The sequence below is a fragment of the Leifsonia sp. Soil_N53 genome (assembly GCF_057655165.1).
This window is the reverse complement of record NZ_JBDGMM010000063.1, coordinates 1-52,103: the sequence shown is the minus strand read 5'-3', so window position 1 is coordinate 52,103 and position 52,103 is coordinate 1. Positions and strand designations below refer to the sequence as shown.

62 protein-coding genes and 1 pseudogene (1 of these 63 running past the window's edge) are annotated in these 52,103 nt (G+C 70.8%); 23 read left to right on the top strand and 40 right to left on the bottom strand.

Annotation, left to right across the window (positions count from 1 at the left end; translation table 11 throughout):
- On the top strand, nt 1-126 hold the 3' portion of the coding sequence (locus tag AC3A3H_RS12340; protein WP_487614844.1) for a hypothetical protein. The gene continues 57 nt to the left of window position 1, outside the view; 126 of the gene's 183 nt are visible here — the last part of the coding sequence; its start codon lies beyond the left edge, outside the window; its stop codon occupies nt 124-126.
- 15 nt (nt 127-141) lie between these two features.
- Here AC3A3H_RS12340 and AC3A3H_RS12335 read toward each other — a convergent pair whose 3' ends face one another.
- Nucleotides 142-462, bottom strand: a complete 321-nt coding sequence (locus tag AC3A3H_RS12335; RefSeq protein WP_487614843.1) for a hypothetical protein — start codon at nt 460-462, stop codon at nt 142-144.
- A gap of 81 nt (nt 463-543) precedes the next feature.
- On the opposite strand from AC3A3H_RS12335, the gene AC3A3H_RS12330 reads away from it, so the two are divergent.
- Entirely contained in the window at nt 544-1,080 is a 537-nt protein-coding gene (locus AC3A3H_RS12330; protein WP_487614842.1) for a dihydrofolate reductase family protein, read from the top strand.
- Between the two features lie 17 nt (nt 1,081-1,097).
- Here AC3A3H_RS12330 and AC3A3H_RS12325 read toward each other — a convergent pair whose 3' ends face one another.
- The 3 genes from AC3A3H_RS12325 to AC3A3H_RS12315 all read right to left on the bottom strand — a co-directional run bounded on the left by AC3A3H_RS12325 (nt 1,098) and on the right by AC3A3H_RS12315 (nt 3,662).
- The gene (locus AC3A3H_RS12325; RefSeq protein ID WP_487614841.1) at nt 1,098-1,739 is read right to left on the bottom strand and encodes a winged helix-turn-helix transcriptional regulator; all 642 of its coding nucleotides are present in this window, start codon (nt 1,737-1,739) and stop codon (nt 1,098-1,100) included.
- A 5-nt stretch (nt 1,740-1,744) separates the two neighbouring features.
- Entirely contained in the window at nt 1,745-2,179 is a 435-nt protein-coding gene (locus AC3A3H_RS12320; RefSeq protein WP_487614840.1) for a VOC family protein, read from the bottom strand.
- A 679-nt stretch (nt 2,180-2,858) separates the two neighbouring features.
- Nucleotides 2,859-3,662, bottom strand: coding sequence for a thioesterase family protein (locus tag AC3A3H_RS12315; RefSeq protein WP_487614839.1), 804 nt, complete (start codon nt 3,660-3,662; stop codon nt 2,859-2,861).
- A 48-nt stretch (nt 3,663-3,710) separates the two neighbouring features.
- On the opposite strand from AC3A3H_RS12315, the gene AC3A3H_RS12310 reads away from it, so the two are divergent.
- Entirely contained in the window at nt 3,711-3,854 is a 144-nt protein-coding gene (locus AC3A3H_RS12310; protein WP_487614838.1) for a hypothetical protein, read from the top strand.
- 10 nt (nt 3,855-3,864) lie between these two features.
- On the opposite strand, the gene AC3A3H_RS12305 is transcribed toward AC3A3H_RS12310, so the two are convergent.
- The 7 genes from AC3A3H_RS12305 to AC3A3H_RS12275 all read right to left on the bottom strand — a co-directional run bounded on the left by AC3A3H_RS12305 (nt 3,865) and on the right by AC3A3H_RS12275 (nt 12,681).
- Nucleotides 3,865-6,222, bottom strand: a complete 2,358-nt coding sequence (locus AC3A3H_RS12305; RefSeq protein ID WP_487614837.1) for a beta-glucosidase — start codon at nt 6,220-6,222, stop codon at nt 3,865-3,867.
- 36 nt (nt 6,223-6,258) lie between these two features.
- Nucleotides 6,259-7,278, bottom strand: coding sequence for an N-acetylglucosamine kinase (locus AC3A3H_RS12300; protein WP_487614836.1), 1,020 nt, complete (start codon nt 7,276-7,278; stop codon nt 6,259-6,261).
- A gap of 2 nt (nt 7,279-7,280) precedes the next feature.
- On the bottom strand, nt 7,281-8,582 hold the full coding sequence (locus AC3A3H_RS12295) for a family 4 glycosyl hydrolase (protein ID WP_487614835.1): 1,302 nt from the start codon (nt 8,580-8,582) through the stop codon (nt 7,281-7,283).
- A 99-nt stretch (nt 8,583-8,681) separates the two neighbouring features.
- Complete coding sequence (locus AC3A3H_RS12290; protein ID WP_487614834.1) at nt 8,682-9,488, bottom strand: 6-phosphogluconolactonase; 807 nt, start codon at nt 9,486-9,488, stop codon at nt 8,682-8,684.
- Nucleotides 9,489-9,540: 52 nt separating this feature from the next.
- Nucleotides 9,541-10,353 carry a carbohydrate ABC transporter permease gene (locus tag AC3A3H_RS12285; RefSeq protein WP_487614833.1) on the bottom strand — a complete coding sequence of 271 codons (813 nt, stop codon included), beginning with the start codon at nt 10,351-10,353 and terminating at the stop codon, nt 9,541-9,543.
- Nucleotides 10,350-11,324, bottom strand: coding sequence for a carbohydrate ABC transporter permease (locus AC3A3H_RS12280; RefSeq protein WP_487614832.1), 975 nt, complete (start codon nt 11,322-11,324; stop codon nt 10,350-10,352). Before AC3A3H_RS12280 ends, AC3A3H_RS12285 begins: the two co-directional genes overlap by 4 nt.
- 4 nt (nt 11,325-11,328) lie before the next feature.
- Nucleotides 11,329-12,681: an ABC transporter substrate-binding protein gene (locus tag AC3A3H_RS12275; protein ID WP_487614831.1), complete on the bottom strand. Its 1,353-nt coding sequence runs from the start codon at nt 12,679-12,681 to the stop codon at nt 11,329-11,331.
- Nucleotides 12,682-12,816: 135 nt separating this feature from the next.
- Between AC3A3H_RS12275 and AC3A3H_RS12270 the strand changes: the two genes are divergently transcribed.
- The gene (locus tag AC3A3H_RS12270; protein WP_487614830.1) at nt 12,817-13,536 is read left to right on the top strand and encodes a GntR family transcriptional regulator; all 720 of its coding nucleotides are present in this window, start codon (nt 12,817-12,819) and stop codon (nt 13,534-13,536) included.
- A 55-nt stretch (nt 13,537-13,591) separates the two neighbouring features.
- On the opposite strand, the gene AC3A3H_RS12265 is transcribed toward AC3A3H_RS12270, so the two are convergent.
- Entirely contained in the window at nt 13,592-14,530 is a 939-nt protein-coding gene (locus AC3A3H_RS12265) for a helix-turn-helix transcriptional regulator (protein WP_487614829.1), read from the bottom strand.
- A gap of 294 nt (nt 14,531-14,824) precedes the next feature.
- On the opposite strand from AC3A3H_RS12265, the gene AC3A3H_RS12260 reads away from it, so the two are divergent.
- The 4 genes from AC3A3H_RS12260 to AC3A3H_RS12245 all read left to right on the top strand — a co-directional run bounded on the left by AC3A3H_RS12260 (nt 14,825) and on the right by AC3A3H_RS12245 (nt 17,717).
- Entirely contained in the window at nt 14,825-15,502 is a 678-nt protein-coding gene (locus AC3A3H_RS12260; RefSeq protein ID WP_487614828.1) for a GntR family transcriptional regulator, read from the top strand.
- Nucleotides 15,502-16,164 carry a GntR family transcriptional regulator gene (locus AC3A3H_RS12255; protein ID WP_487614827.1) on the top strand — a complete coding sequence of 221 codons (663 nt, stop codon included), beginning with the start codon at nt 15,502-15,504 and terminating at the stop codon, nt 16,162-16,164. The genes AC3A3H_RS12260 and AC3A3H_RS12255 overlap by 1 nt, the downstream gene beginning before the upstream one ends.
- Nucleotides 16,165-16,188: 24 nt before the next feature.
- Nucleotides 16,189-16,881, top strand: a complete 693-nt coding sequence (locus AC3A3H_RS12250) for an SDR family oxidoreductase (RefSeq protein ID WP_487614826.1) — start codon at nt 16,189-16,191, stop codon at nt 16,879-16,881.
- Nucleotides 16,882-16,985: 104 nt separating this feature from the next.
- On the top strand, nt 16,986-17,717 hold the full coding sequence (locus tag AC3A3H_RS12245) for a hypothetical protein (RefSeq protein ID WP_487614825.1): 732 nt from the start codon (nt 16,986-16,988) through the stop codon (nt 17,715-17,717).
- A gap of 82 nt (nt 17,718-17,799) precedes the next feature.
- Here AC3A3H_RS12245 and AC3A3H_RS12240 read toward each other — a convergent pair whose 3' ends face one another.
- Nucleotides 17,800-18,360: a GNAT family N-acetyltransferase gene (locus tag AC3A3H_RS12240; protein WP_487614824.1), complete on the bottom strand. Its 561-nt coding sequence runs from the start codon at nt 18,358-18,360 to the stop codon at nt 17,800-17,802.
- 132 nt (nt 18,361-18,492) lie between these two features.
- Here AC3A3H_RS12240 and AC3A3H_RS12235 point away from each other — a divergent pair, with 132 nt between their 5' ends.
- From AC3A3H_RS12235 to AC3A3H_RS12225, 3 genes are all read left to right on the top strand, one after another.
- Complete coding sequence (locus AC3A3H_RS12235) at nt 18,493-18,918, top strand: hypothetical protein (protein ID WP_487614823.1); 426 nt, start codon at nt 18,493-18,495, stop codon at nt 18,916-18,918.
- A 290-nt stretch (nt 18,919-19,208) separates the two neighbouring features.
- Nucleotides 19,209-19,694 carry an FBP domain-containing protein gene (locus tag AC3A3H_RS12230; protein ID WP_487614822.1) on the top strand — a complete coding sequence of 162 codons (486 nt, stop codon included), beginning with the start codon at nt 19,209-19,211 and terminating at the stop codon, nt 19,692-19,694.
- Nucleotides 19,695-19,951: 257 nt separating this feature from the next.
- Nucleotides 19,952-20,245 carry a DUF2277 domain-containing protein gene (locus AC3A3H_RS12225; RefSeq protein ID WP_487614821.1) on the top strand — a complete coding sequence of 98 codons (294 nt, stop codon included), beginning with the start codon at nt 19,952-19,954 and terminating at the stop codon, nt 20,243-20,245.
- Nucleotides 20,246-20,285: 40 nt separating this feature from the next.
- On the opposite strand, the gene AC3A3H_RS12220 is transcribed toward AC3A3H_RS12225, so the two are convergent.
- A complete protein-coding gene (locus AC3A3H_RS12220) occupies nt 20,286-20,927 on the bottom strand; it encodes an NADPH-dependent F420 reductase (protein ID WP_487614820.1) in 642 nt (213 codons plus the stop codon).
- Between the two features lie 142 nt (nt 20,928-21,069).
- Between AC3A3H_RS12220 and AC3A3H_RS12215 the strand changes: the two genes are divergently transcribed.
- Nucleotides 21,070-21,867 carry a DUF4097 family beta strand repeat-containing protein gene (locus AC3A3H_RS12215; RefSeq protein ID WP_487614819.1) on the top strand — a complete coding sequence of 266 codons (798 nt, stop codon included), beginning with the start codon at nt 21,070-21,072 and terminating at the stop codon, nt 21,865-21,867.
- Between the two features lie 272 nt (nt 21,868-22,139).
- Here the strand turns inward: AC3A3H_RS12215 and AC3A3H_RS12210 are convergent, their stop codons facing one another.
- From AC3A3H_RS12210 to AC3A3H_RS12200, 3 genes are all read right to left on the bottom strand, one after another.
- Nucleotides 22,140-23,063 (bottom strand): alcohol dehydrogenase catalytic domain-containing protein, encoded by a 924-nt coding sequence (locus AC3A3H_RS12210; protein WP_487614818.1) that lies wholly within the window; start codon nt 23,061-23,063, stop codon nt 22,140-22,142.
- Nucleotides 23,064-23,159: 96 nt separating this feature from the next.
- Nucleotides 23,160-24,080 (bottom strand): NADP-dependent oxidoreductase, encoded by a 921-nt coding sequence (locus tag AC3A3H_RS12205; protein ID WP_487614817.1) that lies wholly within the window; start codon nt 24,078-24,080, stop codon nt 23,160-23,162.
- A gap of 158 nt (nt 24,081-24,238) precedes the next feature.
- On the bottom strand, nt 24,239-24,898 hold the full coding sequence (locus AC3A3H_RS12200; RefSeq protein WP_487614816.1) for a TetR/AcrR family transcriptional regulator: 660 nt from the start codon (nt 24,896-24,898) through the stop codon (nt 24,239-24,241).
- Between the two features lie 169 nt (nt 24,899-25,067).
- Here AC3A3H_RS12200 and AC3A3H_RS12195 point away from each other — a divergent pair, with 169 nt between their 5' ends.
- A complete protein-coding gene (locus AC3A3H_RS12195; protein ID WP_487614815.1) occupies nt 25,068-25,520 on the top strand; it encodes a GNAT family N-acetyltransferase in 453 nt (150 codons plus the stop codon).
- 20 nt (nt 25,521-25,540) lie between these two features.
- Nucleotides 25,541-26,119, top strand: a complete 579-nt coding sequence (locus tag AC3A3H_RS12190; RefSeq protein WP_487614814.1) for a uracil-DNA glycosylase family protein — start codon at nt 25,541-25,543, stop codon at nt 26,117-26,119.
- Nucleotides 26,120-26,128: 9 nt separating this feature from the next.
- Here the strand turns inward: AC3A3H_RS12190 and AC3A3H_RS12185 are convergent, their stop codons facing one another.
- The 4 genes from AC3A3H_RS12185 to AC3A3H_RS12170 are packed head-to-tail and all read right to left on the bottom strand — an operon-like array spanning nt 26,129 to nt 28,306.
- Complete coding sequence (locus AC3A3H_RS12185; protein ID WP_487614813.1) at nt 26,129-26,545, bottom strand: Rid family hydrolase; 417 nt, start codon at nt 26,543-26,545, stop codon at nt 26,129-26,131.
- Nucleotides 26,542-26,997 carry a carboxymuconolactone decarboxylase family protein gene (locus AC3A3H_RS12180; RefSeq protein ID WP_487614812.1) on the bottom strand — a complete coding sequence of 152 codons (456 nt, stop codon included), beginning with the start codon at nt 26,995-26,997 and terminating at the stop codon, nt 26,542-26,544. Before AC3A3H_RS12180 ends, AC3A3H_RS12185 begins: the two co-directional genes overlap by 4 nt.
- Nucleotides 26,994-27,356, bottom strand: a complete 363-nt coding sequence (locus AC3A3H_RS12175; RefSeq protein WP_487614811.1) for a hypothetical protein — start codon at nt 27,354-27,356, stop codon at nt 26,994-26,996. The genes AC3A3H_RS12180 and AC3A3H_RS12175 overlap by 4 nt, the downstream gene beginning before the upstream one ends.
- Nucleotides 27,357-27,400: 44 nt before the next feature.
- Nucleotides 27,401-28,306, bottom strand: coding sequence for a ferritin-like domain-containing protein (locus AC3A3H_RS12170; protein WP_487614810.1), 906 nt, complete (start codon nt 28,304-28,306; stop codon nt 27,401-27,403).
- Between the two features lie 163 nt (nt 28,307-28,469).
- On the opposite strand from AC3A3H_RS12170, the gene AC3A3H_RS12165 reads away from it, so the two are divergent.
- Nucleotides 28,470-29,084, top strand: coding sequence for a TetR/AcrR family transcriptional regulator (locus tag AC3A3H_RS12165; protein WP_487614809.1), 615 nt, complete (start codon nt 28,470-28,472; stop codon nt 29,082-29,084).
- Between the two features lie 42 nt (nt 29,085-29,126).
- Here the strand turns inward: AC3A3H_RS12165 and AC3A3H_RS12160 are convergent, their stop codons facing one another.
- Nucleotides 29,127-29,483, bottom strand: coding sequence for a GNAT family N-acetyltransferase (locus tag AC3A3H_RS12160; protein WP_487614808.1), 357 nt, complete (start codon nt 29,481-29,483; stop codon nt 29,127-29,129).
- A 130-nt stretch (nt 29,484-29,613) separates the two neighbouring features.
- Between AC3A3H_RS12160 and AC3A3H_RS12155 the strand changes: the two genes are divergently transcribed.
- Entirely contained in the window at nt 29,614-29,943 is a 330-nt protein-coding gene (locus AC3A3H_RS12155) for a hypothetical protein (protein WP_487614807.1), read from the top strand.
- Here the strand turns inward: AC3A3H_RS12155 and AC3A3H_RS12150 are convergent.
- Nucleotides 29,888-30,166 carry a hypothetical protein gene (locus tag AC3A3H_RS12150; protein ID WP_487614806.1) on the bottom strand — a complete coding sequence of 93 codons (279 nt, stop codon included), beginning with the start codon at nt 30,164-30,166 and terminating at the stop codon, nt 29,888-29,890. The two genes, AC3A3H_RS12155 and AC3A3H_RS12150, sit on opposite strands and share 56 nt — an antisense overlap.
- Nucleotides 30,163-30,792 carry an RNA polymerase sigma factor gene (locus tag AC3A3H_RS12145; protein WP_487614805.1) on the bottom strand — a complete coding sequence of 210 codons (630 nt, stop codon included), beginning with the start codon at nt 30,790-30,792 and terminating at the stop codon, nt 30,163-30,165. Before AC3A3H_RS12145 ends, AC3A3H_RS12150 begins: the two co-directional genes overlap by 4 nt.
- Nucleotides 30,793-31,077: 285 nt before the next feature.
- Between AC3A3H_RS12145 and AC3A3H_RS12140 the strand changes: the two genes are divergently transcribed.
- Nucleotides 31,078-31,377, top strand: coding sequence for a hypothetical protein (locus AC3A3H_RS12140; RefSeq protein WP_487614804.1), 300 nt, complete (start codon nt 31,078-31,080; stop codon nt 31,375-31,377).
- Between the two features lie 182 nt (nt 31,378-31,559).
- Here the strand turns inward: AC3A3H_RS12140 and AC3A3H_RS12135 are convergent, their stop codons facing one another.
- Genes AC3A3H_RS12135 through AC3A3H_RS12105 form a run of 7 tightly spaced genes read right to left on the bottom strand, consistent with a single transcriptional unit; the run spans nt 31,560 to nt 37,259 of the window.
- A complete protein-coding gene (locus tag AC3A3H_RS12135) occupies nt 31,560-31,754 on the bottom strand; it encodes an SDR family oxidoreductase (RefSeq protein WP_487615070.1) in 195 nt (64 codons plus the stop codon).
- Nucleotides 31,755-31,756: 2 nt separating this feature from the next.
- Nucleotides 31,757-32,566: an inositol monophosphatase family protein gene (locus tag AC3A3H_RS12130; protein WP_487614803.1), complete on the bottom strand. Its 810-nt coding sequence runs from the start codon at nt 32,564-32,566 to the stop codon at nt 31,757-31,759.
- Nucleotides 32,563-33,279: a glycerophosphodiester phosphodiesterase gene (locus AC3A3H_RS12125; protein WP_487614802.1), complete on the bottom strand. Its 717-nt coding sequence runs from the start codon at nt 33,277-33,279 to the stop codon at nt 32,563-32,565. The genes AC3A3H_RS12130 and AC3A3H_RS12125 overlap by 4 nt, the downstream gene beginning before the upstream one ends.
- Nucleotides 33,276-34,325 carry an ABC transporter ATP-binding protein gene (locus AC3A3H_RS12120; RefSeq protein ID WP_487614801.1) on the bottom strand — a complete coding sequence of 350 codons (1,050 nt, stop codon included), beginning with the start codon at nt 34,323-34,325 and terminating at the stop codon, nt 33,276-33,278. The genes AC3A3H_RS12125 and AC3A3H_RS12120 overlap by 4 nt, the downstream gene beginning before the upstream one ends.
- Before the next feature lie 11 nt (nt 34,326-34,336).
- Complete coding sequence (locus AC3A3H_RS12115; protein WP_487614800.1) at nt 34,337-35,158, bottom strand: ABC transporter permease; 822 nt, start codon at nt 35,156-35,158, stop codon at nt 34,337-34,339.
- Nucleotides 35,158-36,105 (bottom strand): ABC transporter permease, encoded by a 948-nt coding sequence (locus AC3A3H_RS12110; protein WP_487614799.1) that lies wholly within the window; start codon nt 36,103-36,105, stop codon nt 35,158-35,160. Before AC3A3H_RS12110 ends, AC3A3H_RS12115 begins: the two co-directional genes overlap by 1 nt.
- A complete protein-coding gene (locus AC3A3H_RS12105) occupies nt 36,105-37,259 on the bottom strand; it encodes an extracellular solute-binding protein (RefSeq protein WP_487614798.1) in 1,155 nt (384 codons plus the stop codon). The genes AC3A3H_RS12110 and AC3A3H_RS12105 overlap by 1 nt, the downstream gene beginning before the upstream one ends.
- 195 nt (nt 37,260-37,454) lie before the next feature.
- Here AC3A3H_RS12105 and AC3A3H_RS12100 point away from each other — a divergent pair, with 195 nt between their 5' ends.
- Both AC3A3H_RS12100 and AC3A3H_RS12095 read left to right on the top strand, forming a co-directional pair.
- Nucleotides 37,455-38,204, top strand: a complete 750-nt coding sequence (locus AC3A3H_RS12100; protein WP_487614797.1) for a DeoR/GlpR family DNA-binding transcription regulator — start codon at nt 37,455-37,457, stop codon at nt 38,202-38,204.
- A 219-nt stretch (nt 38,205-38,423) separates the two neighbouring features.
- The gene (locus AC3A3H_RS12095) at nt 38,424-39,371 is read left to right on the top strand and encodes a hypothetical protein (RefSeq protein ID WP_487614796.1); all 948 of its coding nucleotides are present in this window, start codon (nt 38,424-38,426) and stop codon (nt 39,369-39,371) included.
- Here AC3A3H_RS12095 and AC3A3H_RS12090 read toward each other — a convergent pair.
- Nucleotides 39,356-40,618, bottom strand: a complete 1,263-nt coding sequence (locus tag AC3A3H_RS12090) for a YbfB/YjiJ family MFS transporter (protein ID WP_487614795.1) — start codon at nt 40,616-40,618, stop codon at nt 39,356-39,358. The genes AC3A3H_RS12095 and AC3A3H_RS12090 overlap by 16 nt on opposite strands.
- Before the next feature lie 65 nt (nt 40,619-40,683).
- Between AC3A3H_RS12090 and AC3A3H_RS12085 the strand changes: the two genes are divergently transcribed.
- The gene (locus AC3A3H_RS12085) at nt 40,684-41,178 is read left to right on the top strand and encodes an RrF2 family transcriptional regulator (protein ID WP_487614794.1); all 495 of its coding nucleotides are present in this window, start codon (nt 40,684-40,686) and stop codon (nt 41,176-41,178) included.
- A 16-nt stretch (nt 41,179-41,194) separates the two neighbouring features.
- Here the strand turns inward: AC3A3H_RS12085 and AC3A3H_RS12080 are convergent, their stop codons facing one another.
- The 6 genes from AC3A3H_RS12080 to AC3A3H_RS12055 form a co-directional block, all read right to left on the bottom strand.
- Complete coding sequence (locus tag AC3A3H_RS12080) at nt 41,195-42,340, bottom strand: alpha/beta hydrolase family protein (RefSeq protein WP_487615069.1); 1,146 nt, start codon at nt 42,338-42,340, stop codon at nt 41,195-41,197.
- 21 nt (nt 42,341-42,361) lie between these two features.
- Nucleotides 42,362-43,144 carry an SDR family NAD(P)-dependent oxidoreductase gene (locus AC3A3H_RS12075; RefSeq protein ID WP_487614793.1) on the bottom strand — a complete coding sequence of 261 codons (783 nt, stop codon included), beginning with the start codon at nt 43,142-43,144 and terminating at the stop codon, nt 42,362-42,364.
- Nucleotides 43,141-44,127: a fumarylacetoacetate hydrolase family protein gene (locus tag AC3A3H_RS12070; protein WP_487614792.1), complete on the bottom strand. Its 987-nt coding sequence runs from the start codon at nt 44,125-44,127 to the stop codon at nt 43,141-43,143. The genes AC3A3H_RS12075 and AC3A3H_RS12070 overlap by 4 nt, the downstream gene beginning before the upstream one ends.
- Nucleotides 44,124-45,257 carry an FAD-dependent monooxygenase gene (locus AC3A3H_RS12065; RefSeq protein ID WP_487614791.1) on the bottom strand — a complete coding sequence of 378 codons (1,134 nt, stop codon included), beginning with the start codon at nt 45,255-45,257 and terminating at the stop codon, nt 44,124-44,126. Before AC3A3H_RS12065 ends, AC3A3H_RS12070 begins: the two co-directional genes overlap by 4 nt.
- Before the next feature lie 65 nt (nt 45,258-45,322).
- Nucleotides 45,323-46,321, bottom strand: a complete 999-nt coding sequence (locus AC3A3H_RS12060) for a cyclase family protein (protein ID WP_487614790.1) — start codon at nt 46,319-46,321, stop codon at nt 45,323-45,325.
- A gap of 2 nt (nt 46,322-46,323) precedes the next feature.
- The gene (locus AC3A3H_RS12055; RefSeq protein WP_487614789.1) at nt 46,324-47,343 is read right to left on the bottom strand and encodes a VOC family protein; all 1,020 of its coding nucleotides are present in this window, start codon (nt 47,341-47,343) and stop codon (nt 46,324-46,326) included.
- 226 nt (nt 47,344-47,569) lie between these two features.
- Between AC3A3H_RS12055 and AC3A3H_RS12050 the strand changes: the two genes are divergently transcribed.
- The 3 genes from AC3A3H_RS12050 to AC3A3H_RS12040 all read left to right on the top strand — a co-directional run bounded on the left by AC3A3H_RS12050 (nt 47,570) and on the right by AC3A3H_RS12040 (nt 51,046).
- Entirely contained in the window at nt 47,570-48,835 is a 1,266-nt protein-coding gene (locus AC3A3H_RS12050; protein ID WP_487614788.1) for an ROK family protein, read from the top strand.
- Between the two features lie 57 nt (nt 48,836-48,892).
- Entirely contained in the window at nt 48,893-49,636 is a 744-nt protein-coding gene (locus AC3A3H_RS12045; RefSeq protein WP_487614787.1) for a hypothetical protein, read from the top strand.
- A gap of 108 nt (nt 49,637-49,744) precedes the next feature.
- Nucleotides 49,745-51,046 (top strand): restriction endonuclease subunit R, encoded by a 1,302-nt coding sequence (locus tag AC3A3H_RS12040; protein WP_487614786.1) that lies wholly within the window; start codon nt 49,745-49,747, stop codon nt 51,044-51,046.
- 34 nt (nt 51,047-51,080) lie between these two features.
- Here AC3A3H_RS12040 and AC3A3H_RS12035 read toward each other — a convergent pair whose 3' ends face one another.
- Nucleotides 51,081-51,950, bottom strand: a complete 870-nt coding sequence (locus AC3A3H_RS12035) for a ThuA domain-containing protein (protein WP_487614785.1) — start codon at nt 51,948-51,950, stop codon at nt 51,081-51,083.
- A pseudogene (locus tag AC3A3H_RS12030) lies at nt 51,950-52,103 on the bottom strand (sugar phosphate isomerase/epimerase); the annotation flags it as partial. The gene AC3A3H_RS12035 and the pseudogene AC3A3H_RS12030, both read right to left, overlap by 1 nt.

Sequence of the window (52,103 nt, the reverse complement as noted above, 5' to 3'; positions counted from 1 at the left end):
CCGCTGGTACTGGTGGAGGCGGTCCTGCCGGAGGCGGCTGCGCGACGCGCGACCGCTCAGGTCACCGCGATGACCTCCGTGCGGTCGCAGCAGGGCCGACGGACGCGCAGGCGTCGCGCCGCTTGAACTGCGGTAGCGGTCTCAGGAGTCCATGCCCACGGCGGGCTCGCCGACGAACTGATGCGCCTCCGCGGCGAGTTCGGGCCAGTCCTCCGGGTCGGCGACCCTGACCCAGGCGCCTTTCGCCTCCGCCCGCCCGGCCGCGACCGGCACAGCGACCTCCCGGGCGACGAGGTCGCGGGCGCGCGCCTCCGGCAGGTCGGCCACCAGGTCGCCGCCGTCGAGGTAGGCGAACAGGACGCCGCGCACGTGCAGCCCCGTCGCAGTCACCGAGACGTCGAGGTCGGGGTCCTGGAGCAGCTGCGTGGTGAGCAGGTCGTAGGAGACGACGGGGTCGGTCATTGCGGATCCTCTCGGTCGAGAGTTCTATACAAGCGGATGCGCGGGGTGTTGCACAGTGCCCCGGTCGACAGGAGGGTGCTCATGCGGAAGATCGTGGTCTACGAACTCGTCTCGCTCGACGGGGTCGCGGAGGACCCGGATGCCTTCATCCCGGACTGGGACGCGGACATGGACGCCAACCTGGGCGCGGTGATCGCGACCCAGGACGCCGTCATCCTCGGCCGGCGCAGCTACGACGAATGGGCGCGGTTCTGGCCGGGCAGCGACATCCAGCCGTTCTCCGCGTTCATCAACGGGGTGACCAAGTACGTCGCGACGTCGGCCCCGCTCGAACCCGCGTGGTCGGGCGCCGAGGCCGTGGACGGGGACATCGTGGAGTTCGCGCGACGGCTGAAGGAGGGCGACGGCGGCGACATCGGCGTGCACGCCAGCATCTCGGTCGCCCAGGCGCTGCTGGCCGGCGGTGTCGTGGACGAGCTGCGGCTCGTGATCGCGCCGGGCATCGCGGAGGGCGGAAGGAGCCTGCTGGCTGGCCTGCCACCGCTCCGCTTCGAGACCCTCGCGAGCGCGGTCTCCCGCACCGGCTACCTCCTCCTCGGCTACCGCGTCCTCCCCTGACCACCGAGGGGCAGGCGTCAGGCGGCGAGGTGGAAGGTGGTCGCGAAGCGGGTGAGCAGCGTGCGCGGCCCGCGGAGGACCTCCACGACGCCGGCGTCGATCGCGGCGTCCGGTGTGAGCTCGCCGGAGAAGAGCCGGCGGATGCCCGGGCCGCTCGCGAACGCCAGATCGGCGGGCCCGTCGCCGCGGTCCACGACCAGGCGCGGCCCGTCCACCCGGATGAGCAGGCCGTCGTCGCCGAAGCGCGCACCGTACGCCGTGGCCGGCAGCGCGGCGGCGACCTGGGGCTGGAACGCCGTGCGCAGCGAGATCGTCATCGAGTCCGGCGTGATGATCTGCTCGTCGCGCGGATCCCCCAGCGCCTTGAACCCCCAGGCGCCGAGGGCGAGCACCACCGGTTCGAGTTCCCGCCCGTACGGGGTGAGCTCGTACAGGATGATGCGCGAGCGCGGCGCCCGGCGGATGATGCCGGCCGCCTGCAGCTCCTTGAGCCGCGCCGCCAGGATGTTGCTCGGGATGCGGGGCAGTCCCGCCGCGAGCTCCCCGAAGCGGCGCGGCCCGACGAGCAGGTCGCGGACGATCAGCAGCGCCCAGCGCTCCCCCACCAGCTCCAGGGCCTGGGTGATCCCGTCGTACTGCCCGTAGTCGCGCGCGACCATGGACCTCAGGCCTGCTGGCTCGTGTACGCCTCGGGTCCTTGCTGCGCGGCGACGGGGTCCATCCAGCCGAACTCCAGGATGTTGCCGTCGGGGTCGGCGAGCTGCCGCTGGTACATGAAGCCGTAGTCGGCGGCGGGACGCTCCTCCACACCGCCCGCGGCGATCCCGTCGGCCACGGTCGCGTCGACGGCCTCGCGGCTGTCGAGGAAGAGCGCGGTCGACGCGGACACGGTCTTCGCCGGCTCGCCGACCGGGCGGTCGGAGAAGGTCTGGAAGAAGTCGCGCGTGACGATCATGAAGTAGTTGTGGTCCTCCTCGACGACGACGCACGCGGCGTTGTGGTCGCTGAAGAGGGGGTTGATGGTGAACCCGACGGCCTCGTAGAACGCCTTGGCGCGCTCCAGGTCGGTCACCGGCAGGTTGACGAACATCGCGGTCATCGTGGTCTCCCTTGTCATGGTCCGCTGTTGCTGACACCCACACTTGCAAAAAACAAGTGGCGCGTCAAGAGGGTGATCCGAAAGGTGAGAATTCTCGCCGGAGGGGCCTGGTCTGCGGCTGGCGTGCTAGCGTTTCTGTTGTTGCGCCCCGGGACTATTCGATCTGATCGGACTCCCGGGGCTTCTTGCTTCCCCTAGGGTCGAGCGATGGATCCGCACTCGACTCCGGCGTTCGCCGCGTCGTTGAGCCTTCAGGCGACGATCAAGCGACTCTCCGGCCGAACCGGGCAGGAGCCGACTCCGGACGAGTTGGTGGGTGCTTCAACGTTCGGATTCTGGGTAGGTCTCACTGGATCGGGAGTGGCACGCCACCAGCTCTTGAGCTACGAGACGGCGCTGTGGCAACCGCGACTCCGACACGCATTCAGCGGCCTGGGCGGAGTGAGCAGAAAGGAACTGCACGCCCAGCTCGACGGCGTCCGGAAGTTCCGAAACCGCATCGCGCATCACGAGCCGGTGTACGCGATGAACCTGCCCAGTATGCGCGACAAGATCGTTCGCTGCGCCCGGCTACCTCGACAGAGACGTAGCCGACTTCATCGCCGCGAGCCACCGCATCGACGCAGCCCTCGCCAGGCAGCAGGACGTCGTCTCCTCGGGGTCGTGCGTCCTCTAGCCCCTACTCCGTCAGCCGCCGCACCGTCAGCGACTGCTCCGCGAAGCCCACCGCCCCCTCCCGGTCGTGCAGCACCGAGCGCGTGATCCCGAGCCCGGTCGTCCCGAACACCACCTCGGTGTCGAGACCGAGCCAGCCGCCCGCCGGCGCGCGGTGCAGGTGGATGGTGAGGTCGACGTTGGGGAACATCCAGCGGGTCGGATGCTCGCGCACCGCGACGCCGTTGGCCGTGTCCACCAGGGTGATCCACGCCGCCGTCGGGTCGACCGCCACGCCCTCGATGAGCGCGCAGCCGGTCGACAGCCAGACGGTGGCGCGACCCGCCTCCGGCGAGCGCACCGCGCGGGTGTCGAGGGAGGCGACGTAGCCGCCCTGCCAGGCGTCCATCATCGACCACGGCGTCGCCGACTCGGGCGACGGCAGCGCACCCGCGGCACCGCCGGCGACCTCGGCCGTATCGAAGGCGGACAGCAGCCAGGCGCGCGCCTTGACGGCGACGCGGCCGTGGATGACGACCGTGGCCTCCACCAGTTCGATCGTGCGGCCCGGGCGGATCGTCTCGACCGAGAGCTGCACCTCGTCCAGGGCGAGGAAGCCGAGGATGTCGAAGCTGATCCGGGCCAGCTGCAGCGACGGACCGTCCGGGTTCGCGGCGTGCCGGAGGATCGCGTGAGTGATCAGGCCGCCGAGCGGGCTGAAGTGCATCTCGTCGTCCGCCCAGGCTCCGCCGGCGTGCGGGGTGGGGGTGAAGACGTTCTCGCTGCGCTGCACGAAGTAGGCGTCGGGGATGGGGGTGTCGGCGTTCATCCCCTCCAACGTAGGCGCAGGAGGGCCCGGCGAGCGAGACTAGAGCGTATGAGCAGACACGAACGCGAGCGGGAGGCCGCCGCCGAGGCCCAGCAGCGGGCGCAGGCGGAGGCCGCGATCGAGGCGACCGAGACCGACGACACGTCCATCGACGCGGACGAGACCCTGGAGTCGGACGAGGAGCCGGGCTAGGCGACCCGCCTCACCCGGCGTGCCCCTGCACGAACCGGGACGCGGGCGCGCCGCCCTCCTCCACGCCCCTCAGGTCGCTGTCGCGCACGAGCGGCGGGACCGCCGGGTCGTCCGGGAGGTCGATCGTCGCCGCCAGCCGGATGTCGCGGGAGGACGCGCCCACCTCGATCGTGAACGCGCCGCCCTCGCGCCGCCACAGGCCTGAGCGCCCGTCCGGCCGGGTCGCCGCGGTGTCCCAGTAGGCGAAGTCCCGGCTCTCCAGCTCGAACGAGACCGTGACCGTCGCGCCCGGCTCCACCGCGACCTTCTCGAAGCCGCGCAGCTCGCGCAGCGGCCGGCGCACCTCCGCGTCGGGGTCGCCCACGTAGAGCTGCACCACCTCGGCGCCGGCGACACCGCCGACGTTGGCGACCTTGCAGGCGACCCGCACCCGCCCCGCGGCCGCATCGACCACCTCCACCTGGAGGTCGCCGTAGGAGAACCCGGTGTACGAGAGCCCGTGCCCGAACGGGTAGCGCACGCTCCTGCGCAGCGCGTCGTACCAGCGGTAGCCGATGAACACGCCCTCGCCGTAGACGACCGTGCCGCGCTCGCCGTTCCAGGTCGGGAAGCCCGGGGTGTCCTCGATCGCCAGCGGGAACGTCTCCGCGATCCGCCCTGACGGGTTGACGCGGCCGAACAGCGCGTCGGCGACGGCCGCGCCGACGGCCTGGCCGCCGAGCCACGCCTCCACGATCGCGTCCACCCGGTCGTGCCACGGGTCCATCGTCACGGGCGAGCCGTTCGACAGCACGACCGTGAGGGAGGCGCCGGTGCGCTCGCGGAGGTCGGCCAAGGCCTCGATCAGCGCCACCTGGTCGGCGGGGAGGTCGAGGGTGAACCGGTCGTTGGCCTCCTGCTCATGGGAGAGCGGGAGGCCGGCGAACACGACGATCGACTCGGCAGCGGCGGCGACCTCGACGGCCTCCTCGATCAGCCGCAGCGCCTCGTCCGAGAGCGGACCCTGGCGGAGGCGCTGCACGGACTCCGCGATCCGCAGCTCCTCGACCAGGTACTCCGAGCGGCGGGCCACCGCAGGACGGTCCGCCTCGGTCGCGACGCCGTGCGCCTGGAAGACCGCGGCGTTGTCGTCCTGGTACGCGTTCTTCGGGATGTCGACGTATCCGGGCGCGTAGACCACGCGACCCCCGGCGATCGCGCGGACGGCGTCGAGCGGCACCTCCACCCGGGTCGGGTCGACTCCGGAGGACCCGCCGCCCTGGATGCGCGCGTGCTCGGCGAAGGCGCCGACGACCGCGACGGCGCCGCCCGTCTCCGCCAGCGGGAGCACCGCTCCCTCGTTGCGCAGCAGCGTGATGCAGGCGGCAGAGGCCTCGCGGGCGAGGATGTGGTGCGCGTCGGCGTCGAGCAGGTCGAGCTGCGCCGGGCTGAGCCGGTCCCCCGGCGCGTGGCCGAGGTCCATGACCGGCCCGTTCACCAGGTCGGCGCCCGGGTAGCTGCGGGCGACCAGCTCCAGGACGCGTCGCGCCGAGGCGTCGACCACCGCCTCCTCCAGCTCGCCGGCGCGGACCGCCGCGACGACCTCCGCGACGGTCCGGCCGCCGGTGCCGGGCATCTCCAAATCGAGGCCGGCGCGGAGGGCCGCGACCCGGTCGTGCACGGCGTCCCAGTCGGAGACGACGGCGCCGCGGTAGCCCCAGTCCTCGCGCAGCACCTCGGTCAGCAGCCAGCGGTTCTGCGACGCGTGCACGCCGAGGAGCCGGTTGTACGAGCACATCACGGTCCACGGCTCAGCCGTGCGCACGACCCGCTCGAAGGCCGGCAGGTAGGTCTCGCGCAGCGTCCGTTCGTCGGCGACGACGGAGATCCGGGTGCGTTCGATCTCCTGGTTGTTGGCCGCGAAGTGCTTCAGCGACGCCCCGACCCCGGCCGACTGGAGGCCGTCCACGTAGGCAGCGCCGAGCTCGCCCGCGTGCAGCGGGTCCTCGGAGAAGTACTCGAAGTTGCGCCCGCACAGCGGCGAGCGCTTCATGTTGACGCCGGGGCCGAGCACGACCTGCACGCCCTCCGCCCGCGCCTCCGCCCCGATCGCGGCGGCGACCCGGCGCATCAGGTCACGGTCCCAGGAGGCGCCCATCGCGGACGCGGTCGGGAACCCGGTCGCCGGCACCCACACCATGTCCACGCCGGTCTCCTTGCGGAGCCCGTGCGGGCCGTCGCCGACCTCGATCGCGGGCACCGGCGCGGGCAGCCCCGGCCGGTCGATCGCCTGGGTGAACCAGTCGTCGACGCCGGAGAGCAGCGACGCCTTCTCCTCCAGGGTGAGGGCGGCGAGCACGTCGTCCACGTCGAACGGAGGGGTCTGCATGAAGAGCCTTTCGAAAGCAGGTGGGAGGACACGACCTCAAGTCGCGAGGAAGTCCTCGGGATGTTCGTGCCGGATGCGCGCGATCAGCTCGGGCGTGACCGCGACCCCGCCCTCGGCGAGCGCGTCCAGCACCACGCCGTGCAGCGGCGACTCCGTCGCGACCGTGACGCGGGCGGCCGGTGCGACCCGGCCGAGCTCGGCGACGATCGCGTCACGCATCGCCGGGTGCTCGGAGGTCGCGACCGACCCGTTGAGCAGGACGGGGAGGTCGCCGGCGGCGAGGTCGGACCCGACGCGGCGGGCGCACCACTCCGCATAGCCGACGAGGGCCGCCGCCTGGTCGTCGACGATCCGCCGGGCGACCGCGTCGCCCTCCCCGGCCAGGGCGAGCACGAGCCGCGAGGATTTCCACAGCTCGGTCCCGGGCAGCGCGCCGAACCGCCGGGTGAACACGTGCCGCAGCTCGCCGGCGTCGGCCACGCCGTACTGGGCGCAGAGCGCTTCCGTCAGGCGGGTGGCCGGGCCCATCCCCATCCACTCGCGGCACGCCGCCTTGAGCGCGCTGTTGCCGAGGCCCTGCCCGCCGAGGTCGTCGAAGACGTACCAGCCGGAGCACTGCTCCCGCCCGTCGGCCGACCGCGCGGCGACCGCCGGCCCGGTGCCGACCGTGATCGACACCCCGACGCCGGTTCCGTCGATCAGGCGCAGCGACGCGAAGCCGTCGTTCTTGACGCTCCAGCCGCCCATCCCGGGCAGCCGGGCGGCGATCCGGTCGTCCCAGAACGCGGCGTCCTCCGGGTAGTCGACCCCGGCGAGCCGGAAGGCGGCGGACCGGATGTCCGCGACCCCTGCTCCCGCCTCCTCCAGCGCCGCCGAGACCGCCCCGAACACCGCCGTCTCGGCGACCTCGATGCTCTCCGCGCCGTAGATGTCGCCGCGACCGCCGCGGCCCCGGCCGAGCACCGCCCCGGAGCCGTCGACGACGAGCGCGACCGTCTTGGAGTTGCCCGCGTCGACGGCGAGGGAGAGCGGCCCGGACTCCGCACGAATCGCCATGCTCAGCGCAGCAGCCGCTCGGGCAGGTACGCGCGGTGCGCGTACGCCATCTCGTCGTAGAGCTCCTCCGCCACCCGCAGCGTCGGCACCATCGGGTTCGCGGCGAGCGCGCGGATGCCGTCGGCCCGGGTGCCCTGCCAGGCCGCCTCGGCGGCGAGGTACTGATACTCGGCGAGCTGCTGGACGAGCCCGCGAACCGCGTGCGGCAGCGGCTTCTGCGGCAGCGGCGTCACGCCGGAGCCGTCGACGTCGGACCACACCTCCACGACGACGTCCTCGTCGAAGCCGGGCAGCACGCCGCCGGTGTTCGGGAGGTTGACCGGGAGGCGCGCGGGCGCGTCGTTGTAGTAGGCGCTCATCACGTCGATGGCGAGCTCCAGCTCGTGGATGCCGCCGCGCGAGCGGCGCGGGTCCAGCTCGGGGACCGCAGCCTGGGACTGCTCGTCGTAGTGCTCCCAGTACCCCGGCAGCGCCGCGAGCAGGTCCTCCGCGCGGGTCGTCCGCGCCCCCTGCAGCTCCCGGAGGATCTCCTCGCGGAAGTAGTAGTACTGGAAGTAGTCGGCCGGCACCGAGCGCATGGTGACCGCGAGCTGCAGCATCCGCTTCTCCAGCGTGCTGAGCGTCGGGTCGTCCTTGCGGGCCTCCCATGCCGCGTCGAGCAGCGGCATGAGGTCCTGGCCGTCGTAGGTGTGCTCGGTCGACCAGCAGTTGTGGTTCACGCCCGCCATGACGACGTTCGCGCGCTCGGGGTCGAGCCCAGCGGCCCGCAGCACGGTCTTCGGGAAGACGATCGGGCCCTCGCACATCGACCAGATCGTCCGGTCGGTGAACCGGGTGACCGCCTGCGAGACGATGTTGACCGGGTTCGTGTAGTTGAACAGGATCGCGTTCGGCGCGACGGCGTCGAGGTCGCGGATGATGTCCTCGTAGATGTGGATGGACCGCAGCGACATGAAGAACCCGCCGGGTCCCTGGGTCTCCTGGCCGATCACCCCGTGCTTGAGCGGGATGCGCTCGTCGAGTGCGCGGGCGGCGAAGTTGCCCGGGCGGAAGCTCGACAGCACGGCGTCCGCGTCGGTGAGCGCCGCGCGGCGGTCGGTGGTCGACGTGATCGTGATGTCCAGGCCCTTGGCCTGCGCGATCTTCGAGCCGATGGTCTCGACGGCCTTCAGGCGCGCGGGGTCGACATCCTCGATGACGATCTCCGAGCCGTCGAACTCCTCGCCGTGCTCGAGGATGGACGCGATGGTCCCGGCGCCTCGGGACGATCCTCCGCCGATGTAGACGAGCTTGATGGAAGCCATGGGTGTGAGTATTGCCTTTCTGGTCGGGCGTCGGCTGGTGGGGTGCAGCCGGGGTCGTCAGCGGTTGGTCGTCAGCGGTTGGTCGTCAGCGGTTGGTCGTCAGCGGGTGGTCTGGAGCAGCTCGGCCGCGCTGCGGTCCACGAGGAAGCGCGCGTCGGAGCATTCGGACAGGACGGTCGCGGGCCAGTCGGGCTCGTAGGAGTCCGCCGCCGCGAGCCGCCGCACGGTGTCCTGCTTGTGCTCGCCGGTGACGACCATCACGACGGAGCGGGAGAGCTCGCGGATGGTCGCGATGCCGACCGTCACGCCGAACCGCGGCGCCTCGTCCAGGCTGCGCAGCGTCGGGAAGGTGCCGAGGTTGTCGCGCCGGGTGTCCTCACCGAGCGGGACGACGCGGGTCACGGTGTCGGCGGCGGCGCCGACCGGGTTGAGGGCGACGTGGCCGTCCGACGCTCCCGAGGCGAGCAGGAACACGTCGATCCCGCCGGCCGCAGCGAGCGCGCGGTCGTACTCGCCCGCCGGGGCCGCGGGGTCCGGGTGCCAGAGGCCGGCGTCCGAAATGCGGTGGCCCGGCGTCGCGGCGGCGTTGAGGAGGCCGAGGATCTCGCGCCTCCCGAAGCCGACGCAGCTGTGCGGGAGGTCCGGGTCGATCGCGCGGTAGCCGTCGCCGGCCTCCTCCACGTACTCGTCCATCAGGGCGACGACGACCGTCGACAGGTCGAGGTCGCGTTCGGCGACGAGTGCGGCGAGGTTCGCGTACGTGGCGATCGGGCTGCGTCCGCTGGGGCAGCCGAGGACGAACGTCCGTCCCTCGGCCGCCGCCTCGGCGATCGCGTCGGCGATCTGGAGGGCGGCCTCCCGCCCGACGTCGTCGGCCGTGTCGAGGATTTCGGGCGCGATGCGCATGGGTACTCCTTCGTGCTTCTGGTGCGGTGCGAGAACTAGGGGTGGGCGCCGGTCACTCTTTGAGAGCGCCGTTGAGCACGCCCCGGATGAAGTGGCGCTGGAAGAACGCGTAGAGGATCAACACCGGCAGCGCGACGATGAGAGAACCGGCCGCGAGCATGTTCACGTCGAGCGTGTGCTGGCCCTGGAAGACGCCGAGCGCCAGGGTCGCCGGCTGGATGGCCGGGTCGGCGATGAAGACCAGCGAGAGGAAGAAGTCGTTCCAGGTCCACATGAACGACAGCAGCGCGAGCGTGAGCACCGCGGGCCGCGAGATCGGCAGGAGGATCTGCCAGAGCATCCGCCAGCTCCGGGCGCCATCCATCTCCGCCGCCTCGATGAGCGACTTCGGGACCGCGCGGAAGGTCGCCCGCATCCAGAAGACGCCGAACGGCACGCCCATCCCGATCTGGATGATGATCAGGCCCAGCCACGAGTTCGTGAGCCCGAGCGACTGGAACGTGTAGTACAGCGGGATGATGAAGACCTCGGCCGAGATCATCAGCCCGAACAGGATCAGCGGGAAGAGCACCTTCTGGCCGGCGACGCCGAGCACGCCGAACGCGAAGCCGGAGAGGATGGCGAGGGCGGTCTGGCCGAGCACGGCGCCGATCGTGATGACGGCCGACGCGATCATCGCCGACCCGAAGTTGCCCTCGTTCCAGGCGGTGACGAAGTTCTCGAAGTGCGGGTTCAGCAGGTCGAGTTGCCCGCTCCGGCTCGGGCTGAGCGCGGTGAACACGAACCAGACGACCGGGAAGAGCACCAGGACCGTGACGAACGCGAGGATGGCGTGGTTGAGCGTGCGCTCGGTGCGCGAGATCATGCGTCCTTCTCCTCGGAGAGCCGGGTGATGACGAGCGCGACGCCCAGGCAGACGATCGCGAGGACGATGCCGATGGCCGCGGCCATGCCGACATCCGGGTTGAGGAACGCCTTGCGGTACAGGATCAGCGCCGGCGTGGTCGTGGAGGTCCCCGGTCCGCCTTGCGTGGTGATCCACACCAGGTCGAAGGCCCGCAGCGCGCCTGTCACCGTCAGCGTGAGCGCGACGGCCACCTGGCCGCGGAGGCTGGGGAGGGTGATCGAGAAGAACTCCCGGATCGGGCCGGCGCCATCGATGCGGGCCGCCTCGTAGAGCTCGGTCGGGATGGCCGCTACGCCGGCGACGAACAGCACCATGCAGAGCCCGAGCGCCGTCCAGGTGCCGATGACGCCGAGCGCGGGCAGGGCCCAGTTGAAGTCGCCGAGCCAGTTCTTGGCCAGGTCGCCGAGGCCCACGGCGCGCAGCGCCTCGTTGAGCGGGCCGTCCGGGCCGTAGATGCGCTTCCAGATCACGGCGACGACCACGCTGGTCAGCACCTGCGGGAGGAAGAGCAGCCAGCGGTAGACGCCGCCGCCGCGGAGCTTGCCCCGGCCGAGCAGCGCGGCCGAGAGCAGGCCGAGCACGATCGGCAGGAGGGCGAAGAAGACCACCAGCACGAGCACGTGGCCGAGCGACTCGAGGAGGGCCGGGTCGGTGAAGAACGAGATGTAGTTGTTCAGGCCGACCCAGGTGGCGTTGGTCACGCCGTCCCAGCGGTAGAACGAGTAGTTCAGGCTCTGCAGGATCGGGACGATCACCACGAAGCCGTAGAACAGGAGCCCGGGCGCCGCGAAGGCGAGCCCGAGCCAGCGGCGGCGGCGCACCCGCGGCGACAGCGTGCGCCGCGGGGCCCGCTTCGGCGTGCTGCGGCCGGGGGCCGCCGGTGCAGCGGCCGGGGCCTCCGGCCGCTGCACCACCTGGGACGAGGTCATCCCGTCAGCCCTGCTTCCGCTGGGCCTGGAAGGCGTCGTAGTCCTTCTGTCCGGCCGCCGCGAGCTGGTCGGGCGTGACCTGGCCGGCGTAGAGCTGCTGGAGCTGTCCGCCGATCGTGTCGATCATCGACGGGGTCGACCAGTCGAAGTAGGGCACGTAGCCGTTGCCCTTGTCGAGCGCCTGCTGGGCCGCGATCTCGGTGGCGAGCTCCGGGTTGCCGCTCGGAGTGCTGAGGCCCGAGTGCAGCAAGGGGAGGAAGCCGTGGTCGACCGCCTGCTGGGCCGCCGTCTTGGACGCCATGAAGTCGAGGAAGGCCGCCGCGGCGTCCGGGTGCTTCGACTTGGCCGAGATGGAGAGGTTGGCCGCGGTCGAGCCGGTGCCGACCACCTTGCCGCCCTGTACCTGCGGGAGCTGGACGTAGCCCATCGTCTGCTTCTGCGCGTCCGAGAAGCCCAGCGAGCCGGTGTACTCGAAGCGGAAGGCCGCCTTGCCGCCCAGGAACTCGCTCTGCGCGTCCGCGTACTGCACGCCGGGGTAGTTCGGTGTGAACCAGCCGTCGTCCGCCCACTTCTTGACGTCCTTCGCGGCGTCCACGATGCCGGTGTCGGTGATCGGGACCTTGCCGCTGGAGTAGACGAAGTCCCCGATGTTCGTGGAGGTCGCGTAGAGGTCCTGCGTGGCGAAGAGGATGGAGGTGGCGGAGCCCTTGTCCTGCGAGCCGTACGCGATCGGGGTGATCCCGGCGGCCTTGACCGCAGCCGCGTCCTTCTCGAAGTCGGCCAGCGTCTTCGGCACCGGGAGCCCGAGCTTGTCGAGGATCTCCTTGTTGTAGTACAGGCCGATCAGCGACGAGCGCGCGGCCGGGGTGGCGTAGAGCGAGCCGGTGCCCATCTGCTTGCCGTCGGGGGTGAACTCGAGCTGGCGGGCGATGGTGTCCGGGATCTCCTTCTTCCACCCGTAGAGGTCGGAGTAGGCGTCCAGGTTCAGGATGCGGCCGCCCTTGGCGAGCGTGCCCATCGACTGCCAGCCGTTGTTGACCAGCGCGATGTCGGGACCGTTCGGGTCGGCGAGGCGGAGGTTCAGGGTGTTCATCACCTGGCCCCAGTCCTGCGTGGTGCGCTTGATGGTGATGTTCGGGTGCTGCTTCTCGAAGTCCTTGACGACCGAGTCCATCCACTTGCCCTCTTCGCCCTGCCAGAAGTCGAGGATCTTGAGGGTGACGGGCTTTCCGGACACATCCTTCGAGACGGCGTGCGAGGAGCCCGCAGCGCTGGAGCCGCCTGGTGCGCACGCCGTCAGGCCGAGGGCCAGTCCAGCAGTGAGCGCGAGCGCTCCGGCGAGGTGCCTCTTTTTCATGCGAGTCTCCTTTAACTCGTGAGCATGGGGGTGGCGCCGATGACCGGCGCGGAACCAACCGTAACCATAACCAAACCAGATAGTCCATTCGAGAACGAATTAACAGCCAACGGTCGAACTGGTATGGTCACTGCTGTGAAGACTCCGACGATCGCAGAGCGCGTCATCCGCGACCTGAACACGTCCCTCAACCACGGCGTGTACCCGCCGGGCACCCGACTGCCCGGCGAGAGGCAGCTCGCCGAGGGCCTCCATGTCAGCCGCAGCACCATCCGCACCGCGCTGGAGGACCTCGAGCGCCAGGGCCGCATCGCCCGCTCCGCGCAGCGCGGCTGGTTCGTCCCCAGTCCGACGGTCGGCGAGCCGCCGAGCACACTGCAGAGCTTCAGCGAGATGGCCCGGCTACGAGGCCACACGCCGACCGCGCAGGTGCTCGAGAAGAGCGTGCGCTCCGCGACCATCGACGAGGCGGAGCGGCTCGGCATCGTCGCCGGCGCCGACGTGCTCGTGCTGGTGCGCCTGCGCGGGATGAACTCGACGCCGATCTGCGTCGACACGAACGTCATCCCGCTGTCGGTCGCCGCACCGCTCGTGGAGGCCGACCTCGACGACGCGTCGCTCTACGAGTCGCTTCAGTCGCTGTGCTCCGTGGACATCTACCGCAGCGCCTACTCGGTCCAGGCCGACGCCGCGACCGCCGAGATCGCCGGGCTGCTGCACATCGCCGCAGGGAGCCCGGTGCTGATCGGGCGTGAGATCGCGTACGACCGCGCCGGCGGGCCGGTGCTGCTCGGGCTCAACACCTACCGCGGGGACGCGTACCGCTTCGAGGCGGACCTGTACCGGGCGGGCTAGAACGCGCTGGGCCGGCGGGAAGCGGCCTCCCGTGCTGCCCGCTGCTCCGACCGGGTCATGCTCCGACCGGGTCCGCGCCGTACTCCTCGCGGTAGTGGCGTCGGAACGCAGCCTCCGACGAGAAGCCCCACTGCGCGGCGGCCGCGGGCACCGTCACCGCCCTGCTGCTGAGCTGGTCGTGCGCAGCGTTCAGGCGCGACCTCCGCAGATAGGCGGTGGGGCCGAGCCCGTCAGCGTGGGAGCGGAACGCGAGCAGGAGCTCGCCCGTGGAGGCGCCGGCGGCTTCGGCCGCGTCGTCGATGGTGATCGGCCGCGCCGCATGGTCGCGGAGGAACTGCGCACCGACGCGGAACACGCGCGCCCTGCGCTCGGCGGAGAGGCGCAGCTCGCGCCGGTCGCCGGTCAGCCGGAAGGCCTCGAGGGCGGCGATGGCGAGCTGACGGTAGGTGGTGGCGCGCACCGAGTCGTTGGAGAGCGCGCCCGTCCTCCGCTCCCGCCGCGCGACCTCCAACGCGGCCAGCCAGTAGGCGGCACGGCGCGCGTTGACCGGCCGGGGCCCGTCGAACCGGAGCTCCAGGTCGTCCCGCGCATAGAGGAGCTGGGCGGTGCGGGTCAGCTCTGGGACGCGGAACGCGACGGCGCGACCTTCGGTGTCCGCCATCCGGTGCACGCTCGGCGTGCCGGGCTGGAAGAGCGCCGGCTCCGCGGCGAACCGGCCGGTGTCCTCGCCGACCTCCCAGACGCTCCCCGGCGTGCCGGCCGAGACCAGGATCACCTCGACGTCGAGCACGCAGCGCAACGTGCCGAGCATGGCGGCGTCGGCGAGGATGAAGCGGTCGTCGCCGACGACGTGCTCCGCGTAGCCGGCGAAACGGCGGCCGAGCTGCACGCGACCGTAGTGCCCGGCCAGCCAGTGCTGCGTCTCGTCGCGGTCGCGCGAGCGGAATCGGAGCTCGCGGTAGGTGGACGGCGGATGGTGGCCTGGGGATCCCATCGGCGGAACCTCCTCCGTGTGGCGCGGCCGGCGTGTTCGCGAGGATTAGAGGGGTCCTGCGTACCCGAAACGCAGGACCCCTCGACGGGAGCCCGACACCAATGCGGGAGCCCGTCAGGGCGGAGGGACCACCGTGAGGCGGGCCCTCCTTTTTGGGGGGGAACTATCGGAAGCACCTTCCTGGCGCCGAGTATACGCCGCGACTGGAACTTTAATCCACGCTCCAGTTCCACGGATCCCTGAGGGCCGATAGCATCGGAGCAGACGCGCGGTCTGCGCGCGAGAGGAGTAGTCGTGCCCGTCCCGGGGGTGTCGGAGGTCCGGCAGACGCGTGTGCTCGCGCGCGATCGCGCGTACGCGTCGATCAGGACGGCGATCCTCGACGGCACGATCCGGCCGGGCGAGCGCCTGGACGACGGCGAGCTGCAGGCGTGGCTCGGCATGTCCACGACGCCGATCCGGCAGGCCCTCAACGCGCTGACGGTCGAAGGGTTCGTGGAGACCGCGGCGCAGTCGTACACCCGCGTGGTCGAGCCGCGCGTCGAGGACGCGGTGCTGCACATGCAGACGATCGGGGTGTTCATCCTCGGCGTCCTCGACCTCACCCTCGGCGGTCTGACGGAGTCGGAGCGGGACGCGCTCGTGTCCGATGTCGACCGGTTGATCGCGAAGCTGGAGGCCGCGGAGCTGGCGGAGGCGATGCAGGCCTCGCGCGCCTTCTACACCCGGCTGATGGCGCTGTGCCCGAACCGGGTGCTGCTCCGGCTCTCCGAGCGGACCCTCGCGGCCAGGGCGTTCTACGTCGGGGTCGCGTACCGCGCGCTCGGGATCGACTGGGCGGAGGCCGCGCAGTCCTACGCCGCATTGCGGACCGCACTGGCGGCGGCGGACTCGCGGGGCGTCGCTCTGGCCGCGCGGGAGGTGTTCCGCATCGACACGGTGCGGCCGCTCCACGAGGGAGGCGTTGCCTGATGCCGATCCCCCGCTCCCCCGGGCAGGCCGCGAACCCACGCGAACTCGTGCGCGAACGCGTCTACGCGCAGCTCAGGGAAGCCATCCTCTCCGGTGTGCTGCTGCCCGGCGAACGCCTCGACGAAGCCGCGCTGCGGGCCTGGCTCGGAGTCTCCGGCACGCCGATCCGCCAAGCCCTGCACACGCTCAGCCTGGAGGGCCTGGTCGAGACGGCGCCGCAGTCCTTCTCGGCCGTGATCGCGCCCCGCCCCGAGGAGGCCCTGGACACCCTGCAGACGATCGGCGTGCTCATCGTCGGCGTCACCATCCTGACCCTCCCCGGCCTGGAGCGCGCGGACCGGACGCGGCTCGCCGGGCTGGCGGCCGCCGTGACCGCCGAGCACGAACGCGGCGACATCCCCGCCATCACGAAGGCGGCGGAGGCCTACTTCGGGTCCATCGTCGCCGCCTGCCCCAACCCCGTGCTCGTCGAGGTGATCGCGCAGGCCGGCCCGTCGCTCACCTACCACGTCAACGTGACCTACCGCGCGCTCGACGCCGACCTCGCCGCGCTGGGACGCGACTACACCGAGCTGTCGTCCGCCCTGCTCGCCGACGACGAACTGCGCGTCATCGACCTCACGAAGCGGATCTTCCGGATCGGGACGGAGAGCGCCGCCTAGCGGTTCCGGCCTAGGCTCGACTCCATGACCCGCATGGACACCGGCCGCCCGATCGCCCTCGTCACCGGCGCGTCGCGCGGCATCGGCCGGGCGATCGCGGCCGAGCTGGGGAGCACCCACCACGTGCTGGTCGGCGGTCGGGACGCGGCGGCCGTCGACGCGGTGGTGGCGGCGCTGCCGTCGGCCGAGCCGTTCGTGGCGGACCTGACCTCCGAGGAGCTCCCGGCCATCCCCGACCGGCTCGACGTGCTCGTTCTGTCCGCGGGCGTCGAGGACGGTGGCAGTATCGCGGAGACCCCCGACGAGACGTGGCGCCGCGTCTTCGAGGTGAACGTGTTCTCGGTCGCTGCGCTGCTGCGGGCTACCCTCCCGGCCCTGCGCGCCGCGGGCGGCCTGGTCGTCGCCATCAACAGCGGGTCGGGACTCAGCAGCGGCGCGGGCGGAGGGGTCTACTCCGGGTCGAAGTTCGCCCTGCGCGCGCTCACCGACGCGCTGCGGGAGGAGGAGCGCGCGAACGGGGTGCGGGTCACCAGCATCCACCCCGGCCGGGTGGACACCGACATGCAGCGCGCGCTCGTGGCCCGCGAAGGGCACGAGTACGACGCGGGGTACACGATCACGCCGGAGATGGTCGCCGCGACGGTCCGGGTCGCGGTGGACCTGCCGAGCACCGGGATGGTCGAGGCGCTGACGGTGCGGCCCGTGCGACGACGCTGACCGCGTACCCCTCCCGAACCTCCCCTTTACACCTCCCGAACATTCCCCGACGAGGCTGGACCCACCGGAACCCCCTCCGGCGACTCACCTCTGACGGGAGAACAATGTCCAGACGATCCATCGGCATCCTCACTGCGGCGGCGGCGGGAATCACGTGCGCGGCCCTCATCGGCGGCCCGGCATTCGCCGACACCGCGACGCCGACCCCCTCGCCCTCCGCGTCTCACGCCCCCAAGACGCTCGCCCAACTCCAGGCGGCAGGCGCGAAGGCGACCAGCGACCGCGAGACCAAACTCTCCGCGGCGATCACGAAGATCACGGCCGACACCTCCCTCACCGCCAGCGACAAGACGAAGATCCTCGCCACCCTCAACGCCGACCTCGCCGCCATGAAGTCCTCGGCCTCCGCCATCGCCGCCGACACCACGACGACCCAGGCCGCAGCCGACCTCACGAAGGTCCACGACGCCTACCGCGTCTACGCGGTCGCCCTCCCCCAGTCCCGCCTCGTCGCCGCCGCCGACCGCCTGACCGGCACGACCATCCCGAAGCTGACCAAGGATCAGAAGACTCTCGCAGGCCTCCTCTCGGGCAAGGACGCATCCAAGTCCACCCCAGCCCTGCAATCCGACCTCTCCGACCTGACCACCCAACTCGCGACCGCCTCCCACGACGCAAGCGGCATCGCGGCCGCGGCCCTGGCCGTGACCCCCAGCACCTACAACTCCAACCACTCCGCGCTGTCGTCGCCGAAGTCCTCCCTCACCGCGGCCCGCGCGGCGATGAAGAAGGCGCAGGCGGATGTGAAGGCGGTGCGGGAGGCGGTGAGGAAGTAGGGGGGCGCGGCCGCTCGGGGGACCAAGCGGAGCCGGGCGGATGTAGCAATCGCGCGATGGCGGGCCCACTCAACCGCCGCCTTCAGCCAGAAGCCCGGCCAGCGCCCGCCCACTCCGTGGCCAGCAGCGACCACACCTGCTTGTCGTGGAACACCCCGTCCACCGGCCACGCCTCTCGAAGCACGCCTTCGAGCGTCATCCCCAGGCGGCGGGCGACCGCCGAGCTGCGCTCGTTGTCGCTGCGGCAGCGCCACTCCGCCCGGTGCATGCCGCGCTCCTCGAACGCGTAGCCGAGCAGTTCACGCACGGCGCTGGTGATGTGGCCGCGGCCCTCGGCGTCCGGCTCCAGCCAGCAGCCCACCTCGAACCCGCCGGTCGCCGGCGAGAACTCGACGAACATGACGCCACCGACGAGCGTGCCGTCGGACCAGATGCCGTAGATGCCCGCACCGTCACGGGCCGCGCGCTCGGCGTACCGGCCGAGGGTGGCGCGGGCGCCGGCGACGTCCTCGGTGACGAACGACGGCCCCACCCACGGCCGGATGTGCTCTCGGGCCCGGTCGAGGTGCGCGGCGAACTCCTCCGCCATCCACGGTTCGAGGGGACGCAGCTGCGCGCCGGAGGCGAGGGTCTTCGCGAACATGGTGGAAACGCTACCCGGGAACCACTGCTCGGCGGATCTATCCCGACGGCCGGTCCCGGGGCCACAATGTCCGAAGCACGACCCGCACGAGCAGACCCGAAGGCCCCGGGCCGCACGAGCCGAAGGAGTCCCATGTCCGCACCCGCCGCCGGTCCGACCCCGGCCGAGGCATTGCGCCGCCGCTCCCGCGAGGCTCTGTCCGCGCTCGCCCTCCAGTTCCTGCTAGGGATGGCGGCCAACCTCATCGGCGAGCCGAAAGGCACGTTCGCGATCGTCGTGGACACGATCATCGTCATCCTGCACATCGTGGTCGCGATCGGCCTGGTCGTGGTCAGCATCCGGGTCCTCCTCGCCGCCCGCGCCGCGGGCGTCGGCCAGCGTCTGGCGGTGTGGGGGATCGTCGTCATCGTGATCACGTTCCTCGCGGGCGTCGGCACGATGGTCACCGGCAACGAGTGGGCGTCGTACCTGATGGCGGTCGGCTTCCTGGTCGCGGCCGCCCTGTACGGCGGGACGTTCTTCGCCTCGTACGGCCTCAGCCGCACGTCGCGGGCGTAGCGAGGCCCACCCGCGGTGTCATCCCGGGCGTGTCATAGACTGGGTGCGTGGATCCGCTCATCTCGTCTCAGCCCGTCGGGCGTCTGGAGGTCGTCGGCGTTCTCATCGTCGGCGTGAGATAGCCCTGCGTCTCTTCCCATGATCCCGCGCGCCGTCGTGCGCGCCCCCGCTCGCATCCGTGCGCCCTTCCGCGACCTGGCCAACGCCTCCGCTGTCGCCGCGCGAGCACCCATCACATCGGGGTCGGCGCCGTTCGGCGACCGGTCCGCAGACAGTCAGGACTTCCAGCCATGCTTCCCGTGAACGAACAACAACTCCGCTCCTCCTTCGTCAACGCCTCGCAGCGCGAGCGCAAGGAGCTCACCCTCCCCGACCTGGCCAACGCACGCTGGGACGACCTCTCCTACCTCGGCTGGCGCGACCGCAAGAACCCGAACCAGGGCTATGTGGTCGCGGAGGTCGACGGCGAGCTCGTCGGCGTCCTGTTGCGGAAGGCCGACGGCGGCGTCCGCAGCCGCCCGCAGTGCTCCTGGTGCGAGGACGTGCACCTGCCCAACGAGGTCCTCTTCTTCATCGCGAAGCGCGCGGGCACGGCGGGCCGCAATGGCAACACGCTGGGCACGCTCGTGTGCGCGGGCTTCGAATGCTCGGCCAACGTCCGCAAGCGTCCACCCCTCGCCTACGTCGGCTTCGACGTGGAGGCGGCCCGCCTGCAACGCATCGAGGCACTCCGCGAGCACGTGACCACCTTCATCCGCAGGGTCACCGCGGGGTGACGGGGAGCGCCGCCGAGTGACAGAGGAAGACCGGGGCGAACCCCGTGAGCCCTATGGAAGCGGGATGGCACCCGTGTTCGTAAGTCCCTCAACTTCGGCGGCGACACTGCTGTCCGTCTCGGGGAGGGTGCGCTCGATGTGATCGCGGAGCGAGCTCATGGGTGGTTCCTATCATGCGGGGGTAATGGTGAAATCCTGCGCCTGCCAACCTGGGAGGAGGCAGAGCGTACCGGCGGGTTTGGCGGTATCGTCGCGGCATGTGCCGGAACATCCGCTGCCTCCACAACTTCGAACCGCCCACGACCGAGGACGAGGTGCGGGAGGCCGCCCTCCAGTTCGTCCGCAAGGTCAGCGGCTCCACGAATCCTTCCCGCGCGAACGCCGCCGCCTTCGATCAGGCGATCGACGAGATCGCCGAGGCGACGCGACGCATGCTCGACCAGCTCGTCACGAATGCGCCGCCGAAGAACCGCGAGGCCGAAGCGCTGAAGGGGCGCGCCCGCCACGAGAAGCGGATGGAACGAGAGGTGCGCATCCGGACGGCGGTGTGATCCCCCGACCGGATGCGGCCTCCCGCCCCAAACCCCTACCTCAGATCGTGCGCGGCGCCAGTCCCAGATTGGCCTCGAGCTCCTCGCGGTTCTGCCGCACGACGTAGGCCGGCCGGTCCCGCTCCACGCGCCAGCTCTCCGACAGCGGGCCCACGTTGACCGTGTCGAAGCCGAACTCGTCGTAGATCGCGGTGACGAGCGCCGCGGCGTCGTCGTAGTCGCTCGCCGTGGCGAGGGCGCGGCGGTTCACCGTTCCCGCCGGCGAGCCGGTGGTGGCGATGTCGCGCGCGGCGATGTGGTTGAAGCCCTTGGCCACGCGGGACTCGGGGAGGTGGGCCTGGAGGAGACCCGTGGTGGTCGCCGTGCCCTCGTCGAGCTCGGCGATGCGGCCGTCGCGCTCGTGGTAGTAGTTGTTGGTGTCGATCACGATCTTGCCGGCCAGTTCCTCCACGGGGACGTCCCGGTAGTTCTTCAGCGGGACGGTCACCACTACGAAGTCTCCGGCCGCGCCGGCCTCCGCCGCCGTCGCCGCGGTCGCCGACGGGCCCAGGTCCGCGACCAGTCCGGCCAGCGTCTCCGGACCGCGCGAGTTCGCGATGGTCACGGTGTACCCGTGCTGGATGAAGGTGCGGGCCAGAGCCTCGCCGATGTTGCCTGCGCCGATGATTCCTACGTTCGTCATGTCGGGTAGAACCGGGAGGGCGCGGAAGAATTTCCAGGCTTCCGGGATTCTCAGACACGGCCGCTGGAAGGGACCTTCGGCCCTGAGGCGGCGATCCGGCACCCTCCTACCGTTGCGGCTGACAGCGCGAGAAGCAGCGACCATGACCAGCACACCGACTCCCCCACTCACCTCCCAGCGCACGGGCCTGCGGCCGTGGGCCATCGTGCTGATCGTCGTCGGCTCGCTGGTGCTCGCGGGAGTCGTCGGCGTCGCCTCGGTCACCCTGCTCTGGCCCCGGCCCGTCGCGCTGAGCTACTCGGTCGACGCCGGATCGAGCGTGGAGGCCAGGGTGCCCGACGCGCCGCTGCGGTTGCACGCGAGCCAGGATGGGCGGGTGCATGTCGTCGTGTCCGGATGGCACACAGGTCCGGCGCCGAAGGTCGACGTGCGGACGTCCGGCGACACCACCACCATCGCGGGCGGGTGCTCGCGGCCCTGGTCCGTGCGCTGCAGCATCCGGGTCGACGTGAGCCTACCGGCGTCGTCGGACGCGAGCGTGTTCGGAGCCAACGGGGAGGTCACCGCAACCGGACTCGACGGCGCCCTGCGCCTGGCGACGACCAACGGCACGATCTCGGTCGCGGACGCGAGCGGACCGCTCGACCTGCGCACCGTGAACGGCGCGGTCGTCCTCCGACGGGCGACGTCCGAGCAGGTGGCCGCCCGCACGACCAACGGGGCCGTCGACCTCGACTTCCTCGCCCCACCGCAGACCGTCACGGGACACACGATCAACGGAGCGGTCAGCGTGCGGGTGCCGCCGGGTGAAGATTACCGGATCGTCGCGACGACGGTGAACGGGCCGGTCGACACCATGGCGAGCACACCTGGGGCGGCGCGGTCGATCAGGGTGGACACGGTGAATGGCGCTGTCACCGTCGCGCACACGGCTGAGTGATACCAAAACTAGCCAGGCTAGCTAATCGAGCGCAGCGGTGGGCCTTAAGCCTCTGAAAGCGGTCCCGCTACGGCGTCATAGTGAATGGGTGAGCCGATCAGTCGAGTTCCGGGATGGAGCCCTGATCGGCGGTCACCGACGCGCCCCGGACCCGCGGTCGAGGCGGGACGGATGGTCGTGCGTCGGTGACGGGCTCGCGCCACCCGACGGGGGTCGCGTGGCGCGAGCCATCCCGGCCGGCAGCCGACACCCCCCTCAGTTCCGCTTCCAGCTCACGCCGCCGGGCCGAACTCGATCACGTACTTGACTCCCCGCGAGCGGCCCGCGGCGACGAGCTCCTCGGTCGCCGGCCCCTGCTCCGCCGTGATGGTGGTGACGTCGACGTTGAGCTCGCCCGCTGCGGCGAGCTTCGCCAGGCGCTCCAGCTCGGCGCCGTCCGGCACGATGTAGAGGTTGTTCGTGACGATCCCGCGCGCCGGCTCCGGCGCGTCGGAGGTCAGGGAGGTCAGCCGGCCGCCGTCCTCGATGAGCTTCATGGCCTCCTGGGACACGCCGTCGGCGGCGATCAGCACCGCGTCGAACCTCCGGTCCGTGGTCTGCGCCCAGTTCGCGGCGTGCGAGTCGATGAGGTCGACGGCGCCGAGCTCCCGCAGCCGGTCGCCGTGACGGGGGCTCGCCGCTGCGACGACCTCCGCGCCCGCGAGGACGCCGAGCCGGATCGCCAACGTGGCGGTGGGGCCGGAGCCCACGACGAGCAGGCGCGTGCCGGCGCCGACCTGAAGCTCCGTCAGCGATTGGCTCGCGGTGAGCGCGGCGACCGGCAGGGCCGCCGCGAGCTCCGGGCTCAGTCCGGCCGGCAGCAGGGCGGCGCTGGAGGCGTGGACGAGCACCTGCTCGGCCCAGAAACCGCTGCCGCCGGGCAGCGGGGTGTCGTGCACGACGACCACGTCGCCGACCGAGAACCCGTCGACGTCCGGCCCGACAGCGATCACGCGGCCGACGCCTTCGACGCCGAGCGCCGCGGGTGGCTTCAGCTGGACGTCCCAGCCGTCGGTGAGGTGCAGGAGCGCATCCCACGGGCCGATTCCCGCGGTGATGGTCTCGAGCAGCAGCTCGCCGGCTTCCGGCTGACGTGGGGCGGGCAGGTCGAGGACCTCGACGGTCCCGTCGACGGTCCGAGCTCCGACTCCGATCATGATGTCTCTCCATTCCTTCGACGCTTCGGTGGCAAGCGTTCGATCACTCGCGTCGCGGGCGGGCAGCACTCTTACCCGCAGGGGCCGCCGAGTCGCTCAGTCCGCGGCGACCCGGACCACGATCTTCCCCGGCGTCGGCGTCCCGGTGGCGAAGGCGGTGACGGCCTGCTCGAGAGTGATCACGTCGCCGACGAACGTGCGGAGGCGGCCGGACAGGACCCGGTCGGCGAGCTCGATGAGCTGGGCGCGGTCGGTCTCCACGACGAAGAACGTCGCGTGGATGTCCGACCGGGTCGTGCTGGGCGGCCCCGGGATGGCGACCACCGTGCCTCCCGGGCGGACGAACTCGGCGAGGCGCGCACCGACCGCGTCGCCGAGCGCGTCGAACAGGAGGTCGGCCTGGCGCGACGTGGCGGCGCCCTCCTCCTCCAGGTCGACGAACTCGTGCGCGCCCGCCTCGAGCGCACGGTCGCGCTGCGCCGCCCGACCGGCGCCGATCACGAACGCGCCCGCAGCGCGGGCGAGCTGGCTGACGGTCGTGCCGACGGCACCGCCCGCCCCTGCGACCAGCACGGTCTGACCGCTGCGCAGCCTCCCGTGCTCGAACAGCCCCTGCCACGCCGTCAGCCCCGAGATCGGAAGGCTCGCAGCGGTGACGAAGTCGATGTCGGCCGGCAGCGGTGCCAGGTTCCGCGCCTCCACGGCGACGAGCTCGGCCAGGCTGCCGTCCCTCGTCCAGTCCGCCACGCCGAAGACACGCTGCCCGACGGTCAGGCCGGTCGTTCCGTAGCCGAGCGACTCGACGACGCCGGCGACCTCGTGTCCTGGGATGGTCGGGGTGCGATCGCGGCCGGCCCGGTCCGTCCAGGTTGCCGGCCAGTCCAGCTCGCCGGGGGTGAAGCCCGCGGCGTGGACGCGGACGATCACGTCGTTCTCGGCGGCGTGCGGGGTCGGCCGCTCCTGCAGGGTCATGCCCGCGGTCCCCGCGGCACGGTCGGTGACGGTGATTGCCTTCATCCTGGGCTCCTTGGTCGACTGATTCGATCATTGCGCGTCCGGTCGCCGTCGTGGAGGCCGAGTCAGAGATCTGCGGCGCGCAGGAGCGGATTCTTACGGCGGCGGACGGCGCACCGTCGGTGACGGCAACGGAAGACCGAGAAGCGTCGCGAGCGGCGTCAGGCCGGCAGCCGGCTGAGGGTGTCCTCGTCGACGAGCGCGAGCAGTTCGAGGTGTGCGATCGCCATGTCGATGGCCGCCGCCATCGGAGCCACGTCGTGCGACGTCTGCGCCAGCAGGTAGCCGCCCTGCACTGCGGCGAGGAATCCGGTGGCGAGCTGGTCCACGTCGGCCGACTCCGGGAGGACGCGCTCCTGCTGCAGGCGGCGGATCACGACCCGGAAGAGCTCCTCCCAGGCGTCGAACAGCTCGTTCAGCTTGAGTCGCGCGACACTGTCGTTGTCGGCCACCTCGTTCGCCAGGGAGCCGAGGGAGCACCCGTAACGGCCGTTCTGCAGCGCGTTGTTCTCGATGATCGCGTCCCGCCAGCGCCGGAGTCCGGCGAAGGACCGGACGTTCTCGAGACGCTCCCGCTCGTCGCCGATCTTGATGTCCCCGACGTATTCGATGACCGCGCGCACCAGGGCGGGCTTGTCCTCGAAGTGACGGTACAGCTGCGACTTGCTGACCTTGCTCGCGGAGACGACGTCGTCGAGGGTGGTCCCCCCGACACCGCGCACGCGCATGAGTTGAGCCGCGGTCGCCACGATCTTCGATCTCGTCTTGGCGCCGCGAGCCGTCAAGCGTATGACTGCGCCTGGCTGCGAGCTCTCCTCCACGACGTCATCCTACGGCCGGCCGCCCGGGCAAAGCTGACAAAGATTCTCCGCCCGCCGTAAGATCCGTGGCCACTTGACCGCTCATGGGTATACCGAGGACCATGCCGCACAGGACGGGATCGCGACTGACCCGGCACGGTCCGAGCGTCTTCTTCTGAAAGGAACACCCATGTCTGGAGCGTTTGAGCCAGCCCGCTACGACTTCGAGTACCCGGACACCGCCGGATACCCGGACGGGGTGGGCACGCTGAGCCAGGACCAGAAGGTCCTCATCGACGAAGTCCTCGCAGACGAGGCCGGACCGGATTTCGAGTTCGGGCTGGTGGACGACGAGAAGAACAACCTCTACATAGCGTTCGTCGGCGACACCGAGATCGGCGCCGTGACCTATTCGCTGCTCGGGAGCCGCATCGTCCTCCTGGCCGCGTCCGTCTTTCCCGAGTTCCGCCGCCAGGGAGTGGCGACCGAGATGATCCGGCGGATCCTGGAGGAGGTCAAGGCGAAGGACCGGACCGTGACGGTCATCTGCCCGATCGTCCGCACCTACATCGACAGCCACCCGGAGTACGAGTCGCTGGTCGACCCCCAGAACCCCGGCGTGAAGAGCACCGGCAAGCGGTGATCTTCTCCGCGCCGTCCCGAGTGAGTTTCGACAGCATCCACCGCGCGCTCCTCACCGCGCCCGAGAACGCCTGGGCCACCGACCACGGCTACCAGCCGCTGTATGCCGCCGGGTCCGGGGCGCGGATCGCGATCATCGGCCAGGCGCCCGGGCGCAGAGCGCAGCAGTCCGGCATCGCCTGGAACGACGCCAGCGGCAAGACGCTGCTGAACTGGCTCGGCGTCGGCGAGGACCAGTTCCGCGACCCCGACCTCTTCGCGCTCCTGCCGATGGACTTCTACTACCCGGGAAAGGGAACGAGCGGGGACCTTCCCCCGCGCCCGGGCTTCGCCGATCGCTGGCACGTACCCATGCTCGACCTCATGCCGGAGATCCGGCTCACCATCCTCATCGGCGCGTACGCGCAGCAGCACTATCTGCCCGGCCGGACCAAGAGGACCCTGACCGAGACGGTCGCGGCGTACCGCGAGTACCTGCCCCGGTTCCTGCCGCTGGTGCACCCCTCACCGCTGAACTTCCGATGGCAGGCGCGCAACAAGTGGTTCGAGTCGGACGTGGTCCCCGTCCTGCAGGACACCGTCGCCGCCGCTCTGCGCTGAGCCGCGCGGTCACTCGTCCGCGCGGTCACTCGCCTCTTCTGGCGGGATCGCGGCGACGACCTCCAGCGCGACGAGGAACTGCGGGCGTTCGAGCGCGTCGACGACAGCGACCGTCGACGCCGGCCGCCGGGTGAGATACCGCTTACGCACTGCGAGGCCGGCGCCGATGTCGGACTCCCGCGTCAGCCAGAGCCGGGTGAAGACGATGTCGCCCACCGTGGCGCCGGCGGCCTCGAGCACCCGGGTGACGTTCTCCCACGCCTGCTCGCTCTGTCCGGTCGCATCGTCCGCGACCTCGCCGTCCTGGTCGATCCCCGGCGTCGCCGAGACCAGCACCTGCTGATGGCCGGCCGGGATCACGATCGCGTCCGCGTAGTAGCCGATCTTCGTCGCGATGCCCTGGTCGATGGTCTGCAGCCGGTTCATCGCGGGGTGGCTCCCTCGGCCAGTTTCAGCCTCGTCCAGACGTTCATGTTGATGACCACCGCCGCGAGCTCGGCGATCTCGACCGGCGCGAAGTGCGTGGTCATCGCGTCGTGGAGTCGCGGGAAACCGACGAGATCGTAGTCCGTCAGCCCCTCGCAGTAGGCCAGGGCCGCCCGCTCGCGGTCGCCGAACATGCGGCTCTCGCGCCAGCTCGCGAGATGCGCGATCTTCTCGGCCGGCACGCCGAACTCGGCCGCCACCCGGGTGTGCAGGATCAGGCAGTACGAGCACGGGTTCAGCTGCGCCACACGGAGGCGGACGAGCTCCGCCAGCTGCCGGTCGATCGTCAGCTCCGCCGTGTAGCCGAAGGACTTCGCCAGCTGCTCCGCCAAGCCGTGGAAGGACGTCAGTCCCGGGTCCAACCGGTCGTTGGTGAAGACGACCTCGGTCATCCGCGCGATCCGTCCAGCCCCGCGGGCCCGGTCCTCTCCAGCTGTTGCACGTCCCAGTACAGGCACTCGACGATGTCGTGCGCCGGGCAGTGCGGCGCCTCGTCCTGGTCCGACGTGGTGGCGATCCGGGCGAACTCGCCTCGCGCCTTGGTGAGCAGCGCGGCGAACTCGTCCTCGCGCACGACGCATCCTTCGACACCGAGCCATTCCCTCAGGAGGGTCTCGACGTCCTGGTGGTAGACCGTCGAGTCGACCCACACCCGCTGGACGATGCCCGCGATCTGGTCCTCGCGCGGCGCCGGCCCGGCGCCATCCATCACCGGGTACGTACGCGGCGATTTGGGCTTCTTCTCTCTCATTTCTCCTCCATCACGACGGTGGAAAGCCGCCCACAGCCGGGATGCTACGCCGTCTGTGCGCTCTCGCGGAGGTCGCCGTTGAGACCGTCCGGGTAGAAGCCGCCGGACGTGGCCCGGTCCCCGGTCAGGTACACGATGTTCAGGATGTGCTCCGGCGTGCGGCCGAAGGCGCGGCCTTCCGGGTCGTTGGGCACCAGGTTGAGCGTCTCGGCGTCTCCGATGCTCTGGTCGTCGGACCCGACGCCGTCGACCGCCCCGCGGATGTTCGAGATCTTCTCCACCGCGGTGAACACGGCGTCGTCGATCATCCCTTCGTTGTAGAGGGAGGTGCGGACGATGCCGGCATGGTACGCCTCGGTGGCGAGGAGGCCGGCGGCGGCGTCGAGGTACGTCTTGTTGCTGATGAACGGCGCGGCCCCCTTGAAGGCCGTGACGCCGACATCCTCGAACAGGAACGCGGCGAAGAGGAAGTTGAGGTCGTTCGCGTAGGCGTCGAAGGTCTCCCCCGGCATGATGAGCCCGGCCGCACGGGCGGCGGCGGTGAAGCTCTGGTCGAGCGAGATGGCGGGCCGGGCGACCGCGGCACTGCCGAGCGCGTTGCGAAGGAAGACGACGTGCGCGCGCTCGTCCTCGGCGATCTCCGCCGCGATCTTGCGGATGACGCTGCTCGTGAACGGGACGGGGCGGCCGCCGGTCACCTCGCCGCGCGTGCCGGTCCCCGTGGTCAGCTCGTCGGGCAGGGTCAGGCCGCTGGCGCGCAGGTAGAACTCGGCCTCGAGGTATTCGAGGTTGAGCGCGAAGTTCAGGATGGACCCGTCGCTGATCTCCGGGGTCACGGCGGCGGCGGACTCGGTCCCGGCCGCCGCGACCATGCCGGCGAGGGCCGCGCGGTCGGCGTTCGTCTCGCCGCTTCGGTTGATCGCGTCTTCGAGGAAGTGGTTGTCGGACATGTCGGACCCTTCTTTCGTTCATACGGATGACGGTCACCCGTTAGCGTCGGCGGGCCTGCCGACCTTTCCTCCCGCGCCGAGGAATCCGGCCCGCGACGGCGACGTAAGAGTCGATCGACAGCGAGCAGCGAATGGAACATCGAGTCCAGAACCAGGAGGACATGTGACGACGACCGCCGCACCCCGGCTGACCGCCAAAGGCGAACGCACTCGGGCGAAGATCATCGACGCCGCAGCCGCGCTGATGTTCCAGGACGGCGTCGCGGGCACGACCGTCGAGACGGTCTGCGCCGCCGCCGGGGTCGGCAAGTCGCAGATCTACCACTACTTCGAGGACAAGGCCGACCTGGTGCGGGCGGTGATCGAATCGCAGGCCGAGAGCCTGGTCAGCGCGCAGGATCCGCATCTCGCCGACATCCACGGCTGGGAGAGCTGGGACGACTGGCGCGACTTCCTGGTCGAGACGCAGCGACGAGGCGGGTGCGTCGGCGGCTGCCCGCTCGGCTCGCTGGCGATGGAGCTGGTGGACTGCGACGACCTCACCCGTTCGGTGCTCGTCCGCAGCTTCCAGCGCTGGGAGGCCGCCTTCGTCGCGGCCATCCGGCAGATGAAGGGTCTCGGGCTGATCCGGCAGGACGCCGACGACACCGTGCTGGCGTCCGCGCTGCTGGCCGCGGTGCAGGGCGGGCTGCTGCTGAGCCAGACGACGAAGAGCGTCACTCCGCTGCAGGCGTCGCTCAACGGGGCGATCGGCAGCCTGCGGAGCTTCGCCGTGTGAGGTGCGACCGACGGAGGCGGCCGCCCGCGGCTCCTCCCCGGGTCAGCCGGTCGTCCGGCCCCAGTCGGCCACGGGCGCACGACCAGGATCGGACGCGTCGACGAGGTCGCGGTACTCCGGGTGCTTCTCGAGGAAGTCGATCACTGCGGTGCACCAGACGGTGATGGTCTCGCCCCGGGCGCGGAACGCGTCCAGCATCGTCGAGATCAGGCGCGTCCCGATGCCGTGCATCCGGTGGTGCTCCTCGATCGCGGCGTGGGTGAGGGCGAGCCGGGACTCCCCGGCGCGCTCGTAGACGACGACGCCGACGAGCTTCCCGTCGAGCAGCGCCTCCCAGGTCCGGTTCGCCGGGTTGTCCTGGATCACAACGGCCGAGGCTTCCTCGTAATCCGATTCCATGTTCCCTTTCTAGTCATGTCGCGGGTGGAACCTCCAGTACAGAACGGGTGACCGACTGCCTGCGAAGAGGTAAGGTCACGCCGAGTCGATGTCGCTCACTGATGGTGGGGGCTGGAGACATGGAGGAATCATGACGGAGAACACGGGAAGCGGACCGACCGGCGGCGAGCGCATCGGGGCCGACGACATCGCCAGGGCGGTCACCGCCGCCGAGCTGGTCTACGAGGACGGCTCGACACAGGTCTTCCGCGCCGACGGCAGCACGACCTACGTCGAGCACGGACGACCGACCGCCGGTGAATGGTATGTCGACGACAAGGGCCGGTTCTGCTCGTTCTGGCCGCCGAGCTACCGGGCCTGCTACGACCTGAGCTGGATCGTGGAGGCCGGCGAGTTCGTCGGCATCACCTTCCGCGACATCGACCACGGGTCGGAGTCGGCAGGCCGCTACCGGCGGTGACGAGGTGGGCGTCCGAGACCGCGGCCAGCAGGCCGCGGACGTGGTCCGTGCAGGTGTCGCACGCCGCGAGGTGCGCGGCGACGCCGGGGTGACGCGCTTCCGGATCGAGACCGGCGGCCCGCAGATCGACGTAGGTGTCCATGACGGCCATCACCTCGTCGCACCCGGCGTCGCCCGGGTCCGCAGCGAGGAGGCGCTCGATCCAATCCGGCGTGCTGCTCACGCGAGTTCAACCCCTACCTGCTGCCGAGTTGCCCGGTCCGCCCGCGGCTCCCCGTCCAGATACCCGTTAGCGGTCAGGTACGCGCGGATTTTACGGCGCGCATCGAAAACGGTCTTGTAGATCGCGCCGGGGGTCGAGCCGCACCGGGCGGACATCGCGTCGATGGGTATCCCCTTGACCACGATGGAGACGAACAGTTCGCGCTGCCGTTCAGTCAGGCTCCCGACCGCTCGTTGCACCGCCTCGATCAGGTCCTGGTGCTGCGCCTCGGCCGCCGGGTCGGCCGCGCCGTACCGTTCCGGCAGCCGCTCCCAGTCCTCCGCTTCGAGTGCGACCGTCGGCCTGCGCCAGAAGTGGCGGCCGAACTTGCTGGAGATCTCGAGCACCACGAACCGGTAGGCCCAGGTCGTGAAGCGGCTCTCACCGCGGAACGTGTGGAGTTTCTCGAGCAGGGCGACCATGGCGTCGTTCGCGGCCTGGTGCGCGATGTCCTCCAGCTCGGGACCTCCGATGCGTGCGACCGGTCCACGGCGGTAGGCCTCCTTCAGCCCGACCTTGACGAGCAGTTCGTGCAGTCGTGCCTGAGCGGCGCGGCACTCGGCGCCGTGACCGCTGAGCGCGGTCATCCAAGAAGCTGAGTCATTGTCCATGGGGGCTGGACCTCAATTCGATGTAACGGGACTATTTCGTCCAGATTAGAACCTGTGGAAGTTGTTAGACAACGACGATCTACCCGCTATGGTGAATGTTTTCGCAGGGTTTGCCAGGAGGATGCCAGGACATGAGCCCGCGCGTACTGGACAGTGTGGTCCTGTTTTCCCCGCCGTAAGAAGAGGCCCCTCCCCTACCGCTAACGCCTGTCCAGCGCCGCCATCGGCGCTTTCGCACTCACTCGAACCCCCGGAGGGGCCATGCCCGAACACATCCTCGACACCGACGACGCCAGCCTCCCGTTCAAAGGGCGGGAGTGGCGGGTGCAGCGGGCCGCGGCCTACGAATGGACGATCTCCAGCGACAGCGGAGACGCGGTCGGCACCCTGCGCTGCGTCACCCCACTCGGCAGCGAGGGCTACCCCGTCTTCGACCTCGCGCTGCCGCACGCGCCGGGGGCGAAGGAGACCGAGGGGACGGACTGGCTCGCCATCCTCGAGTACGGGATCAACGAGTACCTGGACGCGCAGGAGCTCGACCGGCCGGGCTACGTCGAGTGACGCGGACCGCTTGAACGCCTGCCCGCGCTGCGGCCGACTCATGGGTCGCCGGAGGAACCCGGACGCCGGCGACGACCGCGACCGCTACGTCTGGGACTGTGCCGACTGCGGGCACGCCGAGCCCGCCCCGGACCATCCCCGCCGACCCGGCGATCCCCAGGAACCGCGCCGCGCCACCGACCTCAGCTGGTGGTGGGGCAGGCACGGGTAGCCCTCAAGGCCAGTGCGGCGCCCCCGGCGACCAAGATCTCCTGCCCAGTGATGTAGGCGGCGTCGTCGGAGGCTAGGAACGCGACGGTTCCCGCGACGTCCTCGGGCAGGCTGCGGGTCGCTCCGATTCCCACGGTGACGATCACCGAGGCGCCATCGGTCAGCACCGTCAACGCTGGAGCGCGAGCGACTCGTCCCAGAGCTCCGACAGCTCGGCGCCGACCTCCGGAGCAGCGACCAGGATGCCGCCCGCCCGTGGGAACAGGGTCGGTCTCCCGTCCTCCCCCAGCACGTTCGCGCCGGCCTCGCTCGCGATCAGGCAGGCCGCGAGATGGTCGACCGCGCTGAACCGGTGGATGACCGCGCCCGCTCCGCGCCCGGCCGCCGGCCCGAGCAGCGTGAGCGTGCCGGAGCCCATGATGCGCAGGGTGCAGAATCGGGAGGCGAGCGCCCGGGCGAGCTCGGGCATGCCGCTCCAGGCCTCGTGTCCGGCGAGCTCGCTTCCGACCACACCGCCCGTCAGCGCGGGGCGGGCCGGGATCGTGAACGGCATCCCGTCGCGGCGGGCGCCGCTCCCGGCCACGGCGTCGAACACGGCGTGGTTCCACGGGTCCGCCACGACGCCGACGAGCGGTTCGTCGTCCACGGCGAGCGCGAGCGAGAACGCGACCCAGGGGATGCCGTTGGCGAGGTTCGTCGTGCCGTCCACCGGGTCGAGGTACCAGGTCGGCCGCCCGGGCGCGGACTGGCCGCCGTACTCCTCGCCGACGAACGCGTGGTCCGGGAAGCGCAGTCGCACGGTGTCGCGCACGTGCCGCTCGATGGAGCGGTCCAGCTCGGTGACGAGATCGGCCGGGTTCGCCTTGGTCGCGACGTCGGTGACCTGGTATGACCGGATCCGCTCGGCCGCCCAGGCGCCCAGATCCAGCGCCAGGGCGTGCGCCGCGGCCACGTCCGCCACGCTCAGCTCCGGGCTCATCGGGCCACCTCCTCGACCGGGAGCGCCGCCGCGGGCCACGCGTCGCGCATCGCCTGCAGCCGGTCCAGCCGGTTCGTCGTGATGGTGTCGACGCCCAGCGCGAGCGCGCGGGCCAGGTCGTCCGGTTCGTCCACGGTCCACGCAGTGACCGGGAGCCCGAGGTCGTGCACGCCGCGCACGAAGGCCTCGTCCACGATCGGGAACGGCACGTTCACCGTCACCGGGGACAGCTCGGCCAGCGTGTCGGCGGAGGGGACGTGCAGCCACCGCCAGGGCAGCCAGAGCCGGGCCGCGGGGTCGAGCGCGCGCAGGATCCGCATCGCCCCCAGGTCGCCGCACCAGTCGACGGTCACGCCGGAGTGCGCGACGACGGCATGGGCCTGCGCGGCGGGACGCTGCTCGTCCATGTCGACGACCAGCCGGCTCGCCGAGCCGACGAACAGCACGAGCACCTCCGCGAGCAGCGGAGGCCGATCGTCCTCGGCGCCGAGCGCGAGCACCTCGGCCGTGGAGACCGTGTCGATCGGGCGCGGGTCGTTCCACAGCCGCTCGAGCGTCGGGTCGTGCAGCACGACCACGTCGCCGTCGGCGGTCAGGCGCACGTCGATCTCCACGACCTCCGCCCCCTTGGCGATGGCGGAGCGCACGGCGGGGAGCGTGTTCTCCCGGAAAACGGAGGAGTCGCCGCGATGGGCCGAGACGCGCGCGGTCATGCGGCCACCGCCTCGGTGCGGGCGACCAGGCGGCCGTCGCGGTAGACCAGGGCGGAGTCGATGGCCGCGTAGCCGACGTGGCCGATCGCGGGCGGCGGCCCCGAGACGTACGCCGAGAGGGTCACGTCGTCGCGACGCAGCCGCACCTCGTGGAAGTGCCCGTGCGGCACGACGCGCTCGACCACCGCGCGAAGAGCGCCGGGCATCGGCTCCGAGCCGAACCGGACGTCCTCGGGGCGGACCCCGACCACGTCGGGGCCCTGCGTGATCCTGCCGTTCTCGAACGACCCGTCGAAGCGGTTGAGCGAGCCGATGAACGTGGCGACGAACTCGGTCTCCGGACGCGCGTACAGCTCCGCCGGCGTGCTGAACTGCTCGATGCGGCCGGCGTTCATGACCGCGACGCGGTCGGAGATCGAGAGCGCCTCCTCCTGGTCGTGTGTGACGATCACGGTGGTGATGCCGAGGCGCTGCTGGAGGTCGCGGATGTCCTCCCTCACCCGCACGCGCAGCTTGGCGTCGAGGTTGCTGAGCGGCTCGTCGAGGAGGAGCACGTCGGGCTCCTGCACCAGGGCGCGGGCGAGCGCGACGCGCTGCTGCTCGCCGCCGGAGATCCGCGGCGGCCGGGAGTCCTTGTGATGGAGCAGGTTGACCAGGGCGAGCATCCGCTCCACGCGCTCGTCGACCTCCGCCCGCGGCAGGCGGCGCAGGCGGAGCGGATACGCGACATTGCGGGCGACGGTCATGTGCGGCCAGAGCGCGTAGTTCTGGAACACCATCGCGCTGGGCCGCTTCTGCGGGCCGAGCTTGGTCACGTCACGGCCGGCCATCGCGATGCGGCCCCGGTCGGGGGCGAGGAAGCCGGCGATCATCCGCAGGGTCGTCGTCTTGCCGCAGCCGGAGGGGCCGAGCAGCGAGACGAGCTCGCCGCGCCGGACGACCAGGTCGAGGTCGTCGATGATCGTGCGGCCGCCGAGGGTCTTGCCGAGGGCGGTGAGCCGCAGGCCGTCGCCGGATCCGGCTGAATCTTCGGTGTGGGAGGACATGTCTGGGCCCTTCATTTGAGCTGGAAGCCCTCGGCCAGCTGCCCGCCCATGACGTGCTTGCGCACGGCGAGCAGCAGCACCACCGAGGGGATGGCGAGCAGGATCGAGAACACCGCGGCGACCTGCTTGGGGAAGTTGAGCACGAGCGTGTACATCTCGGTCGGCATGGTGAGGATGTCCGGCGCACCGACGAGGTAGGTGCCCTGGGCCTCGTCGAACGCCGCGAGGAAGGCCATCACCGCGCCGACGAGGATGCCGGGCAGCGCCATCCGGAGCGTCACCGTGAAGAAGACGCGCAGCCGGGAGGCGCCGGCGTCGCGGGCCGCCTCCTCGAGCGACCTCGGCACCGCGGAGAACGCCGCGGCGGGGATCCAGGTCATGAAGACGATGGTGCCGAGCAGCTGGACGATGACGATGCCGGCGATCGTGTTCATCAGCCCGAGCGCGTAGTACAGCGACGCGAGGGTGGCGAACAGGCCCATCCGGGGGAAGGCGTTCGTCGCGAACAGCCCGATCAGGAACAGCTTCCGTCCGGGGAACTCGAACCGGGCGAACGCATACGCCGCCGGCAGGCAGACGATCGCCGAGACGACCACCACGATCGGGGTGATCAGCAGCGAGTTGCCGATGGAGGATGCCAGGCCGGGGTCGGTGAACACCGTCTGCCACCAGCGCAGCGTCCACGAGTCGGGCAGGAGGTTCGGATAGGTCCAGCTGCCGGCGAAGGCGTGCGCGCCGAGCCAGACGAGCGGACCGAGCACGAAGCCGAGCAGCACGATCGCGAAGACGACGGCGGCCGTGGTGCGCAGTGCGGTGGAGACGGGGCGCGGCATCAGATCCGCCCCTCGCTCCGGGCGCTGCGGAAGTTCGCCCACACATACAGGGCGCCGATCCCGGCGGCGGCGAGGAAGACGACGAAGGCGATCACCAGGGACTGCTGCGGCTGGTTGTACGCCGTGAAGTAGCTCGTCAGCGCGACGCCGAGCATGGTCGGCGCGTTCGGGCCGGTGAAGTACGGCACCGTGTACGAGCCGATCACGCCGATCGCGGTGAAGGTCGCGGCGATGACGATCGGGACGGCGCTCAACGGGAGCAGGATCGTGCGCACGATGCGCAGCGTGCCCGCGCCGGCGTCCCTGGCCGCCTCGATCAGGGCGTCGGGGACCGACTGCAGACCGGACGCGACCATGAGCACCGCGAACGGCAGCGAGGTCCAGGCCGAGCCGATCACGATCGCGACGGCGCTGTACGACCACACCGGGCCGTCGATCCCGAACTGCGCGAGCAGGCTGCGCAGGAACCCGTCGGCGGCGTAGAACGTCAGGATCGCCCAGGAGGCGATGACGACCGGGATGAACAGGGGCACGATCGCGACGGCCGCGAGCAGGCGGGCCAGGAGACCGCCGTGCAGGCGCAGGTACAGCCCGATGCCTCCGGCCAGGACGATCACGATGGCGGTGCCGGCGACGGTGACGCCGAGCGTGAGGCCGAAGTCCTGCCAGAAGCCGTCGCTGGTGAACACGTCGCCATAGGCGGCGAAGGTCGGCAGTGCGCCGTCGGCGTGGTGGACGTTCTGGCCGATCGCCGCGATGACCGAGTTGAGGCCTCCGGTGAAGCCGACGCTGAAGGCGAGGGCGAGCACCACGGGCACGCCGACGAAGAGCGCGACGACGACCACCGGCGGGACGGCGAGCAGGAAGCCCGCCACCGCGGACCGCCGCGCCGCGCGGGCGGGGCGGTCCGTGGTGGTCGCCGCCGTGGTGGCGGTGGCGGTGACCATTACTTGCCGGGCACCTTCTGGGCCCACGCCTTGTTCAGGTCGGCCGAGACCGTGGCGTAGTACGCGGGGCGCAGGTGGGCGATGTCGGCGTCGGCGAACGTGGTCTGCACCGACGACGGCAGCTTGTCGAGGGCGATCACCGGGTAGCCGGAGATGCTGTCAGCGATGAGCGACTGCGCGGCGGGGGTGAGCAGCCAGGACACCAGCTTCTCGGCGCCGGCCTTGCGCGGCGACGCGGACGGGATGCCGAGGTAGCTCGCGCCTCCGGTCAGCGACGGGTCCGTGATCTGGGTGTAGGCGATGTTCGCGGGGATCTGCCCGTTCTTCTTGCCGGTGACGAACTGGTCGCTCCAGACCGGGGCCATCGAGATCTGCCCGCTGGAGAGCAGGTCGAGCACCTGGTTGTTGCCGTTCGGGTAGACGCCGTTCTGGTACACGTACGGGTTGAGGCCGGCGAGGGTGGTGAAGCCCTTGTCCCAGCTGGACTCGACGGTCGGGTCGGTGCCCGTGACCAGCTTCGTGCGGTCGGCGTCGGAGACGTTCTGGTCGAGCACCGTGGTGACGAACGCCTGGCCGCTTCCGCCCGTGTCCGGGGAGTTGTAGGTGAACTTGCCGGGGTTGGCCTTGATCCACGCGAGCAGGTCGTCGAGCGTCTTCGGCGGGGTGGACACGGTCTTGGTGTCGTAGGCGAGCACGACGCTGGAGCCGCGGTAGGGGATGCCGCCCTTGCCGCCGGCGGTGACCAGGTCGGCGGGGACGTCCTTCAGGCCGGGCACCGTGCTGCCCGAGACCGGGACGAGGAGGCCGGAGGCGGCGACCTGCGACACGAAGCCGGCGTCGACCAGGTCGTAGCCCGGGTCCTTCTTCTGCAGGGTGGCGGCCGTGAGCTTCGCGACGGTCTGCTGGTCGTGCAGGCCGTGCAGGTCGAAGTCGACCGAGACGGTGTAGCCCGGGTCGGCCTTCTCGAACGCCGGGATCAGCGTCTTCTGCCAGAGGTCCTGGATGTTGGTGTCGGCGCTGACGAAGACGGTCAGCTTCTTGCCGGCGGCGGAGTCGGTGGAGGAGGCGGCAGAGCTGCTCTGCGCGCAGCCGGCGAGAGCGAGCCCGGCGGCCGTGACAGCCGCGAGCGTGGCGAGCAGACGGGAGGTTTTCACGTGGAGGCTCCAGTAGTCGGGGGTGGGGTGGCGCCCGCCGATCGGCGAGCGATCTCACGCTAACCGCGCTGCACGTTTCTGGCGATACTCCGGCCGAAGGTTTCAAATGAGCGTCCCTTGCTGTTCAATTGGCGTTCATATGAGCGATTATGAGCACCGAGAGTCTGTGAGTGTTCACGTCGAGAAGGGACGTCCATGCTGACCCAGCAGCGCGAAGCAGCCATCGTCGAACGCGTCCGGACGGCCGGCAGCGCCACCGTCGAGGAGCTCTCCCGCGTGCTCGCGGTCAGCGGCACCACCATCCGCCGCGACCTGGAGCGCCTCGAGCTCACCGGCGTCCTGCGCCGAGTGCACGGCGGCGCCACCCTGCCGGAGACCGGGGCCGACGAGCTGGAGGACCCCGACGCCGACGCCGCCGAGAAACGCGCGATCGCCGCCGTCGCGGCCGGGCTCATCCGGGACGGCGACGTCGTGCTGCTCGACATCGGCCACACGACGCTGGCGATCGCCCGCCACCTGCGCGACCGGCCGGTGACCCTGGTGACCAACAACCTGTGGATCCTGCGGGTGCTCGGCGACAACCCCGCCTGCACCCTCATCCTTCTCGGCGGCACCGTCGGCTCGAAGCCGGGGACGGTGTCGGGCCCGCTCACCGAGCAGATGCTCGACCTGATCCACGCGGACGTGGCCGTGATCAGCAGCGGCGGAGTGCGCCCGGACGGAGCAGTGGTCACCGACCTCAACCAGGAGGCGACGATCAAGCACCGCATGAGCCGCGCCGCCGACCGCAGCATCCTCGTCGTGACCTCCCTCAAGTTCCCGGGAGAGGGCCCCTTCCGCATCGCGTCCCTCCAGGACTTCGACACGATCGTCACGACCGCGGACGCCCCGCGGGCGCCCGTGGAGGTGGCCCGGCGGCGGGGGGTGGAGGTGCTGTACGCGTGACGTGGGCTGACTGACCCTTCGAAGCCGCGCCGTTGCCGCGGCGCCCCCGTGGCGCTACCGTTTCGGCGTAGTCGATCGATCGAGGTGCTCATGGTGCGCTCGACTCCCACGAAGCGGTTTCGGATCCCACTTGCTCTCAGCGCCGTCTGCGCGCTTCTGCTGGCGGGCTGCACGATGTTCACCCCTCCCAAGCCCAAACCGACGCCTACGGTGCTCGAGATGGCGCACGTCGACGGGTTCACGACCGGCGATCCGAGCGCGACCTGGTTCGCCGACGAGGTGGCGAGGGTCTCCCACGGACTGCTCGTGATCAACCGGCGCCTCTCCTGTTGCGGGGAGGACCAGAGCCAAATGGAGCGCGGTCTGATCTTGACCGTCGCCGACGGCACCTCCGCCCTCGGCTGGGTGGGGACGCGGGTGTTCCAGACCATCGGAGACGACGACTTCACGGCCCTGACCTTGCCGATGCACGTCGACAGCTACGCCACCCAGCAGGCGATCGCGAGCAGCGCCCTGCCCGCACAGATGATGAAGGGCCTCTCGAAGTTCGCGGTGAAGGGTCTGGCGGTCATGCCCGGGTTCCTCCGCAAGCCCCTGGCCGCCTCGTCTCCGTTGGTCGCCGTCGACGACTGGAGGGGGAAGGCGATCTTCCTGTTCCCCGGCGGTTCGGCTGCGCACTCCCTGGCGGCGCTCGACGCGATTCCGATCGAGGGCGGCGAGGCGGGTGAGCGCGACGATGGCCTCACCCAGCACCGGCTCGACGGCACGGAGCTCTCGCTCTCCTACGCCGCCGACGACACCTCCCGCATCGGCTACGTCACCGCCAACGTCAACCTCTGGCCCCGGATGTCCGCGCTGCTGATCAACCCCGCCGTCTACCGCTTCCTCACCAAGCAGCAGCGCGGTTGGCTGACGAAAGCCATCCACACCACCATTGCGAGAACGAGCGAGCTCGCGAAGGCGGACCTCCGGTACGTGCGGCTGCTGTGCCAACACGGCGTCGAACTGGACTGGGCGACCCCTGATCAGCTCAGTGCGCTGCGAACGGCGTTCGCACCTGTCGTCGACGCGGCTGAGGCGTCGGCCACGACGGCGGGATTCGTGCGGCAGATCGACGGTCTGCGCCGCCCGGACCCTCGGAGCCTCACCGTTCAGCCCTGCCTCTGAACACTGCTCAGCGGAGCCGGCTTCGCTCGAGCGGCCGACGCGACACGACGCTCGGGGCTTCGGTGTCCGTGGTGGGCCTCATCGAAGTGCGGGAAGCGCACTCTCAGCAGCACGGCCCCGAGCGCCGCGACGAGGACGAGACCAGCGCCGACGACCAGAGCCAGGTGATAGCCGTTGCTCAGGGTGGGTGCGACGATCAGCGGGCCGACCACCTGACCGACGCCGTAGCCGGCCGTGAGGATCGCCACCGCGCGTGGGACGCCGAGGTGACGTCCCGTCGCCAGGGACAGGGTGGTGATGCCGACGAAGGTGGCGCCGAAGAGCGCAGCGGAGACGACCGCTGCCGCCGGCGACGACGAGAGCGCCGGGAGGACGATGCCGATCGCCTGCAGGATCAGCGCGCCGGCGATCAGCGTCGGGCGCGACACCCGGCTGCTCAGCCAGGACCAGAGCGCGCAGGACGGGACGGCCGCCGCACCGACGATGATCCACACGCTCCCCGAGAGCCACCGGGGCCCGGTCGCCGCGACGGCCGCCACGAGGAAGGTGCCGGCGATGATGTAGCCGGCGCCCTCCAGAAAGTAGGCGGCCGCGAGCGCCGCGAACCAGCGACCGTGCCGGGGAGCCGGCGTCGCCTGCGGGCGAACCGCGTCGGTCGACACGCCAGTCCGGTTCGTCTCGCCGACCCACCAGCCGACGAGAAGGAGGAGGGCGGTCAGCGCGGCGGCGGACCACCAGGCGGCCTGCCAGTCCCCCACCGAGGCGATGACGACGGTCAGGATCCCCGAGGCCGCGATTCCCGCTCCGACTCCGCCGTACGCCCAGCCGACGTAGTGGGGCCGAGCGCTCGCGAGCTCGCTGAGGATCGCGTTGCCTGCGACCATGAAGACGACCGCGCTGGCGACCCCCGCGACGCCTCGGATCAGAGCCCACACCGTGACGTCATCGGTCAGCGGCATCGCGACCAGGGTCAGGACGAGGACGACTCCGCTGATCCTGAGCGCGGAACGCCTCCGGCTGACCCGCGGCACGGCGATGCCGACGAGCGCGCCGATGAGATAGCCGAGGTAGTTGGCGGTGGCGAGCACGGAGGCGTCGGCGCGAGCGAGGTCCGCGTGCAGTTCCATCATCGGCAGGATCGGCGTGAAGACGAACCGCCCCACCCCCATCGCCGCCGCCAACGCGGCGCCGGTCTGCGCGGCGACGCTCCACCCGAGTGCTGCCGATCCTTCTGCGTGCGACGCCACGATCTCCTCATTCTGGATAAGAACTATCTACAATAACGTGGACATCGTACATCTATAATCGATCCATGCAACTTCCGCAGACCGTCGAGTGGGCCCTCCACTGCTGCTGGCTGCTCGCGCAGACCAATGGGGACGCCGCGATCCGCCGGCGCGAGTTCGCCGAGTTCTTCGACCTGCCCGAGCCGTATCTCGCGAAGGTGCTGAAGCGGTTGACCGCGGCGCGGATCCTGACATCCGTGCCGGGAGTCAACGGCGGGTACCGCCTCGCATGCCCCGCATCCGCCATCAACGCACTGGACGTCGTCATCGCCGTCGGCGGCCAGAGCACCTTCCACTGCACCGAGATCCGGCAGAACGGGCCGGTCGGGCTGGACCCGGCTCAGTGCACGCAACCGTGCGGGATCGCCAAGCTGATGCACACGGCCGAAGTGGCGTGGCGCAACGAGCTCGCGAAGATGTCGCTCGCCGACCTCATCGAGTCGGCGCTCCCGGTCTCGGAAGGCCGCGCAGCGAAATGGCTGGGAGACCGGGCGCGACCCGAGCTGCGAGGGCGGGTCTGAGCGCGTACTCCGGGTGCTACCGGAAGGTCTCGGCCACCCAGTCGGCGATGATGCCCGCCACGTACGGCATGTTGTCGATGGAGATGTGCTCCGTGCCGCCCTCCGGGTCGTCGAAGATCCGCAGCTCGCGGCGCGGGCTGTTCACCGCCTGGTCGTACGTCTCGTGGGCGTAGCGCACCGGGATCTGCCGGTCGCCGGCGCCGTGCGTGATGAGCAGCGGGACGGTGATCTGCTCGGCGACGCCGTTGAGGTGCATCGGGCTGGTCTTCTCGATGAACTCGTGCATGTCGTTCACGCCCCACACCCAGAACACGTGGTCCCAGTAGTGCGGGACCGGGTTCTCGCCCTCCCGGTTGCGCCTGGCCTCCTGCACCGCCGCCCAGTCGTGGTTCGCGCCCCACGCCACGGCGAGCGCGAGCCGCTTCTCGAAGGCGGCCGCCCGCGGGGCGTAGTAGCCGCCGAGCGACCAGCCGACGATGCCCAGCCGGGCGGTGTCGGCGCCGAGCTCCTCGGCGTTCGCCTCGATCCAGTCGACGATCGCCGCGGCCCAGACCTCGGTGTCGTAGCGGGCGGTCAGACCGCGCAGGCGGAGGGCCTCCCCCGATCCGGGCGTATCGATCATGAGTGTGGAGATGCCGCGCTCCGCCAGCATCTTCGGGAATCCGGAGTAGTACATCATCTCCTTGGTCGAGTCGAGACCGTTCCATTGGATGATGACGGGGTGCGGGCCGTCGCCCGGCGCCCGGTAGAAGTAGCCAGGGAGCGAGGAGCCTTCGTAGGGCACCTCCACGCGCGTCAGCGGGATCCCGCTGAGCTCCACGTGCTTCAGCAGCAGGTCGATCGACTTCTGGTACGCCGCGTTGCGGCCTTCCCACCGCGGCGACTGCAGCCGCTCGGCCTGCGAGGTGTAGAGGGATGCCCGGTAGTACGTCTCCCCCGCGCCGATCCGGCGTCCGGCCGCCTCGTCCGCGCGCGCCTTGGCCACGAGGCGGTCGGCGACGGCCTCCCACGCGGCGTACAGCTCGGCGGTGCCCGCGTCGTCGCCGTTCTGCGAGGCGAGCAGCACGGGCTTGCACGCCCGGTCGACTTCGTCGATGTAGCCGCCGTTGTTGAGGGTCGCGACGACCGCGAGGCTCCACACGTAGTTGGTGGGGAAGTACATGAACACGGGAGGGCTCCTTCGTTACGAGGTTGCAGCCGCGATGCGGTCGGCCAGGTGTTTGGCCCCGGCCGAGGAGGCGAAACCGCCGTCGACGGGGAGGTCGGCGCCGGAGATGTAGCCCGACGCGTCCGAGAGCAGGAAGGCGGCGAGGCCGGCGACGTCGGCGGCCTCGCCGAGCCGTTCGAGCGGGGTCAGCTCGAGCTGCGCCTCCCGCATCGCCGTCGGGGCGTCGGCGGTCATGTCGGTCTCGATGAAACCGGGATGGATGGTGTTCACCCGGATGCCGCGTGGCCCGTACTCGGTCGCCGCGACCCGGGACAGCCCGCGCAGGCCCCACTTGGAGGCCGTGTACGCGGCCGTGTAGTGGCCGGTCAGTCCCGCGACCGAGCCGACGTTGACGATTGAGGAGCCTGCGCCCATGAGCGGCGCCAGCGCGCGCATCCCGAGCATCGGGCCGGTCAGGTTGACGGCGATGACCCGATCCCAGTCGGCGCGCTCGGTGCCGCCGATCCCGGCGCGGTGGGTGATGCCGGCGTTGTTGATCAGGCCGCGGAGCGGGGTCGCGCCCAGCGTCTCCGCGAGGTCGGTGGCGAGGAGCGCCCAGGCCGCCTCGTCGGTCACGTCGAGGCGGCGGAAGGCGATGGCGTCACCCAGCGCAGCATCGGGATCGACGACGTCGGTCGCGACGACGTGCGCGCCCAGCTCGGCGAGCAGCCGCGCCTCGGCGGCGCCTTGCCCACGCGCGGCGCCGGTGACGACGACGGTCGTGCCGTCGAGGTCCGCCAGCAGGTCCCGTGCGGTCACCCTGCGACCCGCTCCCCGCGGCTCCGGGCACGCGAACGCTCGCGCGCCGCAGGCGGCTCGGGCGCGGCGACGGCGGCACCGACCGGGCCGACCAGCTCGCCGATCCCCTCGACCACCATGCGCACGACGTCGCCGTCGGTCAGCGGCGGCGGGGTGAGCTCGCCGCGCCGGCCCCACAGCTCCGCCAGGCAGCCGCCGTTGCCGGTCGTCCCGGAGCCGAGCACGTCGCCCGGCACGACCCGCGAGTTCCGCGAGGCGTAGGCGACCAGCTCCGGGAACGGCCAGCCCATGTTCGACACCAGGTCGTGCCCGATCCGATCGCCGTTCACGAACACCTCGGCCCGGACGGCGAGGAAACCGTCGCCGTCGAAGTACGGCTCGAGCTCGTCGGCGGTCACGATCCACGGCCCGAGGCTCGTGCCGAAGTCCTTGCCCTTGGCCGGGCCGAGGCGGACCTTCATCTCGCGCGACTGGAGGTCGCGGGCCGACCAGTCGTTCATGATCGTGTACCCGAAGATGACGCCGGCCGCGTCGTCGGCGGTGAGGTTCGCGCCGCCGGTCCCGCCGATCACGGCCGCGACCTCCAGCTCGAAGTCGAGCCGCGCGCTGACCGGCGGCCGCAGCTGCTCCCCCGGCCCGAGCACCGTGTGCGGGTTGGTGAAATAGAACGTCGGCGCCTCGTACCACTCGGGCACGACCTCGCTCTTGCCGTCGACCGAAGCGCTCACACCCTCCACGTGCTCCTCGAAGGCGACGAAGTCGCGGATCGACGCGGGCACGAGCGGCGCGAGCAGCCGGACCTCGGCGAGGGCGAGGCCGTCGGCCTCCCGCACCGCCGCGAAGAGCGCGTGCGTCTCTGCGAGCCCGCGCGCGAGGACCTCGGCCACGGTGAGGCCGTCCGGGAACAGGACCACCCGATCCCCGATCACGAACCCCTCGGAGACAGCCGCGCCGCCCTCTGCGGCCCAGCGGGCGATCCTCATGCGGGCTCCGCCATCCGGTGCGCGATACCGAAGATGAGCCCGGGGGCGTCGGCCTCCCGATCGTGGTCGATCTGCCACTGGCCCAGCTGCACGGAGGCCTCCACCACGGCCTGCGCGCGCGGGAGGCGGCGGGCGTGGAAGGCGTCCCAGAGCGCGTCGTCCACGGTGTCGGCGGCGATCAGCAGCTCGGTCAGCACCACCGCGTCCTCCAGCGCCTGCGCCGCGCCCTGCGCGATCGTGGGCGGGCAGGAGTGCGCCGCGTCGCCGATCACGACGGAGCGTCCGCGGTTCCACGGAGCGGGCACGATGTGCTGGGTGAACCAGGTGTAGTTGACGTGGGCGCCGGCCTGGAGGTCGGCACGGATGTCGTTCCACGGCCCGCCGTAGGCCGCGGACTCCTCCAGCATGATCGCGACCGACTCCTCGTCGCTGAGCCCGGTGCGGTCCTGCGCCGGCTCGACCAGGTAGGCGTACATCGTGTCCTCGCCGGTCGGGGTGTAGCCGGCGATGTAGACCGGGCCGCCGTAGTACAGCTCGCTGTGCTCGACGGCGGCCGGGCGCGAGACGAACGACCGCCAGATGCCCATGCCGGTCGGCTCGGGCTTGGTGTCGATGCCGATCAGCTCGCGGACGGCGGAGTTGAGGCCGTCGGCGCCGACCAGGAGGTCGTACGTTCCCGCCGGCGACCCGTCGACCTCCACGGCCACGCCGTCTGCGGTCTCGGTCACGCCGGTGACCTTCGCGCCGAACCGGACGTTCGCCCCCGCCGCCTGGGCGTGCGCGAGCAGGATGCGCGCGAGGTCGGGCCGGTACATGCCGCCGGTCGCCGGGAAATCGGGGCCGCCCGTCTTCACCTCGGGCAGCTCGGCGATGGCAGGGGCGTCGGGCCCCGGCGCCCGCAGGGTGAGCCCCTCGAAGAAGTAGCCCTCCCGCTGCACGTCGTCCCACACGCCGAGCGCGGCGAACGCGCGCAGCGCGTTGCCCTGCAGCGTGATGCCCGAGCCGAGCGCGCTCAGCTCGGGCTTGGACTCGAAGACGTCGACGTCGACGCCCGCCTTGGCGAGCTGGATGGCGGTGGCCAGACCGGCGACACCGCTTCCGGCGATCGCGACCTTCGTGACGGCGGTCATGTGAGAACCTCTCTGTTCTTCTGCGTACGCACGCGTTCGTGAACGAAACCGGGGCGGCGAGGCCGCTACAGCAGTGCGATGGGGTTGATCGGCGACCCGACGGCCGCCGTGATGGGCAGCGGCGGAGCCGAGAGGAGGAAATCGTATCTCCCGAGCCGCGCGCACTCGGACGCGAGCTCCTCCAGGTCCCACATCTCGCCGATGGTGAGCCCGAGGTTCGGGATGACGACCTGATGCAGGGGCTGGAACGCCGGCACGTCGAACTCGTTCGGCCGCACCTCGAAGCCCCAGGTGTCGGTCGCGATCGCCGCGATCCCGGTGTCGTGCAGCCAGCCGGCGGTGGTCAGCGAGAGACCGGGGGCGGGGCCTCCCGCGTACTCGCCCCAGCCGTCCCGGCGCACGCGCGCGAGCTGGCCGGTGCGCACCAGGACGATGTCACCGTCGCCGACCGCGCTCGTCTCGCCCTGCGCCTCCACGCAGGAGCGGAGGTCGGCAGCGGTGATCGCGTAGCCGTCCTCCAACTCCCCCGTAGCGGGACGCAGGTGCCGCCCGAGGTCGAGCAGCACCCCTCGCGAGACGATGACGGAGGCCGCGTGCTCGATACCCGTCACCAGGTCGCCGTCGCTCGTGACGACGTCCCCGGCCCGGCGGCCGTTCCAGGCGTAGCCGTGGTCGAAGATGTGACCCAGCCCGTCCCACTGCGTCGAGCACTGCAGCGGCATCGCAATCACGTCGTCGGCGCCGCCGAGCCCGTGCGGGAAGCCCTGGTTGCCGCGCTCGGCGTCCGTCCCGGTGTCCAGCATCGTGTGCACCGGATTGGTGCGCCGGCGCCAGCCCTTCTGCGGACCGTTCATGTCGAACGACTGCGCCAGGGAGATGGCCGTGCCCTCGCGGACGAGGGTGGCGGCGTCCGCCCGCTTGGCCGCGTCGATGAGGTTGAGCGTGCCGAGCACGTCGTCCTCACCCCAGCGGCCCCAGTTGCGGTACGCCTCCGCCCGCGCCGCGATCTCGGCCTCCGGGTCCAGACGGTCCAGGTCGGCCGGGTCCTCGCTCGGTGCGGCCATCGTCAGCCGCGGCCCTGCACGGCGTACGGGTTGAGCAGCGCTTCCTTGATCTCGTCGGGCACTCCCTCCTCGGTCGCGCTCGGGCCGTCGGCGGCCGGGAACGACTCGGTCATCGACATCGGCATGGCGCCGTTGCGGTAGAAGTTGCTCGAGCCCAGCGACGGCTTCCAGGTGTTCGGCTGCCAGTCGGGCACGTAGTTGCGGTAGCCGCCGGTGTTGAGCTCGATCCGGAGGCTGGACGGCTCGCGATAGTAGAGGAACGTCTGCTCGCCGATGCCGTGGATGGATGGGCCGTACTCGATCGGCACGCCGTTCTCCATCAGGGTGTCGGCCGCGATGAGGAGCTCCTCGTAGGTGTCGACCCAGAACGCGTAGTGGTTGACACGGCCGGCGCGCGTGGAGCCGTCGAGGACGACGCCGAGGTCGTGGGACTTCTCGTTGGTGGTGAGCACCGAGAAGATCGAGATGGGCGCCTCGTCGAGCACGGTGCGGGCCATGATGCGGAAGCCCAGGACGTCGTTGTACCACTGCGCGAAGCCGTCGACGTCGCTGGTCGCGATCGTGACGTGGTCGAGCTGGCGCGGGGCGCCGGCGACCTTGCTGCGCTTCTCGGGGCGGTCCGGGTAGATGGACGCGACGTGGCCGGGCGCCTGGTGGCGGGTGACGTCCCAGTGCAGGGTCATCGAGTGGCCCCACGGACCGGTGAAGCGGTAGGCGCGGCCGATCGTGTGCACGTCGTCGAGCCACTCGCCCTCGATGCCGGCGGCCTCGATGCGCTTGGCGGCCTCCTCGAGGGCCTCCGCGCTGGAGGTGCGCCAGGCCATCGTGGCCAGCGTCGGCTCCGGGCCGGGCGAGACGACGACCGAGTAGGCGTAGTAGTCGCCCCAGCAGCGGAGGTACACCGAGCCGGCGATGCGGTCGACGACGGTCAGTCCGACCTGTTCCTCGTAGAACTTCACGGACGCCTCGACATCCGGGGACGTGATCTCCACATACGACAGGTGGGAGAGAAGCTTGATCATCCTTGATCCTTTCCAGACGGGCGGAATGTGAGTGCCCGGTCTCTACTTTCGGTGCCGCATCCACATCAGGGAACCGCGTATCGGCTATGCCGGGGATCAATGAGACTGATTTCCAAGGTCGACATCGGCCTCCCTTATGTGCCGGAACGGCGCAAGAGTCGGAGCTGCGTGCCCAAGTAGGGCCTGGTTCTCCCTGTTGTGCGCGGAGGTTGTGTCAGAATCAAGCATGGCTAGGGATTCCGCACTCCGATTCGGCGCGCAGACGGACGAAGTCATGAGTCTGCTGCGCGTGGTGAACCTCGTCCGCACCGGGGAGGCCGACACCCGCCCCGAGATCGGCCGGCTGACCGGGCTCGGCCGCGGCGTCGTCGCCCAGCGCGTCGACGCGGCGATCGAGATGGGCTTCCTGGAGGACGGCGAGTACGGCCCGTCGTCGGGCGGCCGCGCGCCCCGCACGCTCCGCTTCCGCTCGGACAGGGGCCGGATCGTCGTCTGCGCGCTCGGCGCCCTCCACATCCGCGTCGGGCTGGCCTCCCTCGACGGCGAGGTCGTTGCGGAGGCGCACCGCCCCTGGGACATCGGCCGCGGCCCAGCGGAGACGATCGACACGGCGCTCGGGATGATCGACGAGCTTCTCGCCGCCGAGGACGACCGGCCGGTGTGGGCGGTCGCCGTCGGCGTGCCCGGCCCGGTCGACTTCGAGACCGGTTCGCCCGTCGCGCCGCCCATCATGCCAGGCTGGAACGGCTTCGACGTGCGCCGCCGCTTCGAGCAGCGCTTCGAGGCGCCGGTCTGGGTCGACAACGACGTCAACCTCCTGGCCCTCACCGAGCGCAGCCACCGCCGCGACGACAACGTCGACCTCATCTACTGCAAGGTCGGCAGCGGCATCGGCGCCGGCCTCGTCTCGCACGGCCGCATCCACCGCGGCGCGAACGGCGCGGCGGGCGACATCGGGCACGTGCGCGTGCGCGACTCCACCGAGGTCTGCCGATGCGGCAAGGTCGGCTGCCTGGAGGCGGAGGCCTCCGGCTGGGCGATCATGCGCGACGCCGAACGCGCACTCGAGGGCGGCGCAGGCGGGATCCTCGCCGGCATCGCGGAGCGCGGCGAGCCGATCACTCCGGAGGCGGTCTCGATCGCAGCGACGGACGGCGACGCGCTGGCGATCTCACTGGTGCAGCGCTCCGCACGCCTGATCGGCGAGTCGATCGCGGCGCTCGTCAACATGTTCAACCCGGGCGTCATCGTCGTCGGCGGCGCGGTCTCCGCGTCGGGCGAGATCTTCCTCGCGGAGGTGCGTCAGCGCGTCTACGAGCTGTCACTCCCGCTCGCGACGCGCGACCTGTCGATCGTGCGATCGATCGGGGACGAGAAGGAACCGCTGCGCGGGGGCGCGGAACTCGCGATCGAGGAACTGTTCGAGGTGACGTTCCCGCGCTGGTTCGCGAACGGGCGGCCGACGATCGAGGGGGTCAAGGCGGTGGCGTGACGGGCTGACTGCATCGGAGTCACACAGACTGGGCTGAAATGTAGTAGATTGGTTGTGTTGCTCCCCGCCGTCTACGGATTGGCGGGGATTTTTTTCACCTGGGGGGTCTCGGTGCTGCGCGCGTCGATCGTGATCGACTATCAGAACGTCCATATGACGGCTCATGATGTGTTCGATCCGCGTGGCGGGCTTCATGAATCGCTGATCCACCCCGTGAAGTTCGCAGATCGAGCGATCGTGGAGCGGAATCGACGTCAGCGTGAGGGGATGGCGCATGCTGTGCTCGCGCGCACGATCGTGTTCCGTGGTCGCCACAACGTCGACCATCACTGGGAGCAGCACCGCCGCTGCAATGACCAGGCCGCACAGTGGCAAAAGGATGGCGCGATCGTCGAGTTGCGGGACCTGAAGTACAGCTACCAGCTCGGCGCGAACGGCGAGCCGATCCGCGACATCAGCGGCAAGAAGATCCCCGTCGGCCGCCCGAAGGAGAAGGGTATCGACGTGCTGTGCGCACTAGCCCTCGTGCGTGAGGCCGCCCGGCCGGATATCGACGTCGCAATCCTTGCTTCCAGAGACACCGACCTCGTGCCGGCCCTGGATGAGGCCTTCGACTTCCGCGTCTCCGAGCCCGACCGTTATGCGAAGGTGGAGACGGTCGCCTGGTTCAACCGACGTTTCCGGGAGGAGAACAGCATGTCAGGAGGCGCCTTGCGGCCTACTAGTCCGCGCCGGATCTGGAACACCGACCTCGATCGGAGTTGCTTCGAGGCCTCGATCGACCGCACCTCCTATCGGTAGACGCTGATCAGTCCTCCACCCGTGTGGCATCACATCCTCAGTTCGGCTTATTCCGGTTTCAAACATAAGCATGTAGCTTACGTTCATAAGCCGACACGAAGGGGTGCCATGGCCCTGCCGATCCTCAGCGACGATGCCCTGACCGCGACCGCCGACGGGTTCGTCGTGCGCGTGAGCCTGCCGTGGATCCGGTCGCTGCCGCTGTCGAGCGTCTCGGAGGTGCGCCTCCACGTGGACGGCGAGGAGTGCGCCGTCGAGGTGCCGCGCGGCGACGGCTGGTGGTTCGTGCAGGATCGCATCGAGCTGCGCGCGCGACGCCCGCTCGCCCCGGGAGCGCGCACGGTCGCGGTGTCGTTCCGCCTGCTCATCCCCTACCTCCCGGCCGGCCCGGATGCGCCGCTCGTGCTCGACTTCGCGGACGAGCGGAGGCTGGAGGCGGTGCCCGAGGCGCCGTGGACGCTCGCGGCCAGTGCCTTCAACTGGACGCCGGAGGTGATCCGTGCCGAGCGATCCAGCGCTGACATCGTCGTCGGCATCGTCACCTCGGGGGTGTCCCGCGTCGTGGAGGTCGAACCGGGGCAGCTCTGGCGGTCGTTCCCGTCGACGCCCGCCGCGGAGGCCGTGGCGCTGCGCGACCGGATCGCGGCGGCGGGTGGCCGGGTGGACGTGGTCGGGGCGAGCCTCGACGACTGGCTCGGCCCGACGCGGAGGCGCGACGACGACGAGCGGTTCGCGTTCCTCCTCCCCCAGCTGCGCACCGCGCACGAGCTCGGCGCGGAGGGAGTGCGGCTGCCGATCGGGCAGGCCGGACGGGCGCTGCTGCGGAGGCTGCAGCCTGTGCTGCACGACCTCGATCTGACCCTCTACGAGGAGCTGCAGGGACAGCAGACGCCCGATTCGCCGTCCACGGCGCGGGCGATCGACGACATCGCAGCCCTCGACGATACCCGCATCCGGCTGCTCGTCGACACGAGCATGCTCATGCCCGCGCTGCCGGTTACCTACCTCGCGGCGCTCGCCCCGAACGTCCCTGACGCGCTGCTCGCGCGGCTGACGGATGCCTGGCTGGAGCCGGAGACGCTCGACGCGGTCGTGGCCCAGCTGCGCTCGGGCGCCGTGCCGGCGACGGCGCACGCCCTGTACATGGACCTGCTCGTGCGGTTCGGCCGCTCGCCGGTGGAGGTGCTCCGCGGCATCCTCCCGCTGGTGGGCCGCTTCCACCTCAAGTTCTGGGATCTGGACGACGTCGACGGCCGCGTCTCGCAGCCGCTCCGCGACCTCGGCGCGGTCCTGCGCGGATCCGGCTTCTCGCGGACGCTCTGCAGCGAGTGGGGCGGGCACGAGTGGCTGGACGCCGACCCCGCGGAACTGACGCGCGCGCACCTCGCGCTCGCCCGCACCTCCCTCTGAACGCACGCGAGAGAGCGGGCGGGCGGGAGGGCGGTCAGCCCTCGTGGTTGTAGTAGGGCCAGGGGAGGAAGCGGCGCTCGCCCCGGCGGTCGGGGCCGTTCAGCGTGACCTCCCCGGTCGCGGCCCACTCGACGCCACGCGGGAACATCCGGATGAACTCGATGCGGCGGAACGTGTCGATGTCGTGGCCGATCGTGATCGTGAATGAGCGGCCTGCGCCGTGCTCGTTGATCCAGGCGATCGGCTGGTCGGTGTTCATGCCGGGGAGGGCAGCGATCCCCTCCTCCGGGATGGCCACCGGGTAGTGCGACATCGGCCAGACCGGCGCCTTCTCGTACGACTCCAGGTCGTCGTAGGTCGTGAGCAGCACCCGGGCGCCGTCGAGGATTTCGACCCCGGTGAGGATGTCGTCGCCGGTGACGGTCCAGCGCGCACTGATGCCGTCGGTGATCGCGTGCCTCGGCTCCGTCGTGTCGAGCTGCGCCTCGCCCCACGGCCGGGGTCGGAGGCCGCCGGCCACGGTGAGCCGCGAGCCGCGCAGGACGTTGTACTCGTCGGGATAGCCCCAGTCGTCCTCCTGCGCGGCGGACCCGTGGAACCAGACGACGCCCTTGCCGTCGTCGCGCACGAACCTCAGCAGCGCCTCGTCGGTCTCCGCGCCGAAGCCGACCGCCTTCTCGTGGTAGCCGTCGCGGCCCTCGAAGACGACGATCACGACGTCGTACTTGCCGATGATCTCGGCGCCCAGGCCGCGCGGGTCCTCGACGACGCGCACGCGGAAGCGGCCGGTGTCCTCCAGCAGCTGCGTGAGCCAGACATTGTGCTGCCGGAAGCTGCGGTGCTCGTTGTCGTGCTCGCGGGTCATGTGGCCCGAGAGGATGAGGGCGTTCAACACATCGGTCATCAGTCGGCTTTCGTGGAGAAGGCGGCGTCGAAGGCGGCGGCGGGCGGGTTGATGGCGTTGAGTTCGCGGACGAAGGCGATGGCTTCCGGGGCGCCCTGGAGGCGGTCCATGCCGGCGTCCTCCCACTCCACCGACGTCGGGCCGGTGTAACCG

Bases quoted from the DNA above. Each gene is read 5' to 3' on its own strand.
- AC3A3H_RS12335 (WP_487614843.1), bottom strand. From the start codon at position 462: ATGACCGACCCCGTCGTCTCCTACGACCTGCTCACCACGCAGCTGCTC.
- AC3A3H_RS12330 (WP_487614842.1), top strand. From the start codon at position 544: ATGCGGAAGATCGTGGTCTACGAACTCGTCTCGCTCGACGGGGTCGCG.
- AC3A3H_RS12325 (WP_487614841.1), bottom strand. From the start codon at position 1,739: ATGGTCGCGCGCGACTACGGGCAGTACGACGGGATCACCCAGGCCCTG.
- AC3A3H_RS12320 (WP_487614840.1), bottom strand. From the start codon at position 2,179: ATGACCGCGATGTTCGTCAACCTGCCGGTGACCGACCTGGAGCGCGCC.
- AC3A3H_RS12315 (WP_487614839.1), bottom strand. From the start codon at position 3,662: ATGAACGCCGACACCCCCATCCCCGACGCCTACTTCGTGCAGCGCAGC.
- AC3A3H_RS12310 (WP_487614838.1), top strand. From the start codon at position 3,711: ATGAGCAGACACGAACGCGAGCGGGAGGCCGCCGCCGAGGCCCAGCAG.
- AC3A3H_RS12305 (WP_487614837.1), bottom strand. From the start codon at position 6,222: ATGCAGACCCCTCCGTTCGACGTGGACGACGTGCTCGCCGCCCTCACC.
- AC3A3H_RS12300 (WP_487614836.1), bottom strand. From the start codon at position 7,278: ATGGCGATTCGTGCGGAGTCCGGGCCGCTCTCCCTCGCCGTCGACGCG.
- AC3A3H_RS12295 (WP_487614835.1), bottom strand. From the start codon at position 8,582: ATGGCTTCCATCAAGCTCGTCTACATCGGCGGAGGATCGTCCCGAGGC.
- AC3A3H_RS12290 (WP_487614834.1), bottom strand. From the start codon at position 9,488: ATGCGCATCGCGCCCGAAATCCTCGACACGGCCGACGACGTCGGGCGG.
- AC3A3H_RS12285 (WP_487614833.1), bottom strand. From the start codon at position 10,353: ATGATCTCGCGCACCGAGCGCACGCTCAACCACGCCATCCTCGCGTTC.
- AC3A3H_RS12280 (WP_487614832.1), bottom strand. From the start codon at position 11,324: ATGACCTCGTCCCAGGTGGTGCAGCGGCCGGAGGCCCCGGCCGCTGCA.
- AC3A3H_RS12275 (WP_487614831.1), bottom strand. From the start codon at position 12,681: ATGAAAAAGAGGCACCTCGCCGGAGCGCTCGCGCTCACTGCTGGACTG.
- AC3A3H_RS12265 (WP_487614829.1), bottom strand. From the start codon at position 14,530: ATGGGATCCCCAGGCCACCATCCGCCGTCCACCTACCGCGAGCTCCGA.
- AC3A3H_RS12255 (WP_487614827.1), top strand. From the start codon at position 15,502: ATGCCGATCCCCCGCTCCCCCGGGCAGGCCGCGAACCCACGCGAACTC.
- AC3A3H_RS12250 (WP_487614826.1), top strand. From the start codon at position 16,189: ATGACCCGCATGGACACCGGCCGCCCGATCGCCCTCGTCACCGGCGCG.
- AC3A3H_RS12245 (WP_487614825.1), top strand. From the start codon at position 16,986: ATGTCCAGACGATCCATCGGCATCCTCACTGCGGCGGCGGCGGGAATC.
- AC3A3H_RS12240 (WP_487614824.1), bottom strand. From the start codon at position 18,360: ATGTTCGCGAAGACCCTCGCCTCCGGCGCGCAGCTGCGTCCCCTCGAA.
- AC3A3H_RS12235 (WP_487614823.1), top strand. From the start codon at position 18,493: ATGTCCGCACCCGCCGCCGGTCCGACCCCGGCCGAGGCATTGCGCCGC.
- AC3A3H_RS12230 (WP_487614822.1), top strand. From the start codon at position 19,209: ATGCTTCCCGTGAACGAACAACAACTCCGCTCCTCCTTCGTCAACGCC.
- AC3A3H_RS12225 (WP_487614821.1), top strand. From the start codon at position 19,952: ATGTGCCGGAACATCCGCTGCCTCCACAACTTCGAACCGCCCACGACC.
- AC3A3H_RS12220 (WP_487614820.1), bottom strand. From the start codon at position 20,927: ATGACGAACGTAGGAATCATCGGCGCAGGCAACATCGGCGAGGCTCTG.
- AC3A3H_RS12215 (WP_487614819.1), top strand. From the start codon at position 21,070: ATGACCAGCACACCGACTCCCCCACTCACCTCCCAGCGCACGGGCCTG.
- AC3A3H_RS12210 (WP_487614818.1), bottom strand. From the start codon at position 23,063: ATGATCGGAGTCGGAGCTCGGACCGTCGACGGGACCGTCGAGGTCCTC.
- AC3A3H_RS12205 (WP_487614817.1), bottom strand. From the start codon at position 24,080: ATGAAGGCAATCACCGTCACCGACCGTGCCGCGGGGACCGCGGGCATG.
- AC3A3H_RS12195 (WP_487614815.1), top strand. From the start codon at position 25,068: ATGTCTGGAGCGTTTGAGCCAGCCCGCTACGACTTCGAGTACCCGGAC.
- AC3A3H_RS12185 (WP_487614813.1), bottom strand. From the start codon at position 26,545: ATGAACCGGCTGCAGACCATCGACCAGGGCATCGCGACGAAGATCGGC.
- AC3A3H_RS12180 (WP_487614812.1), bottom strand. From the start codon at position 26,997: ATGACCGAGGTCGTCTTCACCAACGACCGGTTGGACCCGGGACTGACG.
- AC3A3H_RS12175 (WP_487614811.1), bottom strand. From the start codon at position 27,356: ATGAGAGAGAAGAAGCCCAAATCGCCGCGTACGTACCCGGTGATGGAT.
- AC3A3H_RS12170 (WP_487614810.1), bottom strand. From the start codon at position 28,306: ATGTCCGACAACCACTTCCTCGAAGACGCGATCAACCGAAGCGGCGAG.
- AC3A3H_RS12160 (WP_487614808.1), bottom strand. From the start codon at position 29,483: ATGGAATCGGATTACGAGGAAGCCTCGGCCGTTGTGATCCAGGACAAC.
- AC3A3H_RS12155 (WP_487614807.1), top strand. From the start codon at position 29,614: ATGACGGAGAACACGGGAAGCGGACCGACCGGCGGCGAGCGCATCGGG.
- AC3A3H_RS12145 (WP_487614805.1), bottom strand. From the start codon at position 30,792: ATGACCGCGCTCAGCGGTCACGGCGCCGAGTGCCGCGCCGCTCAGGCA.
- AC3A3H_RS12140 (WP_487614804.1), top strand. From the start codon at position 31,078: ATGCCCGAACACATCCTCGACACCGACGACGCCAGCCTCCCGTTCAAA.
- AC3A3H_RS12130 (WP_487614803.1), bottom strand. From the start codon at position 32,566: ATGAGCCCGGAGCTGAGCGTGGCGGACGTGGCCGCGGCGCACGCCCTG.
- AC3A3H_RS12125 (WP_487614802.1), bottom strand. From the start codon at position 33,279: ATGACCGCGCGCGTCTCGGCCCATCGCGGCGACTCCTCCGTTTTCCGG.
- AC3A3H_RS12120 (WP_487614801.1), bottom strand. From the start codon at position 34,325: ATGTCCTCCCACACCGAAGATTCAGCCGGATCCGGCGACGGCCTGCGG.
- AC3A3H_RS12115 (WP_487614800.1), bottom strand. From the start codon at position 35,158: ATGCCGCGCCCCGTCTCCACCGCACTGCGCACCACGGCCGCCGTCGTC.
- AC3A3H_RS12110 (WP_487614799.1), bottom strand. From the start codon at position 36,105: ATGGTCACCGCCACCGCCACCACGGCGGCGACCACCACGGACCGCCCC.
- AC3A3H_RS12100 (WP_487614797.1), top strand. From the start codon at position 37,455: ATGCTGACCCAGCAGCGCGAAGCAGCCATCGTCGAACGCGTCCGGACG.
- AC3A3H_RS12095 (WP_487614796.1), top strand. From the start codon at position 38,424: ATGGCGCACGTCGACGGGTTCACGACCGGCGATCCGAGCGCGACCTGG.
- AC3A3H_RS12085 (WP_487614794.1), top strand. From the start codon at position 40,684: ATGCAACTTCCGCAGACCGTCGAGTGGGCCCTCCACTGCTGCTGGCTG.
- AC3A3H_RS12080 (WP_487615069.1), bottom strand. From the start codon at position 42,340: ATGTACTTCCCCACCAACTACGTGTGGAGCCTCGCGGTCGTCGCGACC.
- AC3A3H_RS12070 (WP_487614792.1), bottom strand. From the start codon at position 44,127: ATGAGGATCGCCCGCTGGGCCGCAGAGGGCGGCGCGGCTGTCTCCGAG.
- AC3A3H_RS12065 (WP_487614791.1), bottom strand. From the start codon at position 45,257: ATGACCGCCGTCACGAAGGTCGCGATCGCCGGAAGCGGTGTCGCCGGT.
- AC3A3H_RS12060 (WP_487614790.1), bottom strand. From the start codon at position 46,321: ATGGCCGCACCGAGCGAGGACCCGGCCGACCTGGACCGTCTGGACCCG.
- AC3A3H_RS12055 (WP_487614789.1), bottom strand. From the start codon at position 47,343: ATGATCAAGCTTCTCTCCCACCTGTCGTATGTGGAGATCACGTCCCCG.
- AC3A3H_RS12050 (WP_487614788.1), top strand. From the start codon at position 47,570: ATGGCTAGGGATTCCGCACTCCGATTCGGCGCGCAGACGGACGAAGTC.
- AC3A3H_RS12040 (WP_487614786.1), top strand. From the start codon at position 49,745: ATGGCCCTGCCGATCCTCAGCGACGATGCCCTGACCGCGACCGCCGAC.
- AC3A3H_RS12035 (WP_487614785.1), bottom strand. From the start codon at position 51,950: ATGACCGATGTGTTGAACGCCCTCATCCTCTCGGGCCACATGACCCGC.